The sequence below is a fragment of the Roseobacter sp. MED193 genome (assembly GCF_000152965.1).
Taxonomy (GTDB): Bacteria; Pseudomonadota; Alphaproteobacteria; order Rhodobacterales; family Rhodobacteraceae; genus Pseudophaeobacter.
Genome location: NZ_AANB01000005.1, coordinates 1 through 57,671, shown reverse-complemented (window position 1 = coordinate 57,671; position 57,671 = coordinate 1). Strand labels below are relative to the sequence as shown.

At 55.7% G+C, this 57,671-nt stretch carries 48 protein-coding genes and 4 pseudogenes (1 of these 52 running past the window's edge); 34 read left to right on the top strand and 18 right to left on the bottom strand.

The genetic code is table 11. The annotated features are described in order from the left end of the window. From MED193_RS00245 to MED193_RS00165, 18 genes and pseudogenes are all read left to right on the top strand, one after another. A protein-coding gene (locus MED193_RS00245) for a type VI secretion system accessory protein TagJ (RefSeq protein WP_009807600.1) crosses the window boundary here: on the top strand, nucleotides 1–163 show its 3' end. The gene continues 641 nt to the left of window position 1, outside the view; 163 of the gene's 804 nt are visible here — the last part of the coding sequence; its start codon lies beyond the left edge, outside the window; it ends in the stop codon at nucleotides 161–163. Then, on the top strand, nucleotides 156–653 hold the full coding sequence (gene tssE, locus MED193_RS00240; protein WP_009807599.1) for a type VI secretion system baseplate subunit TssE: 498 nt from the start codon (nucleotides 156–158) through the stop codon (nucleotides 651–653). Before MED193_RS00245 ends, tssE begins: the two co-directional genes overlap by 8 nt. A 2-nt stretch (nucleotides 654–655) precedes the next feature. Next, a complete protein-coding gene (tssF, locus tag MED193_RS00235) occupies nucleotides 656–2,533 on the top strand; it encodes a type VI secretion system baseplate subunit TssF (RefSeq protein ID WP_009807598.1) in 1,878 nt (625 codons plus the stop codon). Further along, nucleotides 2,497–3,534: a type VI secretion system baseplate subunit TssG gene (gene tssG / locus MED193_RS00230; protein ID WP_009807597.1), complete on the top strand. Its 1,038-nt coding sequence runs from the start codon at nucleotides 2,497–2,499 to the stop codon at nucleotides 3,532–3,534. The genes tssF and tssG overlap by 37 nt, the downstream gene beginning before the upstream one ends. 25 nt (nucleotides 3,535–3,559) lie before the next feature. Continuing rightward, nucleotides 3,560–6,283 (top strand): type VI secretion system ATPase TssH, encoded by a 2,724-nt coding sequence (tssH, locus tag MED193_RS00225; RefSeq protein WP_009807596.1) that lies wholly within the window; start codon nucleotides 3,560–3,562, stop codon nucleotides 6,281–6,283. Between the two features lie 35 nt (nucleotides 6,284–6,318). Beyond that, nucleotides 6,319–7,566 carry a hypothetical protein gene (locus MED193_RS00220; protein ID WP_254655404.1) on the top strand — a complete coding sequence of 416 codons (1,248 nt, stop codon included), beginning with the start codon at nucleotides 6,319–6,321 and terminating at the stop codon, nucleotides 7,564–7,566. Between the two features lie 81 nt (nucleotides 7,567–7,647). Then, the gene (locus tag MED193_RS00215; protein WP_009807594.1) at nucleotides 7,648–8,502 is read left to right on the top strand and encodes an ion transporter; all 855 of its coding nucleotides are present in this window, start codon (nucleotides 7,648–7,650) and stop codon (nucleotides 8,500–8,502) included. Then, nucleotides 8,495–8,968 (top strand): annotated as a pseudogene (tssB, locus tag MED193_RS23175) (type VI secretion system contractile sheath small subunit); the annotation flags it as partial. The gene MED193_RS00215 and the pseudogene tssB, both read left to right, overlap by 8 nt. Nucleotides 8,969–9,250: 282 nt before the next feature. Then, nucleotides 9,251–12,412: a type VI secretion system contractile sheath large subunit gene (locus tag MED193_RS22450; RefSeq protein WP_254655410.1), complete on the top strand. Its 3,162-nt coding sequence runs from the start codon at nucleotides 9,251–9,253 to the stop codon at nucleotides 12,410–12,412. Between the two features lie 75 nt (nucleotides 12,413–12,487). Then, nucleotides 12,488–14,599, top strand: coding sequence for a type VI secretion system Vgr family protein (locus MED193_RS00205; RefSeq protein ID WP_009807592.1), 2,112 nt, complete (start codon nucleotides 12,488–12,490; stop codon nucleotides 14,597–14,599). Between the two features lie 9 nt (nucleotides 14,600–14,608). Beyond that, nucleotides 14,609–15,235, top strand: a complete 627-nt coding sequence (locus tag MED193_RS00200; protein WP_039965589.1) for a hypothetical protein — start codon at nucleotides 14,609–14,611, stop codon at nucleotides 15,233–15,235. 1 nt (nucleotide 15,236) lies between these two features. Next, nucleotides 15,237–15,536, top strand: coding sequence for a PAAR domain-containing protein (locus tag MED193_RS00195; RefSeq protein ID WP_009807590.1), 300 nt, complete (start codon nucleotides 15,237–15,239; stop codon nucleotides 15,534–15,536). Between the two features lie 7 nt (nucleotides 15,537–15,543). Next, nucleotides 15,544–17,079, top strand: coding sequence for a type VI secretion system-associated FHA domain protein TagH (gene tagH / locus MED193_RS00190; RefSeq protein WP_009807589.1), 1,536 nt, complete (start codon nucleotides 15,544–15,546; stop codon nucleotides 17,077–17,079). 41 nt (nucleotides 17,080–17,120) lie between these two features. Beyond that, a complete protein-coding gene (gene tssK / locus MED193_RS00185; RefSeq protein ID WP_009807588.1) occupies nucleotides 17,121–18,461 on the top strand; it encodes a type VI secretion system baseplate subunit TssK in 1,341 nt (446 codons plus the stop codon). Nucleotides 18,462–18,530: 69 nt separating this feature from the next. Beyond that, nucleotides 18,531–19,964, top strand: coding sequence for a type VI secretion system protein TssL, long form (tssL, locus tag MED193_RS00180; protein ID WP_009807587.1), 1,434 nt, complete (start codon nucleotides 18,531–18,533; stop codon nucleotides 19,962–19,964). Beyond that, complete coding sequence (tssM, locus tag MED193_RS00175) at nucleotides 19,961–23,533, top strand: type VI secretion system membrane subunit TssM (RefSeq protein WP_009807586.1); 3,573 nt, start codon at nucleotides 19,961–19,963, stop codon at nucleotides 23,531–23,533. Before tssL ends, tssM begins: the two co-directional genes overlap by 4 nt. Next, a complete protein-coding gene (gene tagF, locus MED193_RS00170) occupies nucleotides 23,533–24,219 on the top strand; it encodes a type VI secretion system-associated protein TagF (RefSeq protein WP_009807585.1) in 687 nt (228 codons plus the stop codon). The genes tssM and tagF overlap by 1 nt, the downstream gene beginning before the upstream one ends. Further along, on the top strand, nucleotides 24,216–24,938 hold the full coding sequence (locus MED193_RS00165) for a PP2C family serine/threonine-protein phosphatase (protein WP_009807584.1): 723 nt from the start codon (nucleotides 24,216–24,218) through the stop codon (nucleotides 24,936–24,938). The genes tagF and MED193_RS00165 overlap by 4 nt, the downstream gene beginning before the upstream one ends. Before the next feature lie 136 nt (nucleotides 24,939–25,074). On the opposite strand, the gene MED193_RS00160 is transcribed toward MED193_RS00165, so the two are convergent. After that, nucleotides 25,075–25,599 carry a hypothetical protein gene (locus MED193_RS00160; protein WP_009807583.1) on the bottom strand — a complete coding sequence of 175 codons (525 nt, stop codon included), beginning with the start codon at nucleotides 25,597–25,599 and terminating at the stop codon, nucleotides 25,075–25,077. 863 nt (nucleotides 25,600–26,462) lie between these two features. Between MED193_RS00160 and MED193_RS00155 the strand changes: the two are divergent. After that, nucleotides 26,463–27,628: pseudogene (locus tag MED193_RS00155) on the top strand (IS3 family transposase); the annotation flags it as partial. Between the two features lie 12 nt (nucleotides 27,629–27,640). Next, nucleotides 27,641–27,874, top strand: a complete 234-nt coding sequence (locus tag MED193_RS22445) for a glycine betaine ABC transporter substrate-binding protein (RefSeq protein ID WP_198133837.1) — start codon at nucleotides 27,641–27,643, stop codon at nucleotides 27,872–27,874. Between the two features lie 246 nt (nucleotides 27,875–28,120). Here the strand turns inward: MED193_RS22445 and MED193_RS00150 are convergent. Next, nucleotides 28,121–28,671 (bottom strand): annotated as a pseudogene (locus tag MED193_RS00150) (IS6 family transposase); the annotation flags it as partial. Next, nucleotides 28,583–28,882, bottom strand: coding sequence for a hypothetical protein (locus tag MED193_RS22790; RefSeq protein WP_157041218.1), 300 nt, complete (start codon nucleotides 28,880–28,882; stop codon nucleotides 28,583–28,585). The pseudogene MED193_RS00150 and the gene MED193_RS22790, both read right to left, overlap by 89 nt. On the opposite strand from MED193_RS22790, the gene MED193_RS00145 reads away from it, so the two are divergent. The 4 genes and pseudogenes from MED193_RS00145 (at nucleotide 28,863) to MED193_RS23025 (ending at nucleotide 30,423) form a co-directional block, all read left to right on the top strand. Then, complete coding sequence (locus tag MED193_RS00145; protein ID WP_009807577.1) at nucleotides 28,863–29,138, top strand: hypothetical protein; 276 nt, start codon at nucleotides 28,863–28,865, stop codon at nucleotides 29,136–29,138. The two genes, MED193_RS22790 and MED193_RS00145, sit on opposite strands and share 20 nt — an antisense overlap. Next, nucleotides 29,122–29,478: a type II toxin-antitoxin system RelE/ParE family toxin gene (locus MED193_RS00140; protein WP_009807576.1), complete on the top strand. Its 357-nt coding sequence runs from the start codon at nucleotides 29,122–29,124 to the stop codon at nucleotides 29,476–29,478. The genes MED193_RS00145 and MED193_RS00140 overlap by 17 nt, the downstream gene beginning before the upstream one ends. A 154-nt stretch (nucleotides 29,479–29,632) precedes the next feature. Continuing rightward, nucleotides 29,633–29,728 (top strand): annotated as a pseudogene (locus MED193_RS22785) (IS6 family transposase); the annotation flags it as partial. A gap of 29 nt (nucleotides 29,729–29,757) precedes the next feature. Continuing rightward, a complete protein-coding gene (locus MED193_RS23025; protein WP_198133836.1) occupies nucleotides 29,758–30,423 on the top strand; it encodes a glycosyltransferase in 666 nt (221 codons plus the stop codon). Here MED193_RS23025 and MED193_RS00130 read toward each other — a convergent pair. Further along, a protein-coding gene (locus MED193_RS00130; RefSeq protein WP_085978289.1) for an IS3-like element ISRosp1 family transposase occupies nucleotides 30,420–31,549 on the bottom strand; the annotation gives its coding sequence in 2 pieces (ribosomal slippage) (nucleotides 30,420–31,318 and nucleotides 31,318–31,549; 1,131 coding nt in all). The two genes, MED193_RS23025 and MED193_RS00130, sit on opposite strands and share 4 nt — an antisense overlap. Before the next feature lie 51 nt (nucleotides 31,550–31,600). Between MED193_RS00130 and MED193_RS00120 the strand changes: the two genes are divergently transcribed. Further along, entirely contained in the window at nucleotides 31,601–31,930 is a 330-nt protein-coding gene (locus MED193_RS00120) for a hypothetical protein (protein WP_157041216.1), read from the top strand. A 258-nt stretch (nucleotides 31,931–32,188) separates the two neighbouring features. Here the strand turns inward: MED193_RS00120 and hpaI are convergent, their stop codons facing one another. The 8 genes from hpaI to MED193_RS00080 all read right to left on the bottom strand — a co-directional run bounded on the left by hpaI (nucleotide 32,189) and on the right by MED193_RS00080 (nucleotide 40,190). Next, nucleotides 32,189–33,247, bottom strand: a complete 1,059-nt coding sequence (gene hpaI, locus MED193_RS00115; protein WP_009807571.1) for a 4-hydroxy-2-oxoheptanedioate aldolase — start codon at nucleotides 33,245–33,247, stop codon at nucleotides 32,189–32,191. Nucleotides 33,248–33,290: 43 nt separating this feature from the next. Then, nucleotides 33,291–34,091, bottom strand: coding sequence for a 2-oxo-hept-4-ene-1,7-dioate hydratase (gene hpaH, locus MED193_RS00110; protein WP_009807570.1), 801 nt, complete (start codon nucleotides 34,089–34,091; stop codon nucleotides 33,291–33,293). Further along, nucleotides 34,088–34,945 carry a fumarylacetoacetate hydrolase family protein gene (locus tag MED193_RS00105; RefSeq protein ID WP_009807569.1) on the bottom strand — a complete coding sequence of 286 codons (858 nt, stop codon included), beginning with the start codon at nucleotides 34,943–34,945 and terminating at the stop codon, nucleotides 34,088–34,090. Before MED193_RS00105 ends, hpaH begins: the two co-directional genes overlap by 4 nt. Before the next feature lie 64 nt (nucleotides 34,946–35,009). Further along, a complete protein-coding gene (gene hpaD / locus MED193_RS00100; RefSeq protein WP_009807568.1) occupies nucleotides 35,010–35,861 on the bottom strand; it encodes a 3,4-dihydroxyphenylacetate 2,3-dioxygenase in 852 nt (283 codons plus the stop codon). A 118-nt stretch (nucleotides 35,862–35,979) separates the two neighbouring features. Further along, nucleotides 35,980–37,488, bottom strand: a complete 1,509-nt coding sequence (gene hpaE, locus MED193_RS00095) for a 5-carboxymethyl-2-hydroxymuconate semialdehyde dehydrogenase (RefSeq protein ID WP_009807567.1) — start codon at nucleotides 37,486–37,488, stop codon at nucleotides 35,980–35,982. Next, complete coding sequence (locus MED193_RS00090) at nucleotides 37,485–37,889, bottom strand: 5-carboxymethyl-2-hydroxymuconate Delta-isomerase (protein ID WP_009807566.1); 405 nt, start codon at nucleotides 37,887–37,889, stop codon at nucleotides 37,485–37,487. The genes hpaE and MED193_RS00090 overlap by 4 nt, the downstream gene beginning before the upstream one ends. A gap of 251 nt (nucleotides 37,890–38,140) precedes the next feature. Next, entirely contained in the window at nucleotides 38,141–39,565 is a 1,425-nt protein-coding gene (locus tag MED193_RS00085; protein WP_009807565.1) for an amidase, read from the bottom strand. Then, nucleotides 39,552–40,190: a helix-turn-helix domain-containing protein gene (locus MED193_RS00080; RefSeq protein ID WP_039965568.1), complete on the bottom strand. Its 639-nt coding sequence runs from the start codon at nucleotides 40,188–40,190 to the stop codon at nucleotides 39,552–39,554. Before MED193_RS00080 ends, MED193_RS00085 begins: the two co-directional genes overlap by 14 nt. A gap of 72 nt (nucleotides 40,191–40,262) precedes the next feature. Between MED193_RS00080 and MED193_RS00075 the strand changes: the two genes are divergently transcribed. The 4 genes from MED193_RS00075 to MED193_RS00060 are packed head-to-tail and all read left to right on the top strand — an operon-like array spanning nucleotide 40,263 to nucleotide 44,029. Continuing rightward, nucleotides 40,263–41,582, top strand: a complete 1,320-nt coding sequence (locus MED193_RS00075; RefSeq protein ID WP_009807563.1) for a TRAP transporter large permease — start codon at nucleotides 40,263–40,265, stop codon at nucleotides 41,580–41,582. Between the two features lie 22 nt (nucleotides 41,583–41,604). After that, on the top strand, nucleotides 41,605–42,582 hold the full coding sequence (locus MED193_RS00070) for a TRAP transporter substrate-binding protein (protein ID WP_009807562.1): 978 nt from the start codon (nucleotides 41,605–41,607) through the stop codon (nucleotides 42,580–42,582). Continuing rightward, nucleotides 42,579–43,073 carry a TRAP transporter small permease gene (locus MED193_RS00065; RefSeq protein ID WP_009807561.1) on the top strand — a complete coding sequence of 165 codons (495 nt, stop codon included), beginning with the start codon at nucleotides 42,579–42,581 and terminating at the stop codon, nucleotides 43,071–43,073. Before MED193_RS00070 ends, MED193_RS00065 begins: the two co-directional genes overlap by 4 nt. Next, a complete protein-coding gene (locus MED193_RS00060) occupies nucleotides 43,070–44,029 on the top strand; it encodes an ornithine cyclodeaminase family protein (protein WP_009807560.1) in 960 nt (319 codons plus the stop codon). Before MED193_RS00065 ends, MED193_RS00060 begins: the two co-directional genes overlap by 4 nt. Nucleotides 44,030–44,074: 45 nt before the next feature. Here the strand turns inward: MED193_RS00060 and arsJ are convergent, their stop codons facing one another. Genes arsJ through MED193_RS00045 form a run of 3 tightly spaced genes read right to left on the bottom strand, consistent with a single transcriptional unit; the run spans nucleotide 44,075 to nucleotide 47,183 of the window. Then, a complete protein-coding gene (arsJ, locus tag MED193_RS00055; protein ID WP_009807559.1) occupies nucleotides 44,075–45,343 on the bottom strand; it encodes an organoarsenical effux MFS transporter ArsJ in 1,269 nt (422 codons plus the stop codon). Then, the gene (locus tag MED193_RS00050) at nucleotides 45,340–46,341 is read right to left on the bottom strand and encodes an ArsJ-associated glyceraldehyde-3-phosphate dehydrogenase (RefSeq protein WP_009807558.1); all 1,002 of its coding nucleotides are present in this window, start codon (nucleotides 46,339–46,341) and stop codon (nucleotides 45,340–45,342) included. Before MED193_RS00050 ends, arsJ begins: the two co-directional genes overlap by 4 nt. 8 nt (nucleotides 46,342–46,349) lie before the next feature. Next, a complete protein-coding gene (locus MED193_RS00045; RefSeq protein ID WP_009807557.1) occupies nucleotides 46,350–47,183 on the bottom strand; it encodes a helix-turn-helix domain-containing protein in 834 nt (277 codons plus the stop codon). Between the two features lie 352 nt (nucleotides 47,184–47,535). On the opposite strand from MED193_RS00045, the gene MED193_RS00040 reads away from it, so the two are divergent. Together MED193_RS00040 and MED193_RS00035 are read left to right on the top strand one after the other, a co-directional pair. Beyond that, nucleotides 47,536–47,943: a hypothetical protein gene (locus MED193_RS00040; protein WP_039965565.1), complete on the top strand. Its 408-nt coding sequence runs from the start codon at nucleotides 47,536–47,538 to the stop codon at nucleotides 47,941–47,943. Then, nucleotides 47,940–48,638, top strand: coding sequence for a hypothetical protein (locus MED193_RS00035; RefSeq protein WP_009807555.1), 699 nt, complete (start codon nucleotides 47,940–47,942; stop codon nucleotides 48,636–48,638). The genes MED193_RS00040 and MED193_RS00035 overlap by 4 nt, the downstream gene beginning before the upstream one ends. Before the next feature lie 6 nt (nucleotides 48,639–48,644). On the opposite strand, the gene MED193_RS22165 is transcribed toward MED193_RS00035, so the two are convergent. From MED193_RS22165 to MED193_RS00020, 3 genes are all read right to left on the bottom strand, one after another. Beyond that, complete coding sequence (locus tag MED193_RS22165; RefSeq protein ID WP_009807554.1) at nucleotides 48,645–50,756, bottom strand: AAA family ATPase; 2,112 nt, start codon at nucleotides 50,754–50,756, stop codon at nucleotides 48,645–48,647. Nucleotides 50,757–51,253: 497 nt separating this feature from the next. Continuing rightward, nucleotides 51,254–51,931 carry a hypothetical protein gene (locus MED193_RS00025; protein ID WP_009807552.1) on the bottom strand — a complete coding sequence of 226 codons (678 nt, stop codon included), beginning with the start codon at nucleotides 51,929–51,931 and terminating at the stop codon, nucleotides 51,254–51,256. 686 nt (nucleotides 51,932–52,617) lie between these two features. Beyond that, the gene (locus MED193_RS00020; protein ID WP_009807551.1) at nucleotides 52,618–54,642 is read right to left on the bottom strand and encodes a helix-turn-helix domain-containing protein; all 2,025 of its coding nucleotides are present in this window, start codon (nucleotides 54,640–54,642) and stop codon (nucleotides 52,618–52,620) included. A gap of 483 nt (nucleotides 54,643–55,125) precedes the next feature. On the opposite strand from MED193_RS00020, the gene MED193_RS00015 reads away from it, so the two are divergent. The 3 genes from MED193_RS00015 to MED193_RS00005 all read left to right on the top strand — a co-directional run bounded on the left by MED193_RS00015 (nucleotide 55,126) and on the right by MED193_RS00005 (nucleotide 57,605). Beyond that, nucleotides 55,126–55,857 carry a hypothetical protein gene (locus MED193_RS00015; RefSeq protein WP_157041212.1) on the top strand — a complete coding sequence of 244 codons (732 nt, stop codon included), beginning with the start codon at nucleotides 55,126–55,128 and terminating at the stop codon, nucleotides 55,855–55,857. Nucleotides 55,858–56,011: 154 nt separating this feature from the next. Next, nucleotides 56,012–57,361 carry an ISNCY family transposase gene (locus tag MED193_RS00010; RefSeq protein WP_009807548.1) on the top strand — a complete coding sequence of 450 codons (1,350 nt, stop codon included), beginning with the start codon at nucleotides 56,012–56,014 and terminating at the stop codon, nucleotides 57,359–57,361. Then, nucleotides 57,330–57,605: a hypothetical protein gene (locus MED193_RS00005; protein WP_009807547.1), complete on the top strand. Its 276-nt coding sequence runs from the start codon at nucleotides 57,330–57,332 to the stop codon at nucleotides 57,603–57,605. Before MED193_RS00010 ends, MED193_RS00005 begins: the two co-directional genes overlap by 32 nt. Nucleotides 57,606–57,671 lie beyond the last annotated feature (66 nt).

Below are 57,671 nucleotides of genomic sequence, written 5' to 3'. Positions count from 1 at the left end.
AGATGCCGGCGCCAAGCTGGCGCGCGCGACCAATTGGCAAGAGCTGGACGGAGGCACCTATACTGGCCTTGGGCAGCGGCTGTTGACCATTGGTGAGAAAGACTTTCCGCTGATGGATATTCGGCAGCTGAAGATTGGCACGCAGGACGAACCGGATGGCTGACAAGATGCTTGCCGAACGCCTGCAACCCTCGCTTTTGGACCGGCTGACAGACAACAATCCAACAGACCGCAAAGAAACACGCGACAGTCGGGTCATTGATTTGAACCGGTTGCGTGAGATCATTCAACGGGATCTGTCCTGGTTGCTCAACACGCAGAACGCCGGCCATCAGATTGATGCGGATCGCTACCCGATGGCGGCGGCTTCGGTGCTGAATTTTGGCTTGAGCGAGGTCACAGGCGAATTCAGCACCACTGAAAAAGCCGAGAAGATCCGCCGCGCTATCGAACAGGCTGTGACCAGTTTTGAGCCGCGCATTATTGAGGGCACGGTGGATGTGCAGTTGATCGGTGATGTGGATGTGGCAGGCATGACTATCGGTCTGGATATTCGCGCAGATATGTGGGCCCAGCCCCTGCCGCTGGAATTATACCTGCGCAGCAAGGTCGATGTGACCACGGGTGAGGTCAAGATGGAAAGGGGGCTCTAGCCATGGATACCCGCCTCTTGGGCCACTATGAGAATGAGCTGAACTATCTGCGCGACATGGGCGCGGAGTTTGCGGCGGCCTACCCCAAGATCGCCTCGCGGCTGGGTATGGAGGGGGTCGAGGTTCTTGACCCCTATGTGGAGCGCCTGCTCGAAGGCGTGGCCTTCTTGTCCGCCCGTGTGCAGTTGGAGCTGGAGCTTCAGTATCCCAATTTCACTTCAAACCTGCTTGAGATCATCTACCCGCATTATCTGGCACCGACGCCATCGATGATGATTGCGCATTTTGAGCCTGACCCAACCAATTCCGCTGTCAAAAGCGGCTATGTGATGCCACGAAATTCGGTTCTGCGCTCGCGCTTGAATGAGGGGGAGCAGACGCCATGTGAATTCCGCACCGCCGCAGATCTGACGCTCTGGCCGGTGGAAATCTCCGAGGCGCAGTATATTGACGGGCGGGGCGATCTGGTCGCTGCAGGTGTCGCAACCGGGTATGAGGCCCGCGCCGGCATTCGCCTGCGTCTCAAACGCTCTGATGGCGAAGCGCTGCGTGATCTCGATATGGATCGGTTGCAGATCTATCTGGGCAGTGCAGCTGGCAACAGCTGGCCCTTGCTTGAGCTGCTCTGTACCCAGGTCCAGGGCATTGTGGCGCGCTCAACCGACCGTCGGGCCGATTGGCACCTGCCGCTGCCTGAGGGGCGCATCGTACAGAAAGGGTTTTCGCGCGACGAAGCACTGTTGCCCGTTCCGGCAAGGGTCTTTGATGGCTATCGTTTGTTGCAGGAATTCTTTGCCATGCCCGAACGGTTTCGCTTTGTTGAATTGCAGGGGCTGCGTCCGGCCTTGCAAAAGGCAGAAGGTTCGGAACTGGACCTCTACATTCCGCTTCGCGAAGGTATGCGCGATATCGCGCCCGTGGTGATGCCCGAGGTCTTCCAACTAAATTGTATTCCTGCGGTGAACCTGTTCGAAAAACGCTGTGACCGGGTGCGCATGACCGTGCGTAATACCGAACATCAGGTGGTTCCCAATCGGACGGCGGGTTTGGATTTTGAAATCTACGCCCTGAAAAAGGTCACTGGTATCAGCGGCGAAGGTGCTGATGACGTGGTGTTTCGCCCCTTCTACTCAGCGGATGATTTCACCGCAGCGGGTGAAACGCATCCAGCCTATTACACCTTGAAGCGGCGCATGCGGGAGCGCTCGGAAAAAGAGCGTCTGCGCGGTGTGCGTTCGTCCTATTTGGGGTCAGAGGTCTACCTGACCTTGGTAGACCGCTCGCAAGCGCCCTATGGGCCGGATCTGGAGCAATTGGCGGTTCAGGCGCTCTGCACCAATCGCGATTTGCCGCTCTTACTGGCGACCGGGAACGAGAATGTTTTTCATCTGCCCGAAGGCGGGCCAGTGAGGCAGATCAACCTGCCAATTTCACCCACCCGCCCTCATCCTTCCTTGGGGCAGGGTGATACGGCTTGGCGGCTGATTTCACATCTGAGCCTCAACTATGTTTCGATTGCTGACAGCGGCCGGGGCAATGCTGCAGAGGCCCTGCGTGAGCTGGTTGGGCTCTATGCGCCGCTGGGAAATCGGGTGACCGAAAAGCAGCTGGAAGGCATTGTTTCCGTTTCCAGCCGCCCCATCGTGCGCCGGATGAGCGACGAGATTTTGTCGACTGCAGTGCGCGGCATGGAAATCTCTATCGGCTTTGACGAAAGCTTCTTTGAAGGCAGCAATATCTATGCGTTGGGGGCTGTATTGGAGCGGTTCTTTCATGGCTACGCCAGCATTAATTCATTTACCGAAACGGTTCTGACAACCGAAAAACGAGGGGAAATCGCCAGATGGCGTCCGCAAAAGGGTCTGGGCCGAATGATTTGAGCCTCTTTGACCGTCTGGTTGAAGCCCCTGAGGAACACCATGTTTTTCAGGCCCTTAGGGTATTGGAAGCACATTATTCTGATGCGCCGCGATTGGGTGAGAGCCGCCGCCCCCGGCAAGATCCGCTGCGCCTGGGCCAAGAGGCCGAGCTGGCCTTTCCTCCCTCCTCGATTGCCGATTTTACCCCCGCGACCAAAGAAGGGCCCGCGCGGCTGACCAATCGGTTTTTTGGTCTCTTTGGGCCGCAGGGCCCGCTGCCGCTGCATCTGACCGAATATGCGCGCGATCGTAAACGCAACCATCGCGACCCCACTATGGTGGGTTTTGCTGATATGTTGACGCACCGGATGATGTCGCTGCTCTATCGTGCCTGGGCAGAGGGCGCGCCTGCGGTGAGTTTTGATCGCGATGAAGACCCTTTGGCGGACCGTGTGGCAGCGCTTGCGGGCTATCATGGCAAGGGGTTGCAGAACCGTGATGACATGCCGGATCTGGCCAAGCTGCATTTCACTGGGATTCTGGGGCAGGGGACCAAAACACCTGCCGGACTTGTGGCGATCTTGTCGGACTTTTTCCAGGTGCCAGTACAGCTGGAGGAATTCGTGGGCAGCTGGCTGCAGCTGGAACCCGATGACCGCTGGCAGATGGGCCGGGGGCAGGGGGGCTTGGGCCAAAGCACCAGCCTGGGAGAAAAGGTCTGGAGCCGTTCGGCCAAGTTTCGCCTGCGTATCGGCCCGCTGAACCTGCAGGATTACGAGCGGCTGTTGCCGGGTGGCGCGGCGCTGGACCGCCTGCGCGCGATTGTGCGCAGCTATGTGGGTGATTTCCTGGACTGGGATGTGAACCTTGTTCTGGCAGGCGATGCCGTGCCCCGGGCGAGCCTTGGAGGCACAACGCGGCTTGGCCATACCAGCTGGATCCGCAGCCGACCTGACCCAGACATAGACCAGCCAGATGTTGAAGATTTGTTTTTGTACCCCGGCAGCAGCTCGGGGAATTAAGAGTGCCTATAGGGAGTGAAATACCATGACCGAGATCAGCCGCGTGGCGCTATTCGGGAAGCTCAACAAATTGGGCTATCAAGCGGTAGAAGGGGCAACTGTGTTCTGCAAAATGCGGGGCAACCCCTATGTTGAGCTAGTGCACTGGATGCATCAGCTTTTGGCGCAGCAAGACAGCGATATGCACCGGATCATTGCCCATTATGATCTCGACACTGGAAAGATCGCTTCTGAGATGACCCGGGCGCTGGACATGCTGCCCCGTGGGGCTTCGGCGATATCTGACCTTAGTGATCATCTGATGGACGCGATGGAACGCGGCTGGGTCTGGGGCTCATTGCTCTATTCGGCGAGCCAGGTGCGCAGCGGCTATCTGCTCCTGGGTATGCTGAAAACACCAGCCCTGCGTAATATCCTCGCCTCCATGTCGCCGGAACTGGCCAGCATCGGCGCCGATGATCTGGCGGATAACTTTGCTGAGGCCACGGATGGCTCGCCTGAGGCCACGATGTCGGCGCAGGATGGCAGTTCTGTGACCGGTGGCGGTGCCGAACCCGGCGAGGCCTCTGGTGCCATGGCCCCCGGTGCCATGGGCAAGGGAGAGGCGCTGGAGCAGTTCTGCACGGATCTGACCGAACAGGCGCGCAATGGGGAAATTGACCCCATTGTGGGGCGCGACGAAGAGATCCGCCAGATTGTTGATATCCTGATGCGGCGACGCCAGAACAACCCGATCCTCACAGGTGAGGCAGGCGTTGGGAAAACGGCTGTTGTTGAAGGCTTTGCCCTGCGGATTGCCCGTGGAGATGTGCCGCCAGCGTTGCAAAATGTGCGGCTCTTGGCCTTGGATATTGGCCTATTGCAGGCTGGCGCCTCGATGAAGGGGGAGTTTGAAAACCGCCTGCGTCAGGTGATTGATGAGGTTCAGGCCAGTGCCCAACCTATTGTGATGTTTGTGGATGAAACCCACACACTTGTTGGGGCAGGTGGTGCGGCGGGGACGGGCGATGCGGCTAACCTGCTGAAACCGGCGCTGGCACGGGGTACTCTGCGTACCATTGGCGCCACCACTTGGGCAGAATACAAGAAATACATCGAAAAAGATCCGGCGCTGACCCGGCGTTTTCAGGTGGTCAAGATTGATGAGCCCTCGGTGCCCAAGGCAATCCTGATGATGCGCGGTATCGCCTCGATGCTGGAAAACCATCACCGGGTGCAGGTTCTGGATGAAGGGATCGAGGCCGCTGTCAGCCTGTCGGCGCGCTACATTCCAGCGCGGCAGTTGCCGGATAAATCCGTGAGCTTGCTGGACACCGCCTGCGCCCGTGTCGCAGTTAGCCAGCATGCAGTCCCGGCGGAAGTGGACGATAGCCAACGCCGGATTGAGGCGCTGACCACCGAGTTGGAGATCATCGGTCGGGATGAGACAGCAGGCTATGACGTCGCAGACCGGCGCGAGGCGGTGACAGCGGCAAAGACCACCGAGGAAGAGCGGCTGGCAGGGCTCACCACCCGTTGGGACAAGGAAAAAGCGGTGGTCCAGGAGATCCTCGACCTGCGCGCCAAACTCCGGGAGGGGGCCGCGCCCGTAGACGCCGCAGTGGATACTGGGGAAGAGGGGGCTGAGGGCGCAATGACCAGCCCGCTAAGCCCTGAGGATCGTGCCGATCTGATGCAACAGTTGAAGGACAAAAACGCCGAGCTGGAGGAGCTTCAGGGCGACTCCGCTCTGATCCTGCCGATTGTCGACCATCAGGCCATCGCCAGCGTTGTGGGGGATTGGACCGGCATTCCGGTGGGCCGCATGGTCAAGGATGAAATCGACACCATCCTACATCTGGAGGAACATCTGGCCAAGCGGGTGATCGGTCAGGATCACGCGATGAAGATGATCGCCAAACGCATCCAGACCAGCCGTGCCGGGCTGGATAATCCCAACAAACCCATTGGGGTTTTCATGCTGGCCGGTACATCCGGGGTGGGCAAGACCGAGACCGCCCTGGCCCTTGCCGAGGTGCTCTATGGCGGGGAGCAGAATGTCATCACCATCAATATGTCCGAGTACCAAGAGGCCCATACGGTCAGCTCTCTGAAGGGCGCTCCTCCTGGCTATGTCGGCTACGGCGAAGGTGGTGTTCTGACCGAAGCGGTGCGGCGCAAACCCTATTCGGTGGTGCTGCTGGACGAGGTCGAAAAGGCGCACCCTGATGTGCATGAGATCTTTTTTCAGGTCTTTGACAAGGGCGTGATGGAGGATGGCGAGGGCCGGGTGATTGATTTTAAAAACACCCTGATCCTGCTCACCTCCAATGCGGGTTCTGACATGATTATGGATATGTGCGCCGACCCGGATCTGATGCCCGCACCAGAAGGCATCGCCAAGGCATTGCGTGATCCGCTGCTGAAAATTTTCCCAGCGGCGCTTTTGGGGCGGTTGGTGACCATTCCTTATTACCCGCTGAGCCCGGATATGATTGGCAAAATCACCAGGCTGCAGCTGGGCCGGATCAAAAAACGGGTGGAAGAGGCGCATGGGGTGCCGTTTTCCTACACAGATGCTGTTGTCGATAAGATTGTTGATCAATGTCAGGAGCTTGAAAGCGGCGGTCGGATGATCGACGCAATCGTGACCAATTCCATGCTGCCGGATATCTCCAACGAGTTTTTGCGCCGCCTGATGGCGGGGGAGGAAGTTGCCTCTGTCGCAATCGACGTCGCGGATGGGGAATTCACCTACAGCTTTGACTAACTGACGTTTGAAATGGGGAACTGGGAGGGAATGACATGGTCAAACATGTAGTAATGGACTTCAAGAATCTGGACATCAAAGTGTCTGGACTAGAGATGGTTGAGCCGCCAAAACTCTCGTTCAAAGTTGTGATCGATCTGGACAAGAAGATGGAGAAGGGGGCCGATAAGGACCCTCTTTTGCAGCAGGAATTTCAAGCGGCCGCCAGTGATGTGCTGGAGCAGACCAAAGAAACCATCGAGAAAAAATGCAAGATTTTCGACAAGCTCTTTGGCCAGATGGTGAACAAGGGTGCCTCTGAAAAAGAGATGGAAAAGCAGCTGAAGGGGCTGAATGACGCCATCAAGAATGACGTCAAAGTGGCTGAAAAAGGCGCTGAACTTGCGGCGGCCAAAGCCTGGAGTGATCTGCAAAAGAAACGCAAAGAATGGTCTAAGTTCAAGATCAAGATTGGCGTCTCGATCGTGGGTACGCTGGCGGGGCTGGCCGTCAGTATCGCAGCCATGGCGACCTCGCCCTTTTCCGGCGGTGCAGGGGCGGCCTTTGCGATCATTGGCTTTATCAAGTCTGGTGTCAGCCTTGCACAGGATGTGGGCAAGCTGGCCATCAACATCGACCAGTCCAAAGCCATTTTGGTAAAGAACCTGGCCTTGGTGGAAAAGGCGGCGTCTAACCCGGCGCTCAACGCCACCAATGAGGTCTCCGCTGCCATTTTTCAGGAGTTTCTCGGGGTGTCGCAGCCCTCAGTCAAAACCGTTGAAGATGCTGCCGATACCTTGAAGGCGAAATATGCCCAGATGGTCGTTAAAATGCATGATCTGTCAAAGACCCTGGCAAAAATCCTCAAGGAGCAGGACAAGCTGAAGAAGGAGTTTTTGACGGAAGTCAGCAAAAGGCTGAAGAAACACCCGGTCAAAGACAAGAAGGCGCAGCTGGTGATGATCAGCAAAGCCTTGGATACAGCTTTGGCGAAGAACTACGACGCTGTTCAAAGCGCCATCGACAAGATCCAGTTCATGTATGGTGATGCCCGAAAATGGGCTGACAATATCAAGGATCTGATGAAACGGGTCAAAGCACTGACGATCAAGGATCCCAAGGCGCTCAAGGTGTTCCGTGAAGCCCTGAAATTTGCAGCTCTTGGCCTGTCGCCGATTGATGGCAATTCCATCGCAACCGGAACCAAGGATCTCGCCCTTGGCGTGGGCGGAGCGGCAGGTGGCTATGTCTATGACAAACTGGCAAGCAAAGCCCTGGATGGCACCGTATTTGATGCCGCCTGACGGAGTGAACCCAAAGGCCGGGCACCTTGGGTGCCCGGCGTATGAATGACGCAGAAACGCCATGACCAGTGGAGATAACCCGTGACCGAGAGCGCCCAAACCCAGCCAAGCCTACAGGACCGCGCCCGTGTTTTTGTTGAACGCCCAGTTGTGACCAACTCCATTCTGGGGATCATTATCTTTAACGCGATCACATTGGGGCTCAGCACTTCTGCTGCTGTCAATGAACAAGTGGGCGGCCTGCTTGGGGTGGTGGATAAGCTGGTGCTTGCGGTCTTTGTGGCTGAATTGGCGCTCAAATTTTTCGCCTACCGGCTCAAATTCTTTTCTTCCGCCTGGAATATCTTTGACCTGCTGGTGGTCAGCGTTGGCCTGCTGCCGGATAAACAGGGTTTGTCGGCATTGCGGGGGCTTCGGGTTATTCGGGCGCTACGACTGCTCTCAGTGGTTCCGCAGATGCGAAAGGTGGTCCAGGCGCTGCTGGATGCCCTGCCGGGCATGGGCGCGGTGATTGTGATGATCTCTATCGTCTTTTACGTTTTTGGGGTGATGGCGACCCTGATGTATGGCTCCGCTTTCGATGAGTGGTTTGGTACACTTGGTCGTTCGCTCTATTCGCTGTTCCAGATCATGACACTCGAGAGTTGGTCCATGGGCATCGTGCGCCCGGTGATGGAGGTCTACCCAATGGCCTGGTCCTTCTTTGTGCCCTTTATCGTTGTCACTGCCTTCTCCGTTTTGAACCTGTTCATCGGCCTGTTGGTCAACACCATGCAAACAGCGGTGGAGGCTGAGGCTGAGGCGGAATTTGAGCAGCTGCGGGATTTGGTGCGCAAGGAAACTGACCTGGTGGACGCCCATGTGCTGGAGCTGCACGCAGAAATAAAAGCCCTGCGTCAGGAACTCGGAGCGCTCAAGGGAGGCGACAATGGCTGATAGTTCGCAGAAATTTATAGGCCGCAATCGCGCGCCGCGGGTGCAAATCGAATATGATGTGGAGCTCTATGGCGCCGAAAAGAAGGTGCAGCTGCCTTTTGTCATGGGGGTGATGAGCGATCTTGTGGGCAAAAGCAAAGCGCCCCAGCCCGCCATCGGGGATCGCAAGTTTCTCGAAATAGACGTCGATAATTTTGACAAACGCATGAAGTCTATGGTCCCGAGGGCGGCCTTTACGGTGCCAAACACCCTGACCGGGGAAGGCAATCTAGCCATCGACCTTACCTTTGAGAGCATGAAGGATTTCAGCCCCGGCGCGATTGCATCAAAGGTCGATAGCTTGCGCCCTTTGCTGGAAGCGCGCACCCAGTTGCAAACCCTGATGGCCTATATGGATGGGAAATCCGGTGCTGAGGACCTGATTGAAAAAATCCTGCACAACCCGGCCTTACTGTCGACATTGGCACAGGGGAATGCAGCCTCAGCGGCAGACCAGGAAAGCGCTTTGGACAGTCTTCGCGGCGTCGCACTGCCCGAAGCAGAACAGGATCAAAGCGACGATGTGCTTGCGGATTTGGCAGCACGCGCACCGACAGAGGCAGAACACGACGATGGCGTCGAAGGGGCCTTGGCTGCCCTGGCCTCCACCGCACCAGAGGATGCTCCCAATCAGGATGATGCGCAGGCTGACGCAGCGCTGGCCGCCCTCGCTGCCGCCGCTCCTGAGGAGGCCATCCAGACCGAGGATATGGGCGAGGAGGCTTTGGCCTCTTTGCGGGCGGTCGCGCCAGCCCCCGAAGAGATACCAGAGGGCAGCGCAGATATTTTGGGCGATCTGGCCCGCGCTGGCGAAGACCTTTTGCCCAGCGAAGTACCATCCAATGACGGCATTCTAGATGACCTGGCTGCGCAGGAGTTGCCGGAAACCGATGCGCCAGATCCGCTTGCAGATATCCTATCGGACCTGGAGGCGTCAGCGCCGACACCGCAAGAGGACGGGGATGATCTGTCAGATGTTCTGGGGGCCTTGCAGGAACTGACGCCCCCGGCGGAGGAAAGTGAAACTGCGCAAGAGGCGTCAAAAGCTATCCTTGACGGTCTGGCCACGCAGGAGGGGGCGGCGGATCCTGAAGACAATGACCTCTCGGCGCTGTTGGATGAGCTCTCTGCCTCGGCACCTACCGAAGAGGACAGCGAGGAGGCTGATCTAAGCGATATTTTGGGCGCATTGGATGAGGGCGCGCAGGAGGAGCAGAGCGAAGATCAGGTGGACGATATTCTGGCGGATGTGCTTTCCGCTGCGCCAGGCGAACCAGAGGATGCGCCTGAAGAGGACCCGCTTGCGGATATCCTCGGCGGGCTGGATGTGGAGGAAGAGCCAGGCGCTGTGGAGGAGAGCGTGGACCTCCAGGGTTTGCTTGGCGAGCTTTCGACAGGCGAACAGGATAGCCCGGATAGCTCTGCAGCACTTGACGAGGTGCTTGCAGGTTTGGACGGGGCGGAGGACCCATCGGAGCCGGACAGCTCAAGCGATTTGGAGGCTGTTCTGTCTGACTTGGCTACAGAGAGTGAAGAAGATAGCGCGCAAAGTGAGGGTGATCTGAGCTTGGAGGGGCTGCTTTCCGATCTGGATTTGGGGCAAGATGCAGCTGGCGATACAGTTGATGTAGACAGTATTCTTTCTGATTTGGAAATCACAGACGAAGCCGAAAGCCGCGATGACAGTGAGGCAAGCCTGACCGAGCTATTGGGCACAACGGATGCGGCGGAAGCTGATCTCGACGATCTGTTAGGGTTCTCTGATGAGGGGGCCGAAGCTGATGATCTCAATCTTGACGATCTCTTGGGTGATTTGACCAGCGATCCTGCAGAGGAAACCGAGCAGGAGGCGCCAAGTCCCACCGAAGCCGCTGATGAGAGCGATGGACTGGACGACCTGCTGGCGGATCTGGACAGCGAGGAAGCGGCGGATCCGGCAGCAGCGGAAACAGCCCTGGATTTGAGCGATGATCTGTCGGATTTGGAGGCTCTGTTGGGGGATCTCGAAAGCGATGCCCCTCAAACGGATGTGGAGGAAGTTGCTGAACCACAGGCCGCTGCGCCGGACGCAGAGAAACAAGTGACGACTGCAGAGCCAGAATTTGCCTATGGCACCATCAGCGCAGAGCGTCCTGAGGCGGAGCAGTTAACGCGCAAGCGCTTCCGTATTGCGCTATTCGGCGATTTCTCAGGTCGGGCGGCCCGGGGGCAGGTAGAGACTGGCGCGGCGCTGGCACAGCGACAGGGTATATTGCTCGACCCGGACACGGTGGAGGAGATCATCGAAGGCTTTGCCAGCGAGTTGGTTTTGCCCATCGGCCAGGACGAAGGCGGTATTGCCGTTAAACTCAAAGAGTTTGACGATCTGCATCCAGATGAGCTGTTTGAAAATGTTGCCCTGTTTTCCGAATTGGTCAGCCTGCGCGACCAGTTGCAATCAGGCGTCACGGTTGATCATGCCAGCCGCAGTCTGGCGACCTGGGCGGCACAGTATGGAACACCTGTGCGGGTGCCGAAACGCTCCTCGCCGAGCAATTCCATTCCCGCCGACCGGCGACTGAGTGCCTTTCAACAACTGATCGGTGACACAGAGAACAGCCTTCGAGAGGCCTCGCCGGTTGATGAGATGCTGGCCCGTGTGGTGGGCCCCTATATTCGTGCCTTGCCAAACCCAGAGGTGCCGGCGATGCAGGCGGCGGTGGATGCAGCCCTGTCGGATGCCATGCGCTTGGTCTTGCACCATCCTGAGTTTCAGGCGCTGGAGGCGCAGTGGCGCTCGCTGGATCTGATTGCCCGCTCCGTCGAAGTTGACGACAGTTTGGAGGTGGTGCTCTATGATGTGTCCGCCGAAGAACTGGCGGCAGATCTGGCGGCGCAGGACGATCTGTCCGGTTCCGGCTTTACCCGGTTGCTGAGCGAAGAGCCAATGGATCCCGAGCTGGGGCGGGGCGGTTATTCCGCCCTGATCGGGATGTATGGGTTTGAAGAAACGCCTCCCCATGCGGAGCTGCTGGGCCGGATTGCGCGGGTGGCGGCCCATGTGGATGCGCCGTTCTTTACCAGCCTGTCACCGGAATTCCTGAAAACGGAAAAAAAGGATCGCCCAGCAGTGGTGGCCAATGCCTGGGATACCCTGCAACAGATGCCCGAGGCAGGCCATTTGGCCCTGGCCAGCCCCCGGTTCTTGCTGCGCCGTCCCTATGGCGCCAAAAGCAACCCAGTGGATGCCTTCGACTTTGAGGAGTTCTCCGAGGCCGAGGGATTGAAAGGCATGCTCTGGGGCAATCCGGTCGTCTTGGTAACAATCCTGCTGGCGCGTTCGTTCAAGGAAAATGGCGCGTCCATGCAGTTGGGCTCGATTATGTCCTTGGGGGGTATGCCCTATCATACGGTCAATGACCGTTTTGGGGATCAGGTGGCCCTGCCCTGTACCGAGCGCAATATTGATCTCGACAAGATTGCCATGGCCAATGAACGGGGCGTGATGGCACTCAGCGCGGTCAAAGGCCGCGATGAGCTGCGCCTGACTTCGTTCTCTTCGGTTGCCGGAGGTGAAGTTCTAGGCCCTTGGAGCGGGGTGCCGGCTCCTGCGCCCTCACCGGCGGACCCCCGCGAGAAAACGGGTATTGCGGCAGCAAAACCCGCTGAACCTGCGATGGAGCCCGACTCAGAGGCGGATGATCTGGATCTGAGCGATCTGGGCCTAGATGATTTGGATCTCGGCGACGGGGATACCGGCGCGGCCACCGCAGATGAGGCTGACCTGGACGACTTGGATGCGCTGTTGGCAGGGTTCGGCGAAGAGACGGATACGGAAGAAGACGATGACGAGATGGACGCCGAATTGGCGGCCCTCTTAGCAGATTTGTAATGACGCATTTTAAGTTGGCAGTGGCGTATTTTCGCCCAGTTTTTAACCCGATCTTGATCGGGGAAAGGAGGAGCCATGGTTGAGAGCAAAGCACATGACAGTGACATGGTCTGGATGTCCGGCAGCTATTCTGTACGGGATCTTTTGCTGAAACGCGCCATCGTGCGCGAAGGCCTGAGCAAACTGACGGAAACCACCATAGAGTTTCAGTCAAAGAATAAAGCAATCAAACTGGAAGACATCGTGGGTCAAACGATGAACCTGCATGTTCAGACCGAGGATCAGACGGATCAAAAGTTTTCCGGCCTTTGCATCTCGGTTGAAAACATGGGTTTTCGCGATGGCTACGGGCTTTACGTGGCCGAGGTGCGACCCTGGTTCTGGCTGCTCACGCGGACCACGGACAGCCGGGTGTTTCAGGAACTCTCTGCGGTGGATGTCATCAAGCAGATCTTTAGCGAAAACGGGTTCAGCGACTTTCGGGATCGTTTGAGTGAGAGCTACGAGGCGCGCGATTATTGCCTGCAATACCGTGAGACCGATTACGATTTCATTTGCCGTTTGATGGAGGAGGAGGGGATCTATTTCTACTTCGACAGCACGAGCGACAAAAATGCGGCAGAGAAGCTTGTTCTTTGTGACGGGATGAGTGGTCATTCGCCGGTCAATGGGAAATCGCAGATCGAATTCCACGCCCGCGATGATCGCGACCGGCGCCGGGAAGATCATATTTCAGAATGGGCACACGAAGAAGTTCTGACCACCGGCAAAGTGACCCTGAATGATTTTGATTTTCTGTCGCCGGCGGCGGATTTGAAAGTCAAAAACGCCATTCCCAAGGGCAGCCACAGCCACAAGGATTATGAGTTTTATGACTACCAGGGTCATTATCGCAAGGATACTGGCCTAGGGAATAAACGGGTGCGCGTTCAGATGGAGGCGGAGGCCATCCGGCACAAGCGCTGGCGGGGGGCTGGCAGTCTTCGGACTTTGGGCACCGGCTATACTTTTCAATTGAAAAACCATCCGGATAAGCCGGCCAATGGCGAATATCTTGTGGTGGATGCCGTGCACTATTTACAGGTTGCAGGGGACTACAACGAACGGGAAAAACGCACGACTTCAGCGGCTGAAGCAGGTGAAATGCGCCATGATATCAAGCCACGTAACATGGACTTTCCCGAGGAAATCAAAGGCGACGCCTATGCCAGCACCTTTGGCGCGATTGAAAAACACGAGCAATATCGCGCGCCGCTTGCCACACAATGGCCGCAGGTGCCAGGATTACAAACCGCAACCGTGGTTGGCCCCAGCGGCGAAGAAATCTTAACGGACAAACACGGTCGCATCAAAATCCAATTTCACTGGGATCGCGAGGGCAAAGCCGATGAAAAATCCTCCTGCTTTGTGCGGGTCGTGACGCCTTGGTCGGGAAAGAACTGGGGGATGGTCGCGGTGCCACGCATCGGTCAGGAGGTGGTGGTGCAGTTTGAGGACGGCAACCCGGATCGACCGATTTGCACGGGCATGTTGTATAACGCCGATACCATGCCTCCCTATACCTACCCGGATGATCAGACGCAGCTGGGGATCAAGACCAACTCCTCCAAGGGCGGCGGCGGCTACAATGAGCTGATGTTCGACGACAAAAAGGGCGAAGAACTGATGCGGGTGCAGGCCGAAAAAGATCACCAGATGCTGATCAAGGATCGTTCTGCCGTTACCATCGGTTTGGATGCGCCTGAACCAGATGCGCCAGGAACGGATGAGAAGAGCTATGCGTTGACCATCAAGCAGCATATGGATGAGGTGGTCAAAAGCGGAAACCGCACTGAGGTGGTTGAAACAGGAGACAAGGCCGAGACCATCCAGAAAGGCAATATGACCCTGGATGTCGACACGGGTAACTTGACCGAGACAATAGCCAAGGGCAATCATGACGAAACTGTCAGCCTGGGTAATATCTCGGTGGATGCCACGGCGGGCAAGATCAAGATGACTGCTGGCCAGGAGATCCTGCTTCAGGTGGGGCCCACGTCGGTAAAGATCGACAATTCGGGGGTGACGATCAAAGGGCCCATGATCAAGGTCGAAGGCAGTGCCATGGTTGAAGCCAAGGCTCCAATGACAACCGTCAAAGGGGACGCCATGCTGACCCTTAAGGGCGGCCTGACGATGATCAACTAGGTGGGAATGATGTCAGAGAATTTTGAAAACCTGGTCAAGCTTCCCGCTGATCCCGTGGCCAAGCTGCTGTCACATGCCAATGTGCTGTTGAAAACACCTTTGACGGCACCACCAACGGCCACGGCAGGGGTGGTATTGCGGGAGCTCTATGAGAAAGAAGCATTGGTCGACCTGTTGCGTTTGCTGGGGGTGTTGCTGCCCCCGCGAGAACGGGTTTGGTGGGCCTGTATGGCCGCACGCGATTACATTGGCCCGCGATCAGACAAAGACCCGGCCTCGCTCAGTTGTTCCGAAGCCTGGGTGCGTGATCCATCGGAGGAGAACCGTGATGCTGCGCGTCTGACGCTGGATCACGCCTATATTGACGATGACACGGTGAACTGCGCGCTGTCGGTGCTTTATGCGCCGGGGACATTGGGGCCGGGGGATCTAAACCAATATCCAGCCCCAGCCGGGGCCTCGGAAGCGGCGGCCTTTGCAATGAATATGGTAGCATTGAGCCAATTGTCTGATAAGTTTGAAGAACACGGCCGGGTTTTGGTCGCGCGTGCACTGGATATTGCGCGCGGTGGTAATGGGCAGGGTAAGGCCAAACAAGCCGATCCTGATCCAGGTAACGAGAAGGAGGAGGCCTGAGATGGGAATGCCCCAGGCGCGGTTATTGGATCTGCACGCATGTATGCTGCCGTCGATCCCTCCACCACCGGCCTTGCCGGTTCCCACTCCTATCATGCCACCCTGCGCGGTGACGGTTCTGGTGGGCAAACTGCCCGCAGCCCGGTTGAGCGATATGTGTACGGCAGCGCCTCCGCATCCGATTGTGAAGGGCTCTGCGACGGTGTTGATCAATAAGTTGCCTGCGGCGCGTATCACGGATAACGCCGCCTGTGGCGGTTTGATCATCAAGGGTGAATTTACCGTGCTGGTGGGAGGTTAAGCGATCCATGGCGGTGACACTCAAGTTTCAGAATTCGGGCGCGATGCCTGGCAATGCTGCGCCGGTTTCCATGCTGGGTCCAAGCCTGACCATCGGGCGCGGTGATAGTAATGATATGGTCCTGCCAGACCCGGATCAGATGTTGTCGCGCAATCACTGCGCCATTGAGGACCACAATGGCAATGTGGTGGTGGTGGATCTCAGCGCCAATGGCACCTTTCTGAACTATTCCAAAATACCGCTGGGTCGCACACCGACGCCGCTCAACAATGGGGATGTGCTCTGTGTTGGGAACTATGAGTTGTTGGTTGAAATCCACAGTAAATCCGCCGCGCATATGATCCCAGATCCGCTGTCCGATGCGCCGGCCTCGCATGGTGTCGCCGATAATGCGCCCGATCCTTTGGCGCTGCTGGATGATGCAGGTCCTGCAGGGGATTTTCTGGACGATCTGCTTGGGGCCTCGGGTCCCACCGGGCCCTCTCAGCTCAATCCGGTTGATCCCATTGATGATCTGTTGCCCCCTCTGGGGGAAGAGGAAGATCCGTTTTTCCAAAAGCCTAGCGATGGGCGCGAAGGGGTAGGGGCCAGCTTGCCCAGTCACTCCGCTTCGGCGGCAGATAGTTTTGCAGCCCCCAGCGCCCATATTTCGACAATTCCGGATGATTGGGATGATGACTTTCTGTCAGGCATAGGGGAGCCTGCCGCGCCCGAGCCAGCGCCCACACCAGCTGCGGCGCCGGTTGAACCCGTCGCAGCGCCTCCTGAACCCGTTCCGGTACAAAGCACTGCGCCCGTCAGTCCAGCTGTTGATGCGGCCTCCTCCGACCCATTTGCGGAGCCTTCCGATACAGCGGCCACCACGTTGGAGGCCCCTGTTGCTGCCCCGGCCGCTCAACCTGCGGTAAAAGAAACGCCAACCCAGCCAGAGCCGGAACCTGCAGCTCAACCAGGGTCGTCGTCAGCCGCAACTTCTGCTTTTTTGCGGGGGCTTGGTGTGGAAGAGGATGCTTTGGGGGATGAGGACCCGGTCAAATCCATGGGCCGCATGGGGCGGGTTTTGCAGACTCTGGTAACCGGCATCCGTGAAATCCTGATGACGCGGACCTCGATCAAGTCGGAGTTCCGTATCGAACAGACGATGATCTCGGCTGGGGGCAACAACCCGTTGAAATTCTCGATCACGCCGGAACAGGCGATTGAGGCCATGCTGAAACCTGCCACCAAGGGCTACCTTAGCCCGGAAACCGCAGCGGAAGAGGCCTTGAAGGACATCAAGGCCCATGAGGTTGCTATGGTGACCGGTATGGAGGCGGCCCTCAAGGGCGTTCTGACCCGGCTTGATCCTAAGGCGCTAGAGGCGCAGATCGAAGACAAGGGTGGGCTTAGCGGTCTCTTACGGGGCAAGAAGGCGCGTTATTGGGATGTCTATGAGCGGCTGTTTTCCGAGATTTCGGATCAGGCTGAGAATGATTTTCATGACTTGTTCAGCCGTGAATTTGCGCGGGCCTACAAGGCGCAATTGGACAAATTAAAAGACTGAACCGTGCCGATCGGCGCGGGCAATTAATAGGGGAGAACCAGGTGTCCTGGGACAGCAAGGTGCTTTGGACGGAGGGGCTATTTTTACAGCCGCATCACTTCCAGCAATCAGATCGCTATACCGAAGGCCTGGTGACAGGCCTGGCCCGTCGTCTTGGCCCCTATGCCTGGGGGGTCAATGCTTTGGAGATTGACCATGAGGCGCTGAAAATTGGCCAGTTTGCGCTTAAATCCTGCGAGGGCTTGACGCAGGATGGGTGTATTTTTCGGGTGCCGATGGCCGACCCGCACCCCCCTGCGCTGGAGGTGCCGACCACCATCAAGGATTGCGTCGTCTACTTGACGGTTCCCCAGCGGCGCCAGGGCGCGATAGAGGTGGATCTGAGCGGCGCTGAACGTTCCGCCAGCCGATTGCGTCCCTCCAGTCAGGAAGTCACCGATGTGACCAGCACTGAGCGCAAACCGGTGCCGCTTAATGTGGGTAAGATGCGCCTGCAGTTTGCCCTGGGTGTCGATGACATGGCGGATATGTTGGCAATCCCGGTGGCCCGTATCATCGAGGTGCGTTCGGACAAAGAGATTATCCTGGATCAGGCCTTTATCCCCTCCTGTCTGGATGCGCGAGCGGCCTCAGTCCTGCGGGATTTCCTGCGGGAGTTAGAGGGGCTGCTGGCGCATCGGATGGAGGCTTTGTCGGGCCGTCTGGCAGAAGCAGGCACTGCCCGTGGAGTGGCGGATGTGTCTGATTTCATGCTGCTGTCAGTGGTGAACCGGATGCTGCCAATGATCCGGCATTTACGCCAGATCGAGAACCTGCACCCGGAGCGCCTTTATATGCTTTGTGCCGGGCTGGCCGGAGAGCTGTCTGGCTATATGGCGGCAGACAAACAGGCCCCGGAACTGCCGTCATATACCCATGATGATCTGATGGGCTGCTTTGCTCCGCTTATTCGCGTGTTGCGGCAGTATCTCAGCTCAGTGCTGGAACAGACGGCCATCGCGATCAAGTTGGAAGAGCGCAAATATGGTATTTCGGTTGGGGTGATTGCCGACCGCAAATTGCTGGGCAATGCTGGTTTTGTGTTGGCGGTTAGCGCGGATTTGCCTGCCGAAGATGTACGGCGTCATTTTGCAGGCCAGGCCAAGATTGGCCCGGTGGAAGAAATCCGCCAGCTGGTCAATTCGGCGCTGCCAGGGATCACCCTGCGGCCCTTGCCAGTGGCTCCGCGTCAGATCCCTTATCATTCTGGTGTGGTCTATTTTGAGATGGATTCCGACAGCCCCTATTGGCGCAAAATGACCACCTCTGGCGGCGTGGCGGTGCATGTGTCTGGGCAGTATCCAGGGCTTAAGATGGAACTTTGGGCCATCCGCAACAGCTAAGGCAAACAGGCTTATTAACTCTCCGCTGCGGCGGGTGGTTTTAGTAATATGGTGAGTGGGTAAGAGATCATGGGTGATTATGACGATCCCTTTGCGGAACCGGGTGATACCGACAAAACGGTGATCCGCCCAAATCCTGGTGGACGTCGACCTGCGACGCCGCCCTCGCCCTCTGTTGCTGCACCTGAAGCTGGCCAGGGCGGGGCTTCAGGTCTGGGAGAAGATGCCTTTGGGGTGCCGCAGGCCGCCAGTACCACGGGTCAAAGCAACCAGACCGCGGGTGGTGCCGCTGGAAAAGCGGCCCCTATGGCGCTGACGGGGATGAACCCCCTGGCGGCCTGTGCCTCGACTCTGTTTGCCCTCATTAGCCGCATTCGTAACCGCGCCCAGCATATGGACCCGGACGGGCTGCGAAAAAACGTGGTGGCAGAGGTGCGCGCCTTTGAGAACCGCGCCTTGCAGGCGGGTATTGCCGCGCAGACCGTCAAGGTCGCCCGCTATGCGCTCTGTGCGACCCTAGATGATGTGGTGCTAAACACGCCTTGGGGTGGGCAGTCCAGTTGGGGCTTGCAGTCCATGGTCGGGACGTTTCACCGCGAAACCGTGGGTGGTGATCGGTTTTATGATCTCTTGGCGCGGCTGGAAAAAGAACCTGGCGCCAATATCGACATGCTGGAGTTTCTCTATATGTGCATGTCACTGGGGTTTGAGGGCCGCCTGCGTATCGAACAGGGCGGACCGGAGAAGCATCTGCAAATCCGCGCAGCGCTGGCCCGTATCCTGCGCAATCAGCGTGGCCCGGTAGAACGGGATCTGTCGCCCCATTGGGAGGGGGTCGTCAGACCCTTCAAGGTGCTCTCCGCGTGGCGCCTGGTTTGGATCGCCTTGGTGGTTACTTCTGTCTTGCTGGTGGCGCAGTTCCTGGGGCTCAGCTGGGTATTGTCCAACCAAACAGGAAATGTAGTGGGCCAACTTAGCATCGTGGATTCCGGTCCGGCTGTGGAGCTGGAGCGTCGGGCACCGCCGCCACCACCGCCGCCACCCATACAGACCCTCGAAGAACAGGTGGCAAAGGTTGCAGATTTCCTGGGCCCTGAAATTGACGAAGGCATTGTTCAGGTTTTCCAGAAGGGCAATACCTTGATTATTCGGCTGGCGGGTTCGGGGATGTTTGGCTCTGGTTCTGATCAGCTGAGCAAAGCATTTAAAACGCCGGTCGCCCGTGTCGCCGAGGCGTTGAACGATGAGAAGGGGCAGGTCATTGTGGCCGGTCATTCAGATAATGTTCCAATCCGCTCCTCCCGCTTTCCCTCCAATATGGCGCTGTCTTTGGCGCGGGCGAAATCAGTGATGAGTGGCATGGCTCAGGTTTTTGATGACCCGGATCGCCTGTCCGCCGAAGGGCGCGCGGAGAAAGAACCGATTGCCGATAATGGCACCAAAGCCGGGCGGGCAAAGAACCGTCGCATCGAGATCTTGCTGGTGCAGGAGGTTGACCAATGATCCGCCGTTATTTTCTGCCGCTGTTTAAATCGCTCTATTCGGCACTGATCCTTCTGGCGATCGCGCTTTCGGCCTGCACCTGGTTCTTTGCGCCCTATATCGGCGGCGCAGACTGGCGGCCGTTTGACAGTGTTCAGGCGCGGGTAATCACCATCGTGGTGATCTGGGTGATAATCCTCTTTATCATTGGATTGGTGTTCTTCCTCAGACGTCGCCGTGACCGCGCCATGGCGGACGACATGGTTGAGGCCGTCGATACCGGTGAAGACGACGATGCGACGCTCGAAGAAATTGGCGAGCTGCGGGGCAAGTTCAAGCAAGCCATGGCAGAATTGCGCAAGTCCAAAAACGGGCGGCGGCATCTGAATGTGCTGCCCTGGTATGTCATCATTGGCCCCCCCGGATCAGGGAAAACCACGGCCATTGTCAATTCTGGCCTGCAGTTTCCATTGGCGGATAAGCTTGGCAAAGCCGCGATTGGCGGCGTGGGCGGTACGCGTAATTGTGATTGGTGGTTCACAAATGAGGCCGTTCTGATCGATACCGCTGGGCGCTACACCACGCAAGAAAGCGATGCTGAGGCCGATAATGCAGCTTGGCTTGGGTTTTTGGGCCTGTTGAAAAAGTACCGCAAGCGCCAGCCGATCAATGGGGCTTTGGTGGCGATCTCGCTCTCCGATCTGTCATTGCAGGATGAGGTGACGCAGAAATCTCATGCGCAGGCGGTTCGGCGTCGCTTGTCGGAGCTGCGCGAGCGGCTTGGCGTGCGGTTCCCGGTCTATGTTTTGTTCACCAAGGCGGATCTCATCGCGGGCTTTCAGGAATATTTTGACGCCTTAGGGAAAGAGGAACGCGAGCAGGTCTGGGGCTTTACCCTGCCCTTGGTCAAAAGCAAAAAAGAAGCCGCCGCGATTGAACATTTCGATGATGAATTTGCTGGGCTTCTGGGGCAGATGAACGCGCAACTGCTGGAAAAGATGCAAAGCGAGACAGATCACCAACGTCGGGCGTTGGTGGCTGGGTTTCCCTCGCAGGTGGCCTCGATGCGCAGTGTTGCCAAGGAGTTTTTGAGCGAAGTCTTTCAGGATAACCGCTACGAGCAACGTCAGATGCTGCGTGGTGTCTATTTCACCTCGGGCACCCAGGAAGGCACGCCAATTGACCGGCTGATGTTGGGTATGGCGCAGACCTTTGGGATTGGCAGACAGGCCATCGGCACCGGGCAGGGGACCGGGCGGTCCTTTTTCCTGACCCGTCTGTTTGAAGGTGTGCTGTTCCCTGAGGCAGGTTTGGTTTCTGCCGATGACAAGGTCGAGCGCCGCTACCGCTGGACCCGTCGTCTGGCAATTACGGCAACGATCCTGGTGGCCTTTGCTATGGGTGGGCTCTGGGTAAATTCCTATTTCCAGAACGCTGAATTTATCCGCGCGGCTGAGGCAAAGGTCGTGGACTATCAGGCCCGTGCTGCCACGCTGCCGCCCAGCCCGGTGGGGGATACTGATTTGGTCCCTGTGGCTGCGGCGCTCAACCTGTTGCGAGATATGCCTGGCAATCCGGTGCTGTCAGATCCAAAGCCCGAACGCGCCATGACCTATGGGCTCTATCAGGGCGAGGTGATCGGCACCCAAACAGCACAGACCTATCGTGCCGCGCTCAACCAACGTCTGCTGCCACGTCTGTTGGTGCGTTTGGAAGAGCAAATCGAAGGCAATGTGAACAATCCAGACGTGCTCTATGAGGCGCTGAAGATCTATCTGATGCTAGGCTTGCAGGGACCGATGAATCCGGATCTGGTTAAGGAGTGGATGCGGCTCGACTGGGAGCTGGTGGCCTATCCTGGTGCGTCACGGGGGCAGCTGCGGAGCGATCTGACCGATCATTTGTCCGCGCTGCTGTCGCAGCCGATGGAAGAGATCGCTTTGAACGGCCCGCTGGTAGAACAAGCACAGAATATCCTGTCTGAAATGCCGTTGGCGCAACGGGTCTACAACGGAATTATCAATTCCAACCAGGCCACCAGCCTGCCAAAATGGCGGCTGACCGAGATCGGTGGTCCTTCGGTGAAACGTGTTCTGGTGCGCAGTTCTGGTAAGCCTTTAAACGAGGGCGTTGAGGGTATTTTCACCTACGATGGCTTTAACAATGTCTTCCTGCCCGAGGCCGTCAGCGTGTCCGAACGGGTACAGAATGAGGCCTGGGTATTGGGCGAGCGTGCCGGGGATGGCCAAAGCGATGCAGCGCTGTTGGCGCTGAGCCGCGATGTGCTTGATCTCTATTACAACGACTATATCAGCCGCTATGATCAGGTCCTGGGCGATGTGGATATCGTGCCGCTGGAATCGCTCAGCCATGCGGTCGAGGTTACAAATGTCCTGTCCGGACCAACCTCACCGATTATGAACATTCTGACGGAGATCAGCCGCGAGACCCGTCTGGCTGAGGATCGTTCGGCTTTGGATTCTGAATCCCTCAACGAAGGGGTTTCGCAGATCGTAGGGATCGAGACCCGTTCCGGGTTGTCCATTCAGGGGCAGATCCTGTTGGAAGCATTGATGAAATCCGCAGCCAACGCGCCCGGAGAGGCGCCCAAACCACCGGGATCTTACGTTCAAGAACGCTTTCAATGGTTGCATGACCTTGTGGTCCGATTGGAAGGGCAGCCTTCGCGATTGGACGACCTGATGGGATCCTTGCAACTGGTTTATCAAGAGCTGAACAAGATGTCGTTCAGCGGTGTGGCCTCTGGCGAGAGCGGTCAGGCCCTATTGCAGTTCCAGCAGACAGCCTCCCGGATTGACGGGCCAATCCAACGCTGGGCAACCCAGATTTCGGCGGGCTCCTCAGGTATCACATCCGAAGGTACGCGGGCGTCGATCAATGCGCGCTGGCAATCTTCGGTACTGCCGTTTTGTCAAAAGGCGCTGGATAACCGCTATCCCTTCAACCGGCGTGCACGGGCCGATGTGGCAATGGTAGATTTTGCCAAGCTTTTTGCACCAGGGGGGCTCATCGATGGGTTCTTTGACGAAAACCTGCTGAAATATGTCGATACCCGCACCCGGCCCTGGACCTGGAAAAGGGTCAATGACGTGGACCTGGGCATCAGCCAAGCCGTATTGCAGCAGATGCAATATGCTGCGGAAATCCGCGATGCATTCTTCAATGGTGCTGCGACGCCTTCGGTGCAGTTTCAGATCACGCCCAAGGCGCTGGACCCCAAGGCCAAGGAAGTATTGCTGGAAATTGACGGTACCAAGGTGAGCTATAATCACCGCATGGGGCAGCCGACGCCGGTCGCCGTGAATTGGCCTGGGTCGGTTGGTTTGGCGCGGATCACTCTCTTGCCACAGCGGCGTGGCAATGAGAATACCATGTCTCGTGACGGTCCCTGGGCTTGGTTCCGGCTGCTGGACGCGGCTGAGGTGCGGCGCACCAATGTGAGCGACCGGCGGCGGGTGAATTTCCGGGTCGGCGGCCGCTTGGCCCTGTTCGAGCTGCAATCTGGATCGGTTGTGAATCCCTTTGCCCTGCCGGCAATGGCCAAATTCCGCTGCCCGAAGTCGATGTAATGGCGGCAGGTGGCGGAGCCTTCGGCAAGATGCCCGAGGTCGGAGATTTCTTCCGGCTCAATGTGGCGAGCAGTTTTGTGCGGGTCTGGGACAACTGGCTGCAACAGTTGATCATGGAGGGGCAGGCCCTCTACGGGGCGGGGTTTGACGCCCATTACATGTCAGCCCCCCTATGGCGGTTTACCCTGACGGCTGATTTGGCCGGGCCCAGCAAGATCATGGGGGTCTTGATGCCTTCGGTGGATCGCGTGGGCCGTCGGTTCCCCCTGACCCTGGTGATGCCACTTGAATCCCCCGGCCCCCCGGCGCTGGACCATCTGCGCGAGGGCAGCTTGTTTGAGGCGCTGGAAAACATTGCGCTTTCGACGCTTGAAGATGGCATGACCAAAGATAGGCTGGAAGAAGATCTTCAGTCTCTTGCGACAGCTGGATCCGAGGATTGCCCCCCCTTGCGGCAGGACGGGGATACGCTGGTGTTGACGGGAAGCCGAGAGGACGGATCTGGGGTTGCACCCCAACTGGCCGGTGCCTTGTTGGCGAAACAAACGCCTCGGTGTTGCCTGTGGAGTACCTATTTGGACAGTGGACCGCGGATGCTGATCACAGCGGATCTCCCGCTGGGGCGGGCGGGGTCCGGGTTGTTTGATCTTGCAGCCCCTATTTGGCGGGAGGCCCAACCGATATGACAGATGTCAGGACATACCGATATGCGGCTCAGACCCATGTAGGTTTGAAGCGGAAGGTAAACGAGGACGCAATCCTTGCCCTCCCCGAGCATCACATTTGGTTGGTCTCAGACGGAATGGGCGGGCACCAGGCAGGGGATTTTGCCAGTTCTCTCATTGTGGACAGTGTCGCTTCTTTGCCTGTCTCTCTAGATCCAACTGAAAAAATGCATGGGTTGCGCGACAAAATTCAAGGCGCCCATCGGGCAATTCAGGCAGAGACCGCCGCACGGGGCGGGGGCACGATCGGTGCCACGGTTGCGGCTCTTGTCTTGGCAAATGGGCATTTTCTGTGTCTGTGGGCCGGCGACAGTCGGATCTATAGGCTAAGAGATGGCATTATTGAAATGTTGACCTGTGATCACTCGGCCGTGGCTGACTATGTTCTGGCTGGAAAGATGGACTGGGACGAAGCAGAACAACACCCTCATTCCAACGCCATCACCCGCGCTGTCGGGGTTGGCGAGGAGCTGGAGTTGGATAAGGTGCGCGGTATTGTCGAAACCGGAGATCGGTTTCTCATTTGCTCGGATGGGCTGACCAAATACGCTACCTTTCCCATATTGCAGGATGTGCTTTCAAATACCCCGCTGGAAACTGTTGGTGATCGGCTGTTGCAGATCGCGCTGGACGGTGGCGGCGCTGACAATATCTCCCACATCGTCGTGGATGTGATTTGACGCCTTGGCCGCCCTTTGGAGCGCCAAGTATTTGTCTGTGCATACCGGAGTGGGTGTCTGCACCCAGTTTTGCAGTGCGCTGTGATCGTTTCAGGAACTCTGGAATAGCCCAACTTGCCGCTTGAGAAAACTTTGCTCAGCAGGCCCGGACCCCCATCCGGATGAGTTCGCTCCCCCTAATTTTGTAGACACCGTCGATCCGCATGCGGCCGGTCTGCATGTACCACGAGTTCAGTTTCTGTGGGTAGGTGGAAGCGATGATGCGCGAGTAGTGGTCGAACTTTTCAGCAGACAGGCGTTGGCCACTCTTTGAAGGGCCATGAAACCCAAAGGTGGTTCTGGGTGAGATGCAGGTATTGGGCAGACCCAGCAACATGGTGCAGGTCGAATAGCATACCCGCCCCCGGATCTCTACGCGCCGCCCGGATGAGCGCAGTTCACGCAGTTCAATAAGACGATCTCGGACAAAACCGCCTCGATCGCTTCCCACCACATAAGGGGCCTGACCTGCCGCTGTGGCTGAACTGGTTGTGCTAAACAGGGCCATTGTTATGGCTGCGGCGGTAACAATGGCTTTTGCCAGGTTGCCGTAACTTGCGTTCACCCGATGTGCGACTTTGCGTTTTGCCGTTGGGATTATGCCCTTTAGCAGATCGCGCATAGCTTACTCCTCGCAGTAATAACTGTGTTGGAGATCAGGGCTAAGGCCGCGGAAGGTGCAGCTTGGGAACAAGATGTGGCAAAAAGTGGGCTCTTGTTTTCAAATTGATAAGGATTATTGACGAAGTGTTGCCGTCCAGTGGTCGCCCAGCCGTCTGCTGCGGTCCATACCGGCTGGTAAACGATGGTTTTTGTGCCCAAAGGCACCGGGTCAATTAGATGGCCCGTAAGGGCAAGACTTGTAGCGGGCTCCCCGCAGTCTGTGTCACCTGCGCCTCAATACCGCACATGATCCGGAGGGTCGTTGGAAATCTGACAGTGTTCTTTGGCGGTCAAGTCCACATTCGGAAAATGCTGACCCGGCTGCGGGAAATTGTCTGACGTCAGCGTCAATGAGACAGAAACCCTGCACCAAATAGAGCCACGGCGAAAAGGTTGTTAAAGGCTTCCGTTGTGCCACCCGCGAACAGCATTGCCCAAAGGCCTATGTTACGGCGTCGTCACCTATGCCCTAAGTCCAACAAGGGCAAGTGAACACCGGTTAATGCGACAGCACCGAGTTTGTTTCATGCATCGTTCTTCCAACGTGTTTTCTACCAGCAAGTTGTGTTGATAGCCAAACCACAAAGGAACAAGATATGACAAAAGAAACAGGTTCAGGAGAAAAACGACAACTGGGGGTCAAAATCTCGGCAGCAGCGTATAGCGTTTTAGAAGGTCGAGCACGGGATAGGGGCCTGTCGCCGACCACTCTCGCAAGATGGTTGCTACTTGACCGTGTCTGACGTCAGCGCCTATGGGTCCAAATAGCGGTATTTGATAAGAGAGTGTTCTTGGCTCATCGTAACCACTGAGGAGTGGAAGATGAGACAGACACCAAAGAGCCCCAGCGAGAAGATCGTCAAAGACATCAAACGGGCTACGCGCAAACAGTATTCTTCTGAGGAGAAGATCAGGATCGTTCTGGATGGCCTGCGTGGCGAAGACAGCATTGCAGAGCTTTGCCGTCGTGAGGGGATTTCCCAGGGCGTTTACTACAAGTGGTCCAAAGACTTCATGGAAGCCGGGAAGAAGCGGCTTGCCGGTGACACAGCACGTGCAGCGACCACCGACGAGGTCAAGGAACTGCGGCGCGAAGCTCGTGATCTGAAAGAGGTCGTGGCGGAGCAAACGCTCGAGCTTCGGCTGCTCAAAAAAAAGCATGGTCGGGGATGGGGGCGACCAAGAATGAGATACCCTGCATCTGTGAAGCTGGAGATCATCCGGTTGGTCGAAGACAGCCATCTGTCAGCGCGTCGAACATTGGCTAAGCTCGGCATTCCCCGCACAACGTTCTACCGCTGGTACGACCTATACCTGCAACGCGGCGCAGCGGGTCTTGAGGATCAATCTCCAAAGCCCAAACACGTTTGGAACCGCGTCCCTGAGGAGGTGAAGCGCAAGGTCGTCAGCTTCGCCGTGAAGGAGACAGAGCTGTCACCCCGCGAGTTGGCGGTGACCTTCACAGACCAAGAACGGTACTTTGTATCGGAATCCACGGTGTATCGCACGCTCAAGGCATATGACCTGATCACCAGCCCTGCGTTCATCGTGCTGAAAGCCGCAAATGAGTTCGAGCATAAAACAACGGCCATCAACCAACTTTGGCAGACCGACTTTACCTATCTTAAGGTTCTGGGGTTGGGCTGGTTCTATCTCAGCACGATCTTAGACGATTACAGCCGCGACATCATCTCGTGGAAGCTCTGCACGACCATGCGGGCTGAGGATGTGACAGGCACCCTCGACCTGGCCTTGCAGGCATCTGGCTGTGATCAGGTCCATGTCGTTCACAAACCAAGATTGCTCAGTGACAACGGCTCAAGTTATGTCTCTGCCGACTTGGCTGAATGGTTACAGGACAATGGTATGAAGCAGTCACGCGGTGCGCCGTATCACCCTCAGACACAAGGTAAGATCGAACAATGGCATCAAACCCTGAAGAACCTGAACGTTTTGATGGGTGCGAGGATGTTGATCTTGAAGCCGAGAACTGGCTGGAAGTGTCAGAGTTCGAATGCGTAATCGCTCCCAACGACGTATTTGTCGCTTTTTCCAAGTCACTTTATGACCGGAACCCAGCCGTGGCGACAATGCTGAAGAACGTTCAGTTCACCGGTGATGAAATCAACGGTTGGATTGTCGAAATGTTTGAGAACAAGCGCGATCCGCAGGAAGTGGCCGAAGAATGGATCGAGGATAACGCCGAAATCGTTAGTAGCTGGATCAATGGCTAACAGGAAACCTCTCCAACTAGATGGCCGCGCATTTGCGCGGTCATTTTTTAGGTAATATTTGCAGCCCAATGGCAAAAGTCTTCATGGGTGCCATTCTGGAAGGGACCCGAAGCAAGAGCGCAGTCAACACCCGTTTGGCGAACCTGCGCTCAAACTGAAATCATGCGGTCAAACGCTTCACGTAATAGCTTACCTGGCATTGTCATGTTGTTTTCTCCGCCTAAGAAGTAGTCGAGCCATGCCGTTTCAATCGGCCATTTCGATAGCGCATTCATTCCATTGCCGAAATGCGGATGCCCGTTTCTGGCGGTAGGTTGAGGCGGTTATTTGTGGCGACAAGGACGGAACAGATTTGCGGCTTCATCATGGACGACTAGAAATCTCTGGGCCTGGCGAGCTGACTTGAAACGACCTTGTATTTTCTCTCGTTTCCGCGTCGGTCTATGCGTGCCTTCGATCCGGATATTCAGGCCCTTATGCGCCCGGTGATCCACACCTAACGCAAGCTTTCGCAGGGCGGCACCGTAGCTTCTCAGCCTATCTGTTATGATCACCCTTGGCACGCCCCAGCGGGCGACCAACCTTGAAATGAACCGTTTGGCGGCGCGGGCGTTTCGACGCGATTGCACCAAGATGTCGAGAACTTGCCCCTCACTGTCCATCGCGCGCCAAAGCCAATGTTTCACACCACGGATCATGATCACCACCTCATCCAAGTGCAATTTGTCGGAAGGTTTCCTGCGCGCAGCTCTGACCCAGTTCGCCATTTGAGCCCCAAACTTTCTCATCCAGGCCCGGAACGTGTTCTACATCGCCGATCCTGCGGGCCTTCTGGCAATCTATGTCAATATACACGAAAGCCCTGCCGGTCAGTTGCTGGCTTTCCCCAACCTCAAAGTGAAACGGATTGAGCCCGCGCTGCGGGTTGTTGCATTCTGACACTTGATTTTGGTATGACTGCGTCATACTGTGGATATTGGAGGCTCTCATGACGATCAAAACATCCATATCTTTACCAGACGCCCAAGCGGAGTTTGCCAAAGACCTTGTTGAGCAGGGCCTATTTTCGTCGCTCAGCGCCGTAGCCCAGCACGGGATTGAACTGGTCCGGCAGCGACAAGAGGCCGAGCGCGTCGACACAGAGGCACTTCGGGCAGTGCTGCAGGAGCGGGCGAAAGGCCCCTTTGTGGACGCAAAGACGTTCAGATCCCGCATGGCTAAACGGCTAGAGGATAAACGGCGGGCGTATGGCCTGGACCATTGAGGTCTCAGCGGAGGCTGAGCGCGACATTGATCTATTGTTCGACCACCTGGCGGATAGCTATGTTGAATTTGGTGAGACGCGATCGGTGGCCGCCGCACAGGCCGTTGATCGGGTTGGCAGAATTCTAGATATGATGGAGCGCATTGCCACAGCCCCGTATCGAGGGGAGATCCATGATGACCTATTACCAGGATTGCGCCATCTGACACTGGAGCGTGCAATTTACTGGTTTCAAGTCGAAGAGAAGGCCGAGATCGTTCGGGTTCTGGCAATCTTCTATGGAGGGCAGGATCATGTGCGCCAAATGCTGTTACGCCTGCTGAGCAGTCCGGCCGCCTGAGACAATAGGGCAGGGCGGTCTCTCTCGTCGCGCTGAGCATTTTCAGCCAGGCATCGTGAAGTTGTTGACCATGTTTCTGGTCGAGCTTAGCGCGTGGCAGTGATGAACCAGCTTTCCCGACCCCGCCTTAAGGGCTACGCGTTTCCCGCGTTCTGTGATTTCCTACGCGGTTTGGGTTTACCATCGCTTTGCTCTCAGCCTGCGAGACATCGAAGATCTGCTTGCAGAGCGCGGGATCGTCGTGAGTTACGCACTGCACTAGAAATAGATGACGACAGGTTGGAAATCATTGTCAGCGACAATTGCAGCTTGGACGATACAGCGGATGTGGTCGCCTCGTTCAACGACCCGAGGCTCAAATATATTCGAACGCCGGAAAGAACATCCATGCGTGCAAACTTCGAGTTTGCTTTGCGGAGCAGCACCGGTGACTTTGTGAGTGTGATCGGTGACGATGACGGCTATTTGCCCGCTCAGTTCCCAGCGCTTCGTTCGATCCTAGAGAAACACCAACCTGATTGCCTATATTGGGATCTTCCCGCCTATACCTGGCCCGCGAAAGGGGAAAGTGGGTTGGTAAAACTGCGACGCCGCTCGGCATTCGGATTGCCAAAGGCAATAGAGGCCGATGTCTTCCGTGAAAACCTGCTAGAGGCGCGTATTGAACAAACGAATTCGGCCCCGTCTGTGTATCACGGGGTTGCGTCTCGCAGCTGTCTGGAGCGGATAGCCTGCCCTGATGGCACCTGCTTTGCTGGCAGTATTCCAGACATCTACTTTAGCTATCGGTCGCTTTTTGCAGGCGGAAACATGCTGCGGGCTGCCCATCCGTTTTCCATTGCAGGGCAAAGCAATGCAAGTAACGGAGCCGCACATAACCGCCAAAAAGAAAGTGACATCACATGGACCTGTCGCGTTTTAGTGCCGCCCCAAGTGCTCGTTTAAGCCACCTTTCGTTCGAAGGCGACAGGGCTTTTCCAGCCCAGTGCTGAGTGACGGCGGCGTGGATTGTAGAACCCGTTTATGTATTCGAAGATCGCCATTTCAGCCTTCCGACGGGTCTCCCAAGGATGCCGCCAGATCAGTTCAGCTTTGATGGTCTTGAAGAACGTCTCGACGGCGGCGTTGTCGTAACAATTACCCTTACCGCTCATCGATACTTTGAAGCCGTTCTGGCGCAGGATTTTCTGGTAGTCATGGGAACAATATTGCGACCCGCGATCCGTATGATGGATGCAGCCTTTGGGCGGCTGCCGGAACGCGATGGCCATATTCAACGCCCGGATCGCCAAGTCGCGTTTCATCCGATTGCTCACGGCCCAGCCGATAACACGCCTTGAATGCAGATCGAGGATCACGGCCAGATACAGCCAGCCTTCGCGGGTCCAGACATAGCTGATATCCCCCGCCCACTTTTGATTTGGCAGGTCAGCTGAGAAGTTTCGATCCAGCAAGTTCGGCGCGATATTGAACTTGTGGTCACTGTCTGTCGTGACCTTGTGTTTGCGTGTTCTGACAACAGATATCCCGTTCTGGCGCATCAACCTGCCAACACGACGGTGGCCCACGTTCAAACCGATCTCCTTCAACTCTTCGGTCATTCGTGGGCGGCCATAGCTCCCCAAACTAAGCCGCGACTGCTCTTTGATATGAGCCAGCGTGACCAGATCAGATCGCTGCCTACGACTGGCTGGGCGACTGCGGAATGCGCGTAACCCGCGTGCGCTGACACCGACGACCTCGCACAACCGGGCGGCTGGAAAGCTGCCCCTGTGTTCTTCGACAAACCTAAATCTCATTGCTTTAGGCCCGCAAAGAACTGGGTGGCTTTTTTTAAGATCTCCCTCTCCTCCTTCAGGAGCCGGTTCTCCCGTCGAAGTCGATCATTCTCTTGAGCCAGGCTCAAATCCTCTTTGGAAACCACGTCTGTGTCTCGGTGTGCAGTGATCCATTTGTTCAACGTCGACATGCCAACACCCAGATCGTCAGCCACCTGCTTACGCGTCAGCCCACTGGTTAATGCGATGCGCACCGCATCTTGTCGAAATTCGTCTGTCCGTTTCAGTCCCATAGTTCATCTCCTTTGTTGCAGTAAATGCTATCAAAGGAGCGGCATCAAACCGTGACAGGTCCAACAACGAGCTTTATCGCTGACAATGAAAGCGGTCCTTACTGTGATGTCGTGCCTCAGAGACGCTCGATTCCCTGGGTGCTGTTTTCGACAATGGAAACTGTCAGAGCCCGGTTTCCCGAGATTGCCGACTCTCCAAACTACGAAGATTGGTATCGCTACATTCTGCAAACGGAACCTATCCAAAGCAATGAGTGGAAAGCAGAATTGGATGGGGCGCTTCACGCCTATGCTGCACAGACCGGAACCGAAGAAGAGCTGAAACGAGCCTACGTTCCCAAGAAGATAGAAGCTGGTGGTTTGTGGGACAAACTGCGCTGAGAACTGTCCAACGCAGAGCGCATCAAGATCTCGAGCGGCCTCGACGGTAAAGACAATATTTACTCGGCCGCCAAGGTTTATGACCGGTTGCGCAAGACCCGTTACGCACAGGTCTTGGATAGGAGTATGAGTGCACGGGCCGCTTGGCGTGCCATGAAACGGGACGCATCGAGATTGTGAAAACCTGGTGGCAATCTGAATTGGTCTGGACGCTGGGACGCGCTCTCACGTCCCAGAAATAGATCAAGTTCAGCCCGGTCATTCAGCCCATGTGATCTCGAACTCTTCACGGAAAGCAAAGCGGACCAGGTGATCAGAGATCACTTTTTTCCACCGCTCCAGGTCACCGCGTGGCCCGGTGGTGGCAGTGATGCTGAGCTCTTCGCCCAAGGCGCTCATTTCGACCCGGTTTCCAGTGGCGAAGCTGACGCTGCCCTTATCGGCGTCAAACTCAGCCGTTCCCTTGTGGGACCAATGTTTGCAGAGCTGTTGCAGGTAGCGGCTCGCGTTTTCTGTTTTTGCCGTGCCAGTGGTGATCTGATCTGGCAGCAAAGCCAGTGCCGCCTTTGCCGTGTTACGCATTGCGGCGGCAAACAGAGTGACGTCGATATTTGTGGCGACAAAGGTTGCACCAGCATCAAGGCAGGCCCGTTGCATTTCAGGGTCCAGGGTTAAAATACCGCCCGCCTTGCCGGAAGCGACGATCTTGCCCATAGCCTCCATTACGGCGGCTTTCACCTCAGGCGCACCGGCATTGCCGATAAAGCCCATATCCGCCGCCAAATCTGAAGGCCCGATAAAGACACCATCCACGCCCTCTACTTCTAGGATCTCATCCAGCGCTTTGATGCCTGCGCGGTTTTCCACCTGCACAAGAAGGCAGATTTCCGCATCTGCGGTTTGCAGATAGTCCGGGATGGCTGAAAAGTTTGAGGCGCGGGCCAGTGCCGAACCAACGCCGCGCACGCCATGGGGTGGATAGGTGACAGCGCGGACCAGTTCTCGTGCCTGTTCGGCGCTTTCGACCATGGGGATCAGCAGGGTCTGGGCGCCAGCATCAAGGTACTGTTTGATCATCCAGGTTTCACCAATAGTGGGGCGGACGATGGCATGGCTGTCAAACCCCGCTAGAACCTGCATTTGCGCGGTGATTGAGCGTAGATCATTGGGCGCATGTTCCGCATCTATCAACAGCCAGTCAAACCCAGCCCCGGCGCTGATCTGGGCCACGTAAGGATCTGCCAGGCCCAACCAGCAGCCCATCTGAGGCTTTCCGGCTTTGAGTGCGGCTTTGAACGGGTTGTGGGGTGCGGGCATTGGCTTATGTCCTTATGCGATAAGATGTGATGTCACAGGAGCCTTAGGCGAAGCGAATGTCAACTGAACCAAAGGCGCCAAAGTCAGCGTGAATATCTGCGCCTGACGGGCACTCAACAGGGCGGATAAAACTGCCAGAGAGGATCACCTGACCGGGCTCAATGCTCTGACCATACTGCGCCATGCGCCGCGCCAACCAGACAACGCTTTCCACCGGGTCATTCAGAACGCCGGCGCCCAGACCGGTTTCTTCCACTTCGCCGTTGCGCGATGTGATGGCTCCGACCCAGCGCAGATCATGGGCGTCAACGGCGTGGCGTTCGCGGCCTAGCACGATCCCTGCATTGGCGGCGTTGTCGCTGATGGTGTCAAAGACACTGCGGGTCTGGCCGGTTTCAGGATCTGCCCGCTGAATGCGCGTATCCAGGATCTCGATCGAAGGCGTCACGTAGTCGGTGGCGGCAATGACGTCATCACGGGACACATCCCCGCCGCCAATGGAGGTTTTCATCACAAAGGCGATCTCAGCCTCAATGCGGGGCTGGATAAACCGCCCAGCAGGAACGGTTTCACCCGTCTCAAACAGCATGTCATCAAACAGGATTCCGCTGTCGGGGATATCGATATTGAGCGCATATTGCATCGCCTTTGAGGTGAGGCCGATCTTCCAGCCGATCACCTTTTGGTCTGCCTCCAGTTTAGCGCGGTAGATTGCGTTTTGCACTGCATAGGCATCATCCATGCCCATTTCGGGATGGCGTTTGGTCAGCAGACCGATCTGTTGGCCAGTGGTTTCCGCGTTTAGCAGATCAGCAGCAGCCTGAGCGTGATCCTGTGGTGTCATGCTGGCACCTCGTCTTCAACACCATTGCGCAGGGTGCCGATGCCTTCGACCTCTACCTCGACCACATCGCCGGGTTTCAAATAACGCGGCGGATCAAAGCGGGCACCGGCCCCGGTAGGGGTGCCTGTGATGATGATATCGCCAGGCTGCAGGGTCATGAAGGTGGAGATATATTCAATCTCGCGACGGATCGGGAACATCATCCGTGACAACACATCGTCCTGACGGACTTCGCCGTTGACCCGGGTGATGATGCGCGCGTCATCCAGCTGTTTGGCATCAGTAAAGGGCACCAACCAGGGGCCGATGGAGCCAGAGCTGTCCCAGTTCTTGCCTTGGGTGACGTTGAATTTGGCATGGCGTACCCAGTCGCGAATGGTGCCCTCATTGCAGAGCGTCAGCGCGGCGATATGGTCATAGGCGTCGTCCTGAGCAATTCGGCGGCCGCCTTTGCCGATGACGATGGCAACTTCGCCCTCATAATCCAGGGTGTGGTTTTCCGGCGGGCGCACCAGATTGCGTCCGTGGCCTGTAAATCCGCTGGCGAAGCGGGGGAACAGCGACATGTATTTCGGCTGTGCACTGCCGTCTTTATATTCAGCATTGCGATCTGGAAAGTTCACTCCAACACACAGAATGCGTGGGGCATTGGGCAGGACCATTTCATAGATGAAATCCGTATGGCTGACAGGCTTGTCTGCCGCCAGTTTCTCAAGCTCTGCCAGGCCACCTGCCGCAATCACGTCGTAAAGCGTTGCCCATTGAGGGCAGGCCTCATTCAGGGCGATCATGCCGACCTCGGTGACGGCGCCAAAGAAGGTATTTCCCTCGGCTGTATAGGTTGCAAAACGCATCTGGTTCCTCCTCCACAGGCAGGCCTTGTGGCGCTCCCTTGGGTACTATTGTTAAGGTGCCCGGCTAGACCGGGAAGATCACATTGGTCTGACCAGTGCCCGATGAGGGGAAGTATTCTGTCAGAACTTCGCATTTGCCATCGTAGTTGTCCCAGCCAAGGGCACCATATAGCATTGCCGTGTCATGCATTGAGCCTTCGCCACAGCAGAATTGAGCGTACTCGCCGAGCATTTTGAGGAAGGTGGCATGATCGCCCTGCTTCCACATCTCCAGCACATGCAGGTCCATTTGGCGGTTGAACTCGGAGGAGATGGTAAAGGTGCCATTGTTGGCGGCATAGTCTTTATTGGCCCAGATCTTGTGGCTGAGACTGCCCGAAGCGACGAGCAGCACTTTTTCATCTGTAGCTTCAATGGCTTCGCGGATGGCTTCGCCGACGATGCGGCTTTCATCGTGATCATGCACCGTGGCCCAGGCGGCAACAGAGACCACCTTCATGTCGTGCTCACGGCTCATGAAGCGCATGGGCACCAGGGTGCCATATTCCAGCTCAAGACTATCGAGTTGATGGCACAGCGTATAGGCGCCACGATCGGTGGCGGCTTTGGCGATGGCCTCACCCAGCTCCGGGTTGCCGTCATAGGCGTAGGGCAGGTTTTGAATGAACTGCGGGAATTCATTCGAGGTGAACAGCCCCTCGAAATGTTTGTTGGCGTTAATGTGGAAGCCTGCATTGATCACCCAATGGGTGTCGCAGATCACCACCGTAGTGGCGCCGAGTGTCTTGGCGCGTCGCGCGATTTCGCGGTGGCCATCAATGGCCGCCTGACGTTTGCCTTTGACGGGCCCCTCCTGCTCGGACATGAGCATGGTTGGGACATGGGTCATTTTGGCGGCGAGAACGATTTCTCCCATTGGGATCTCTCCTTAATGTATAACCGGGGAGGGGCCAGCCCTTCGATTTCAAATGGGCATTTGAAATCTCACCCCGGGATATTTCTGGCCAAATGAAGCCAGGTTCAGGTGGTGGACCTCAGGCGCCGAGGCGGGTGATTTTATGTTGTCCGGTGGCAAAGCCGATGTGTTTTTGTTCCATGTAGAAATCAAAGCTCCAGTCGCCACCATCGCGGCCGATGCCGCTGGCTTTGACCCCGCCAAAGGGGGTGGGCAGGTGGCGCACGTTTTCCGAGTTCACCCAGATCATGCCAGCCTCCAATTGATCGGTGAAACGCAGGGCACGGGTAAGGTCGCTGGTCCAGAGATAGCCGGTGAGGCCATATTGGGTGTCATTGGCCAGCTCCAGGGCCTCTTCCTCGGTGCTGAAGGGGATGGAGGTAAGCACGGGGCCAAAGATTTCTTCCTGGGCGATGCGCATTTGATTGTTGGCCTCTGTGAAGAGGGTGGGGCGAACAAAGTAGCCCTCATCGCCAAGTTTGGTTCCGCCAGCGGCCACGGTGGCCCCATCTTCCGTTGCGATCTGAAAATAGGAGGTCACCTTGTTGTAGTGTTCCTCGCTGATCAGGGGGCCAATTTCGCTGGCGGGATCCAGAGGGTGCCCGACTTTGATCTTGTTGACGCGCTCCACCAGCTTGGCCTCGAACTCTGCGCGAATGGTATCCTGTACCAGCAGGCGCGAGGAGGAGGTACAGCGTTCGCCATTGATGGAATAGATCATGAAGATCACCGCATCCAGCGCCCGGTCCAGATCTGCATCGTCAAAGACGATGACCGGATTTTTGCCGCCCAGCTCCAAGTGCATGCGCTTCAGGGTATCGGCACCCTGTTTGGTGATGATCGACCCTGTGCGGCTTTCACCGACAAAGGCAACGGCCTTGATCGCGGGGTGTTCGGTCAACCGCTTTCCAGCATCATGACCATAGCCGTTGACGGTGTTGAGCACACCAGGGGGCAGGCCGGCCTCTTCTGCGATTTCAACCAACAGGCGGGCTGTCAGCGGGCTGTCTTCGGCGGGTTTGTGAACCACGGTGCAACCAGCTGCAAGGGCGGGCGCAATCTTCCAGGTCGACAGCATAAAGGGGGTATTCCAGGGGGTGATGACGCCGACCGGGCCGATGGGTTTGCGGGTGGTGATGTTCATCAAGGTCGGCGACTGCAGATGCTGGCCATCGCGGGCCTGGACCACCTGATCGGCAAAATAGCGGAAGTTTTCGGCGCCGCGCAGGGCGGCTTTGGACATGAATTTCAGGGTCTGGCCGGTGTCCCAACATTCGCACAGAGCGATTTCTTCGGCGCGGGCTTCGATGCCTTCGGCGACGCGGATCAAGATCTTTTTACGCTCAATAGCGGGCATATCGCGCCAGGTTGGGAAAGCAGTCTTGGCGGCTTCTGCGGCCATGTTGATATCCGACTCAGAACCACGGGCTACATCACAGATGACCGATTTGTCTACGGGCGAGATCGACTGGAACTTACCAGCCGAACCGGGGTGATCCTCTCCGGCGATACGGTTCTGGATGCCGGTTTCCTGGAAGCGGGCCAGAAAGCCGCTTAGCTTTGTGATATTGTCGTTCAGGGCAGTCATGAGGATACCTCCTGCGAAGGGCGACCAAGATGGTCACGAATTGAGCCGGTTTTGGGGGAAAGATCGGGGTCAATATCGCGCATTTCCAGGGAAAGGGCGATCGAATGTTTGGCGATGGCGGGGGATAGAAAGCTCTGTGCCGCGTCAAAAATGCGCTGTGTTGCCTCCTGTTTGACCTCTGGCGTGCGGCCAGCGCGCAGACGGATAGAGATGTCGACAAAGCCATGTTTTGGGTCGCCATCCGCAATGGCATAGTGATCGACGCGTGTGGCCCGCACTCGAACACCTGCTAGGGGAAAGGTGTCTATTTCAACTGCGGTGGCGCGAATATGTTCGCATAGAGCAGTGATGTCGACAATCTGGTCCAGATTTCCTGAGTATTCGATCTGAAAATGGGGCATCACAAAACCTTTACATGTTAAGTAAAGGCACCATAGCCGCGGTTCAATGCGCTGTCAAGAAAAGCTTAACATGATAAGTAAATAGTGCTGCAACTTCCAACAGCACCGATGGCCCGTGGGCGCCTCAGTTCCAGTTTCGACTTATTGTCAGGGCTATCTTGCGGTGGAATTTAAGAACACCGGGGCAGGACGGCGTTCGGCCAACAGAGAAAGTCTGTGCAGCCGAACCCGTCATTTGTGGCAAAATCGAGTTAGCCCAGAGCTCCGGGTGCTATGGTGCACCAGTCCGAGGCCTCTTCAAGTTGGGCAGCCAGTTGTATCAGGCAGCCGTCTTGGCCAAAGCCGCTGACAAGCTGAACCCCAATAGGCAGCCCGTCAGCGGTTTGATGAACGGGCAGGGTCATTGCAGGCTGACCAGAGGCATTAAAGGGGACTGAGAAAGGGCTTAGATCCAGGAGGCGATCCACAAAGGGATCAAACTCTAGATCCTGATCAAGGGATGTCAGCCCAAGCGGATGCGCAGGCCCATTTGTGGCTGCCGTCAAAAGAATATCGTAGGATTCAAAGAAGGCGCACATTTTGCGCACCTGGCTATTCACCGCCGCATAACGCGCCAGATAGTCATGTAATGAAACCCCAGCTGCATAGCGCATGGTGCGCTGAGTCATTGGTTCAAACCCCTGCATCGGTCCGGCTGCGAACTCGGGCGAGAAAAACCCGGCGAGTGATCCGACCAGCAGGCGGAAGGCCTGTGAGGTCAGCTCGGCAAAATCAAAATCAGGCCGTGCTTCTTCGACGGTATGACCAAGCGCGCTGAGCTTTTGCGCGGTTTGTGTGACGGCCTCGGCGCTGGCTGGATGGATGGCCTTGCCGTCAAACCGATCGGTGAGGAAGCCAATCCGCAGTTTTCCAGGAGGGCGTTGCAACAGCGCTTCAAAGCCACCTTCCGGTGTTGCAGTGAAATAGGGGCAGCCCTGATCGGGGCCAGATGTCACATCCAGCAGGGCGGCACAGTCACGCACCGTGCGGGTGACCGCGTGCTCATGGCTCATGCCGAAGTTGGGATCCCCACGATGCGGACCAATGGCGTTAACGCCCCGGGTGGGTTTTAAACCCACCAGCCCGTTATAGGCAGCAGGGATCCTGATGGAGCCCGCACTATCGGTGGCATGGGCGGCGGGCACCATGCCACTGGCAACTGCAGCTGCAGCACCACCGCTTGACCCACCAGCGCTGAGCCCTGTGTTCCAGGGGTTGCGGGTTTTGCCCCAGGCTTTGCTTTCGGTGGTGATGGTCAGGCCAAACTCGGGCGAAGCCGTGCGGCCCAGTAGCCCAAACCCGGCGGCGCGCAGACGCGAAACGGTGGTTGAGTCGAACCCCATATCGGTGCCGCGGAACATCTCGCTGCCATTGGACAGGGGCATGCCCTTGGCGGGCGCATGCAGATCTTTCAACAGATAGGGTAGGCCAGTAAATCGGGATGTCTCGGCTGTTTTTTCCAGGGCATCCAGCGCTTCCTCGAATTGGGTTAGGACCACGGCATTGATGGCCGGGTTCTGCGCCTCGATCTGTGCGATTGCAGAGAGCAAAATATCACGGCGCGAGATTTCACCCGTTTCGGCCAATTCGGCCAGCCCAACCAGATCCTGTTTCAGCCATTCGTCACGATTTAGCATTCAAAAACTCCTGGGTCATATTGGCACCTGACACGATGTTCAGGATCACGGCGTCTTCCTCGCTTACTGACACATAGGCATGGGCCATGGCAGCGTCGTAATAAACGCTGTCGCCAGACTCGAGCCGGACGGGTTCATAGAGGTCAGAATGCAGCTCGACCGCGCCGGAGAGAACAATCACCAGCTCCTCACCGCCATGGCGAATTGGGGCCGAGAATTCGGTAATATCGCGCGCGGTGACCGTGGCATAGGTGGCGTCGATCAGGCGGTTTTTCAGCTGTGTGGCGATGGGCTCAAAGATGTAGTTGGCAGCTTCAAGGCGCGGTAATTCCGATCGTCGCGCCACCGACAGACGACCCGTTGGCGAGGTCTTAGGAACCTGCGCAGAAGCCCCGTCAAGAATAGAGACGATGTCCGTATCCAGCCCCGCCGCGAGTTTAAGCATCACATCATAGGTTGGTGACAGATTGGAATTCTCGATCTTGGAGATTGTCGACAGAGCCAAGCCAGAGGCTTCTGACACCTGCTTTAACGTCAACTTTTGCGCGCGCCTCAGGCTTTGGACCATGGCGCCAAAGGCGGCACGCTTGTCTTGAAATTCTTCTGACGTTTCGGTCTTGGACATGATATTTTCCGATACGAAAATTTTATTGACTTTTTTCCTATCATCAAATTTTCTGCCAAACAAGGAGAACCAATGATCTGGATACTGCTTATCATTTTTGCGCTGGCGGCTGTGCTGTCTGGGGTCGCTATCAGCTACGTTGCCGGGGCGGCTGCGGTTCTGGCCTTTGTTCTGACGGATCACGCGGCCTATCTTGGCATTCTGCCGCAGCGGATTTTCAGCCAGATTGACGTCTTTACCTTTTTGGCAATGCCGTTGTTCATTCTGGCCGGCGAGACTATGACCAAAGGCGGAGTGACACGGGTGTTGATTGACCTCGCTATGCTGCTGGTCGGGCGGCTGAAAGGCGGGCTGGGCTATGTGAATATCGCATCCAGCGTCTTTTTGGCGGGGATCTCTGGCTCAGCCGTCGCTGATGCGGCCGCCACCACAAATACGTTGGTTCCAGCTATGCGCGAACGGGGCTATCGCACTGATTTTGCCGCTGCCCTCACGGCGGCCAGCTGTGTGATTGGCCCCATTATTCCGCCCAGCATCGTCATGATTTTTTACGCCGCACTGATGAATGTCTCTGTCGCGGCGCTTTTTGCTGGGGGCATTGTTCCGGGCCTTATGATGGCTGTTTTCCTCGGGGCCTATAATTTCTGGATCGCCCGCAAGGAAGACCATCCAGGTGGAAATTCAGAGACCCTGCCGCCGGTCAAACCGACAGTCTTGCGCGCTCTGCCTGCGCTGTTGATCCCGATCACCATCGTTTCGGGAATTGTCTTTGGCGTTGTCACCCCAACAGAGGCCGCGGGTCTCGCGGTGGCCATCACCCTCTGCCTCGTCTTCTTATATGCCTATTGGGACCGGCAGGGTCTTGTTGGCGCTTTCAAAATCTCTGCCAACCTGGCTTCTGGCGCGGTGGAGCGCACGGTAATGCTGACAGGGTCAATCTTTATGATCCTCTTTGCGGCGGCAGTCTTTGGCTATCTGATGGGTATCCTCAAAGTACCTGATCAGATTGGCGCGGCGGTACAGAGCCTCGGGCTGAACAGTACCTACTATTTCCTTTTGGCCAGTGGCGTGATGTTTCTGGCAGGCATGGTGATGGATATTTCCATGGCCCTGGTGCTGCTGGTGCCTGTGCTGATCCCAGCTGCAATTGCTGGCGGCGCCGACCCCGTGCATGTGGGGGTGGTGAGCTGCCTGAACCTGACACTGGGGTTGATCTCGCCGCCCTTTGGAGGGTGTCTCATGGTGATCTCCAGCGCCAGCGGTGTGAACTATATGCGGTTGAGCCTAGCCATCCTGCCCTTTCTGGCGGTTCAGATCGCCTTGCTGATCCTGTTGATTTTCTACCCTGAAATTACCCTCACCCTGCCTCGGGTACTGGGGCTTATTCAATAATGACTACATAAGGGAGACCACCATGAAACACGCATTATTTGCTGCGGCCGCTACGCTGTTGACCGCTGCGCCGCTTTGGGCGGAAGAGATCAAAATTGCCGTTGGCTGCCCGCCAGTGAACGCCTGTTCCGACTATGTCTATGCTGAAGATCTGGCTGCGGGGCTGCGCGAACAGGGCCTGGAGGCCAGCGTCTTTGCAGGCGGTGCCCTGGGCAAAGATCCAGAGGTGGTCGATCAACTGAGCCAGGGCCTAGTGCAGTTTGGCATGACCAACTTTGTGATGATCAAGGAAGTGGATCCGCGTATTTTGGGCTTTATTGCTCCCTATATGTTTGATGACATGGAACATTTTTTCCGCGCGACCCAGGATACCCAAAGCGACCTGCTGGAGGAAATCAAGGCCTCGATGGAGGGGCAGGGCGTCAAGATCGCAGGTCTGCCGGGTCTGGGCGGCACAATGGGTGTGTTCAACGTCAAAACTCCGGTGGCCAAGGTCGAAGATATGGCTGATCTGCGCCTGCGGGCGATTGATGCCACCCAGATTGAACTGTTCAAAAACTGGGGCGTCCAGGGGGCTGTGGTCGATATGCCTGAATTTGCTGGGGCGGTGCAGCAGGGGGTCGTGGACGGCTATTACAACCCGCCCGTGGTGGCTCTGATCTTCCGCCATACCGAGTTCTTGAAACATTATACTGATATAGGAGCAGGTACGCCATTCCGCTCAGCCTTGATGTCTGCAGACTGGTATGGCGATCTTGATGACGCAGATAGGGCCAAAGTGGATCAGGCGGTGGATCAGGCCAACGCTAAAAACCGTGTCTGGACCGCCAAGGCCGCTGCCGGTGAGCTGGCAGGCCTACAGAAATCTGGCGTTACAATTTCAACCATGTCGCCAGAGGCCCTGGCCGATCTGAAGGCCCGCAGTGAAGAGGCCTGGGCTGGCCTCATGCCCGCTGATTCAGTCGAGGCCTTTCGTGCCTTGGCGGCCAAAACACGGTGACCGGCTTTCTCCATCAGGCAAGCGCGCAGGTTGACCGCGCTTGCCTCCTCTTGGCAAAACTGGCCCTGATAGGCATGGCCCTGACCGTGTTGTTGCAAATCTGGGCGCGCTACGGCTTTGACTATCCGTTCAGCTGGACAGAGGAACTGGCCCGCTATCTGATGATCTGGGCCGGGCTACTGGGTGCTACATGTGCCTTCAAACGCCGTCTTGATCCGACGGTTGTGCAGGTCAATCCTGAAGATCAAAGCACCTGGCACAGGGTGGTTTTTGCCCTGACGGTTCTGATCTTCCTGTCCCCTATTCTGTATTATTGCTTCTTTGGCCCGAATATGAATTTTGAGCGTGGTTTTCTGTGGCGCAGCAGCAATCGCATGTCACAGGGGATGGGCGTGAATATGGCAATGGTCGGCGCAATTGTCCCGCTCAGCTGTTCCATATTATTGCTGCATCTTGCGGCGCTCTTGACCACGAAAAAGGCTGCTACATGATTAGCCCTGCGATGTTTTCAGCTGCCGATATTCACGCAGCACTTGAGATCCCTGACCTGCTGGGCCCGCTCAAAACTGCAATGATTGCGGTCTCAAATCAAACCGCTGGCCACCCGCCCCGATTTGCCGCTCCGATCAATGCGCAGGGGCGCATGGGGATCATGTATGGTCATCTGCAAGATCCACCCGTTCATGGAGCCAAGGTGCTGAGCCTGTTTCCAGGCGCACCTGCGATGGGCCTGTCCAGCCATCAGGGCTTTGTCATGTTGTTTGACAGTCAAAATGGCAGGCCATTGGCGATTTGTGACGCCGATGCGCTAACGGCTCTACGTACATCTGCCATGTCAATGCTGGCGACCCAGACCCTGGCGCGCTCCGATCCGCAGGAAATCACGGTTTGCGGCGCAGGTGAGCAGGCGGAGTGGCATATCCGCGGATCCCTTGCTTGCTTTCCGAAGGCCAAGATCCGCATCTGGGCACGGCGTTTTGATGCGGCGCAGCAATTGGCGAAGCGCTTTTGCGATCACTCTTCGCAGGTTGTCGCGATATCTGACCTGCCAGAGGCCGTGAGGGGTGCCGATGTCATTCACACAGTCACTGCCTCAAAAGAAGCGTTTTTTTGCGGCGCATGGTTTGAGTCCGGTCAGCACATCAACCTGGTCGGCGCGAGCCTCGCTGACACGCGTGAGCTGGATGATGCAGGTGTAGCCCGCGTGTCAATGTTCACGGATTCCTGCGAAAGCAGCAGTCGCGAGGCCGGCGAAATACTGGGCGCCAAACATGCGGGCCTCATTTGCGAGGATTACACTGTAACCGAGATTGGCCAGGTCCTTTCGAACCGCCATGTTGGACGCCAGTCAGATGCTGAGATTACGGCCTACAAATCTCACGGGGTTATTGTACAGGATCTGGTTGCAGCCTATGAGGTTCTAAAGCGCAAGGAATGCGGCCTTTGATGCGGAGCAGGTGTGGGAACCCAGTCCCCAAACCCGTTTCACTGGTCAGGACCGCGCCGGTGCTGTTGCGGGCTTGTCCTGCAATCGTGCCGCGGCAAGGGCGCTGAGTGCAACCATGACAGCCGCCGTGCCAAGGCAGGCGGCCAAGCCCCCCAGTTGATAGGTCAGCCCTGACAGGAGGGTCCCGATCAAGCGGCCTGCCGCGTTTGCCATATAGTAGAAGCCAACATCCATCGTGACCCGTTCGGCCTTGGTGAAGGCCAGGATCAGGTAGGAGTGCAGGGATGAATTAACGGCAAAAATTGCCCCAAAGGCCAGCAAGCCGGCGACGAGCGATACGGTGAGCCAAAGTGCCGGTTCACCGGTGAGCAGTACTGCCAAGGCGAGGACCGCAGGGACGATCGCCAACAGCAGGGCCCAATTTCGTGCAGCGGCAATCAACTCGGCTTCGGTGCGCGTCGCAGCCTTTAGGATGCGCGGCGCGCTGGCCTGAATGACCCCGTAAAAGATCGTCCAAATTGCCATGAAACTGCCGATCAGAAAGAACGCGGCTCGGTTGCCCTCTTCGCTGCCATCCGAGAATACCGCGTAGAAATAGACCGGGATGCCAACCACAAACCAGATGTCGCGGGCACCAAAAAGAAACACCCGCGCCGCTGACAGCCAGTTAACATTGCGTGATTTTGAAAACACTTCGGAGAATTTGGCTCCCTTGCGACCCACTGGCAGCCCCTTGGGCATGGCCAGCAAAACCGCTGCCAAAATAATCGCGAGGATCAACGCCATACCAAGGACTGCCCAGGTGAAACCGACTGAGGCGAGGAGGGCGGCGCCAAGCAAAAAGCCGAAGCCTTTGACCGCGTTTTTGGAACCGGTGAGAACCGCAACCCAGCGAAACAACCCGTCCCCCTCGCTAGGGGCCAGCAGCTTGACTGCGGATTTTGACGACATCTTTGCCAGATCTTTGGCCACTCCTGACAACCCCTGAACCATCATCACAAAGATAACAGAGGTACTGATTTGCCAGCTGGTATCCAGCTGTGTCAGCAACAACAGGGCAACCACCTGCAACGAAAGTCCGGCATATAGCGTTGCTGTCAATCCAAAGCGCACGGCAATCCAGCCTGCAGAAAGATTGGTCACCATGCCGGCGATCTCATACAAAACAAAGAGATAGGCCAGTTGCACTGGGGAGAACCCCAGCGTGTGAAAGTGCAACAGCACCAACATACGCAGGGCGCCATCCGTTAGCATGAAGGCCCAGTAAGAGGCCGTGACCGCGATGTAGGCGGCCAGTCCCGGTTGTTGTGTCACAGCTGGTCCCCAACCATGCGAGCCACATCCACCAGTCGGTAGGCATAGCCCATTTCATTGTCATACCAGGCATAGATTTTCACCTGCGTGCCATTCACCACCATGGTCGAAGGCGCATCGATGATGCTGGAGCGCTGGTCATTGGTGTAGTCGGCCGAGACCAGCGGCCGGGTTTCATAGCCTAGGATTCCTTTGAGCGAACCTGTCTCAGATGCGGCTTTGAACAGGGCATTGACCTCTTCTGCGGTGGTTTCCTGCTCGACCTCAAAGACGCAGTCGGTAATGGAGGCATTGAGCAGCGGCACCCGCACCGCATGACCGTTGAGCTTACCGGTAAGCTCTGGGTAGATCAGTGTGATCGCTGTCGCGCTGCCGGTGGTGGTGGGGATCAGATTGGTGAGGGCCGAGCGCGCCCGACGCAGATCCTTGGCGGGCCGGTCAACGATGGTCTGGGTATTGGTCACGTCATGTATCGTGGTGATTGAGCCATGTTTTATCCCGAGGTTTTCGTGGATCACCTTGACCACGGGGGCCAGGCAATTGGTGGTGCAGCTTGCGGCTGTCACAATACGATGCTGCTCTGGCTGATAGATGTCATCATTCACGCCGACAACGATATTGGCTGCATCGCCATCCTTGACGGGGGCCGAGACCACCACTTTTTTGACACCTGCATCAAAATAGGGGGCCAGCTTGGCCTCCGTTTTGAATACGCCAGTGCAATCAATCACCACATCTACGCTCTCAAGCGGCAGATCCTCCAGGCGCGTCTCACGATGGGTGGGCAGGCGGGTGCCATTGATGGTGATGGATTTGTCGTCATGACTGAACTCTGCGTTCCAACGCCCATGCACAGAGTCGAACTCCAACAGATGCGCATGCATCTCTGGTGTGCCGACTGCATCATTGATCCAAGCGATTTCAGCACCGCTGTCCAGCAGTGGTTTCAGCGCAAGCTTACCCATTCGGCCAAGGCCGTTCAATGCATAGGTTGTCATGACTTATCCTACTCAGATGTGCGCGCGATCTCGTCGACGGCGCTTTGAAGAGAAATTCGATCCAATTGTTCGATGGGAAGGGCGGCAAATCCCTGCAGTCGGTGGTTCAGCACCCCATAGGCCTGTTGGAAGGCGAGGCTTTTCTCGGCCTCGGTGCCCGTGGCCTTGACCGGATCCGGCATGCCCCAATGGGCGCTGATTGGTTGGCCATCCCAGGTGGGACATTCCTCATTTGCGGCCTGATCACAGACCGTGAAAACAAAGTCGAACTCTGGGGCACCCTCACCGATAAATTCTGCGACGTTTTTGGACCGCAATGTGCTGATATCATGGCCTTTGGCCTTGAGCATCTCAATCGCAATGGGATTGAGGTGGGACTGAGGTTGGGTTCCCGCTGAGAAGACTTGAAACCGGTCTTGCCCTTTCGAGTTCAAGATGGCCTCAGCAAAGATGGAACGGGCCGAATTGCCGGTGCAGATAAAAAGAACGTTGTATTTCCGGTCAGTCATTTGGTTTTCCTCTGACGTAACAGGGTCTGGGTAGGACCTGCACAGATCCGGACGGCCCCGGCAGCAGTCCAAAAACAATGAGTCCAGTGTTTCACGTGTCGTTTGCATGTTGATCTGATACCGCAACCAGGTGCCGGTCCGGGTTTTGCTCACCAGATCCGCCTGCATCAAAGCAGAAAGATATGACGATAATGTGCTGGCTTTTATGTCCAGCGCAGCCCCGATTTCCCCGGCAGGAACCTGGTCGGGATAGCGGCGCATCAAGAGGCGAAACACCGCAAGGCGCTGGGGGTGCCCAAGGATGGACAGGCGGAGGGGAATCATTTCTTCCATATTTCACGTAATAATGAAATAAAGATCCGAGGGCAACAGGGGAGATGGCAGATCCTGTGATGATTTGGCCCGCCAGCCTCCTATAGGGTGGGAGGGCTTAACCTTGCGGTACGTGAAGCAGCCTTCACCAACTGACTTGGCACATCAAATTATCGATCAAATCTAGGCGTGCTCATATGGGTGGCTGCATCTTGTCGCTATCCAGGTTTAATCATCTCACCGTCCCGGCATGGGTTCCTCCGGGCAAGTCGTTGGTCATCCAGCCTGGCTGAAGTTTGTTTCATGCATCGTTTTTCCAAAGTGTTTTTTACCAGCAAGTTGTGTTGGTAGCCTAATCACAAAGGAACGAATGATGACGAAAGAAATAGGTTTAGTTGCAAAACGTCAGCTAGGGATCAAGATTTCGACGGCGGCTTATGGCGTCTTGGAAGGTCGAGCCCGGGATAGGGGCATGTCGCCAACCACTTTTGCAAGATGGTTGCTACTTGACCGGCTTGGATACGAAGGTGAAGTTGTTTTCCGTGGGGCGCGCCGCAAAAAAGTCATCAAGCCCTTAAGTTCGGAGTATAGAGCCGCTCTTTCATTGCTGCAGGAACTCCAGTTGATCAAAATGCGGTTGGATCAGATTTCCCCTCCAAGAAAAAAGAGGAAGCAAACTCCAGCGATTATAGTGGATCCGGAAGAAATTGCAAAAACACTACATGATGCACAAGCCCTGTTTCGTCGCGTTTTGGCTTCGATGTCGAAAGCCGAAAAATGATCATTAAGTCTTCCCGGATTTCAAGGGGTCGCACAAAGGCTTTGTCCTCTTACTTTAGTAGTAAGGGGGATAACCAGTCGGTCTGCTGGCGTTACGGCGGTGTTAGTGACATCGCTTGGATGGCTTTACCCGCCCAAATCACAGGTCAAGTTTTTCAAGTACGCCACGTCATCATCGCCCCAGAAATGGAGCTGTCGATGACTGACCTGGCTGCAGCCACAAAAGCAGTTTGTGATGAGTATGGCGTTTCCCACCTAGCACGTGGGCAAGTCTGCATTGTCGAGCATGCGAAAGCGACGGACGGTCAGGTGAAGGCTATCCCTCACTTTCACCTGCTGCTTCCGGAATATGACATGGGAAGGGAGCGGGTCATGGACAGTCGTTTTACGCATATGCGTGACGAGAAACTTTCGCGCATGTTGGAGTTGCGATTTGAGCATCCGAGCAGGGCAGGGCAATTCAATAAAGAGGTCTATAGCGGCTTGCAGGAGGAGTTTCCGGGCCTCTGTCTCATCCCGTTTCAACAAGCTTTGAAGCAGATGTCAGTCGAGGCAGGCCTGTCGGCGCGAGACTGGCTGTCATTTCGGGCAAAGGCCCCCGCACCAGCCAAAAGCTGGATGGCGCGGAGGAAGGATGCCAAGACCATGGCGCTCTTGGAGGTCGTCAATGGATTGCACATGCCGCGATTTTTGTAGGGCGGCCTAACTGGACTGACATAGCGAGGCAACAGGAACTTTAGAGAAAGGTGCGTCGGCTGCTTTGGGATGCCCAGAAGCGGGACCTGGAGGGGGCTGTAAAAGACTTGCAAGCTCCACAGCTGTAAGCTGGCGTTTTGATAGAAGATCTACCACGATTGATTTCACCATAAGACCGTGCTCTTTTAAAATTCGGGTTGCAATCTGTTCCGCGTCTTTCAAGAACTTATTCATGCGGGATCTGGTTTCCACGTCTTTAAGCAGCTCAGGCAAAGAGCTTTCAGTCACGTGCCGCCAGATGAGGCCTTCACTTCCCAGCCCGAATTGAAACTCAAGCCGTGCGGCCAGCAACGTGGCCTGGGCAAGGTCACTTGTCATACCGCCGCCAGCCGCCGCTGAGGGGGCTTCGCAATATAGACTTTCCGCCGCCCGCCCCGCTAGCAAGGTTGCCAGATCTCTCTCTAGTTGTTTCTGGGTTGGAAAAGCAGTCAAATGGCGAAATTGAACAAATCCTCCGGTGCTCCCAATTTCTGCGTTGAGCGGAACGCCTTTACCGAGCAGAAAGCCAACAACGGCGTGACCGGCCTCGTGGGTCGCTGCCCTTTTTAAGTCTTCAACAGACGCGGTTGGGGTAGTTTGCTGTGCCGCAGTCCACAGGTCTTCACCTGTGATGGAGCGGCGGTGGTAGCGCGAGAGGCTTTGGGCCTGTCGAACGACGGCTGCGGCATCTGCACCGCTTTGTCCAACCAGATGGGCAGCTGTTCTTTCGATGTCTGCCACCGATACAGAATCCGGAACATGAGATTTTAGAATCTCAGCAATGGCCTGTTTGTCCGGTAGATATAGCGATACCTTCTGGTCAAATCTGCCCGATCTTGTGAGCGCCGGGTCGAGGGCACTGATGTCGTTGCAAGCGCCTACCACCAATACACCCGCTGATTTTGCTGTGCCGTCGAGCTGCTCCAAGAGGGCGTTTACCGTACTCCGAATATATGTAGCGTTGTCACCTGATGCTTTTGCGCGGTCAGTGAAACTGTCAATTTCGTCGATGAACAGGACTGACGGAGCGTTGTCGCGTGCTTCCTGGAAACAGCGATACATTGCCGCTAGAAAATCCCCAAGATGGCCTTCCCGCTGCCAGTCTGCGTAGCTTGTTGCAATGAAATGCCCACCCACTGCTTCTGCTAGCTTACTTGCTGTGAATGTTTTTCCGGTGCCTGGCGGACCGGACAACAAGACGCCACGGGGGATTTCTGACCATTCTAGCTCATTTGCTCTCCAGGCGCGCATATCCTGAGCCAACTGTTTGATTGGAGAGCTAGTAGGTCCGAGCCCTTTAACTTGGTTTAGAGCCTCAGGATTTGCTGATGTGTGGTTTTGTTCGATTAATAGCGAGACAGCTCTAGCCATTTCTAGAGGTTCTCTATGACGGGCGGCAATAGAAACGTCCTGTGGATCTAGGCGTCCAAGTGCGGTATCAAACGGCAATTCTTGAAAGGTACGCGCGAACTGTCCAGTTGATGCAGAGTTGTGAATGACTGCGTGTAGTTTCAACAAGCTCTTGCGGCACAGTGGGGCAAGGACAATTTCATTTGAAATGGCTTGCCTGATGTTGGCAGGTAACTGATTGATGGTATCAACGACAATCACTGCTGGAGATTGGTTTTGGAGTACTTGAAACAGCTCTTTTTTGAAGTCATCCTTATTTTTGACCGGATTTGACCGAGCGCCAAGGGTCTTCTCATAATGAACTTTCATTTTGGGAAGGTGATCGTGCTTGCTTTCAATCTCAGGAAGTAAACCTCGTTTGATCGCATCGACTGTTGGTTCGATCAAGCGTGTATCTTGCGTTGTGATTACAGTGATCTTGAATGGGTTATAGATTTCACTGACGAGCGCGTTATTTGACTGTGGTAAGGCAGAACAGAGCCGGATGAGGGCAGCTACAGTAGGAATATCGTAGTTTGCGGTGATTTTGCGCCAAGCGGAACTAGGCCCTTGATCTACTGCTTCATCTGGGTCGAAATCTGGCAGTTCCCACAGGGTGTTCAAGCGCGTGAGAGCGTCAGGAAACCAATCACTTAGAATGGGCGTAAAAGCGGGACGGCTGGGGCTCATGCGAACCATTTTGGAACCTTTCGGGGTAATCTGAAAATGCGGAGAAAGCTTCTTGCCCTGCTGTGGCAGAGGCGGAAGGGTTAGGCTTTCGATATCAGCCGCCAGGCGGTGATCGCGTTGAATTCAGGTTTTGATCCGGAGAAGGTCATTTCTGTCGTTTCTGGTTTAAGGGTTTCAAAGAGTGCAGAGGGCTGCTCTAGGTGTATCAAGTATTGGAAATATTATGTTTTTTGGCTTCTAGGAAAAATATGAGCCCCCAACGACTTCGGTCACAAATTTTGCCACATAGATCACAACTGCGATTTCATGAATCCGGTGAAATTGAGTCTGAATTTTACTGAGCATAGAGGACTTCCTTTCGTGTTGAAACCCAACTATATTAAATAAATATAATTAAATCAATATGTTAAATGAAGTGAGGTGCAAATTTAATTTGGTGGGGTGGTTGAGCCTCCCTCAATTGGCCGCGAAGATTGAGGGAGGAACGGCCTTCTCGCTTAGCTCACTGAGGTGCCCTGCTCGGGCTGGGGAGACACTAGTATTCCCCGCGTTGCAATTCTGAGAATGTCCGCATGGGCTGCTGGGTGCACGTGAACGCTTTTGGCTTCTGACTGATTTACATAGCAATGATCGCGCTTTGCTTCGATGAGCCGCCAACCGTCTGTTACACGCCGTAGTCTCACTCGGGTCGTAATGCTTGAGCTAGCTTTTGCTGCATACGCATTTGATGCTTTCTTTCCAGCCGGCCGGAGAGAAACCTCTGCACCAATTATATTTTTTTGTGTAAACCCCTTATTCATAAGAAGTTCCTCCGTCTCACGTGCAAGAAAGACAACATTGGAAGCCGAAAGTGTATGAGCTTGCGCTTTTCCATTCACCAAGTCGAGTTTCTCAACTAGAGGGTTCATCAACGAGGTTTCGAGATGGCGCTGTTGCTCCCGGAAATTTTCAAGTTGATCGTCTAGGAGAGACCGGCTTCGCAAAGCGGACTTTAGATCAGCTTGAAATTTTGGATCCCGGGGCTGGTTGTCATTTGGGCATTCTTGAAATTTTTGTTCCAAGTGTTCAATGCGCCGTATGATATCGCTCCTCTTCATACTTAGCTTATTGATCTGATTTTGAAGTTTCGCAATTTGACCGTCGATCTTCCGGCTGGTGACTTTGGTTCTTGCCATTCGGTTTTCCATTTCTGTTGGAAGGGAATCTATATTTTGAACGCACTTTTCTTCTTGCCGTCCCGGGGTTTCTGGGCGGGGTGCGGTTTTGGATGGTGAGGGTCTTGGTGGGTATATTCAGGCGCTCTTCCGACTGACTGTCAGGCAGAAATGAAAGGTAGCTCTGATCCCTATTTCCGTGGCTTGAGGAGTATTGACTCCAGTTGCTCGCGCCTGCGCCCGTATTGCTCTCTGGCCTGTGGTCGCTTTATTTATGTATTGTTCTTTCACTCTCTACTCCGCTCAATTCATATTTTTCCGGCTGTAATATAAGCTCTAACCAGAAATCGCCTTTGCGATAATTGAGTTTATATCAGACTATTAATAATGTGTCCTGATCTTTTTTAACGATTTTCGAAAATAGACGAGAATATGACGGGCAAATAAATTCGTTATTAAATTTTTAGATGGCGTGGCCTTGTGATAATAAAGTGTCTTTAGAAGCCATATGCGAACCCTTCTGGACTTCAATTTATGTCAGCTTGGAGTGATTTGATCCTAAATGTGAAATTGACCCCAAAAGGGTGTTTGCGAGCCTTCAGGGAATGTTTCCATTTCGCCTAAAAAAATAGGCACATTTCCCAGCATTCACTTTGAAGTGAACGAGATCCCGTGCCTGCAGAAGTTCAGCTGCTATGCTGAAAGAGTCATGCACTCAGAACCTCATCGAGGTACTTGTCTACTTCTTCAGCGGTCCACTCTTTGGTCGCCAGGCCAACCCGGGTAGGGGCGTAATAGTCCTCTGTATATTTGACAGATCCATCGTGATCTGTTTCGCCAATGGGCGGCGCGTATTCGTCGGCGGGATCGCCAAGGAAACCTCCCCTGTCCAAAACTGTCATGGGTGCGCACTCTATAGAATGGATTCCAGCTGCAATGTTATGAATCCCAATCGCCTCGCCTTCCTGGGTCAGCACCAACCTTGCATTAAAAGGATGCCGATATACCTTATCACTATCTGTTCCGTGTCCCCTCTTTCTAAGCGGTTGATAAGGTATATTCGCAGGCCCAAGAGCTGATGTTAAAGCAGCCGTATCACCAAACACCTCTATCAAGCCAAGGATCGGTCCCAAGGTGCTGACGCCATATGCGCCGTCCAAGTCGACCCACCGCTGCGTATAGAGATGTTTTTTATCCCCCTTTCTGATATGCACTGTATTTTCCACTGTCTGCTCGGTGCTTTTTATCAGTTCAGCCGCAATCTGAGTCATCCATTTGCGAGCTGTTGGCCGGGAGATTCCTGCTTGTTTTGAAATTGCTGTAATGGTGGGCTGACCTTCGTGTCGGCTAAGTGCTTCCAGGGCGTCCAGAACCCGTTGACGTGTTTTCTCAGCGTTTTTTCTGGCTCCGTACCTGCCCCCCACTCCCTGTTTGAAACTCTGAGTCATGCTTGCGTCGATCAAGTGGGCCCGGTGGCACGCGCCCCGATCTTTGCTGTCGCTGCTTGGCGCGTATATATTAATGACGAAATTGGAAACCGAATTGACGATCACGTTGATCTCGGAGCGTGGAAGAGGTCCTTTACTGAATTGAGCGAACTGATCCTGGTTCAGTTGGTGCGCGCGGGTTTCGATCCAGGCACGCATATCGAAACCCTCTGGGCTTCGTGTTTTCTTCCTGTAGGCAGCTAGCCGTGTTCGATTGAAAATGAAATCGTTTCGTCCAGCGTAACCCTGCAAAAGCTGCTTATCTTGGCTTAAGCGAGTTTCTGACAGGGCAGGGAGAGATTCGGCCAATTTGTTGGTTTGCGTCCCTGAAGCCAAGGTGTTCTGTTTACTAAGGGCGCGCCTGTAATATTTTTTGGCAGGCTCAAGGGGGCCAATCGCCTCCCGGAGCTCATCTAGTGACCAATCACGGTAGTCACCCTGAACATGATCCCAATTGTCCGCATGGGGGTTTTTGCTGAGATCAATCAGTTTCTGGTCGACAGTCAAACCAAGGTCTTGAAGTCGCATGATCAGGGTTTTGCGGATTGCATGATAAAATAGCTCTGCTCTGGTTTGCCCGCCATTCATGCTTCGTTTGACCGGCGTGCGAAGCCAGTAAACTAAATGGGGTCTGCGCAGGAATGACGGGGGGTCGACCGCTTCTTTTCTGCGCGAGACGAAGTACCTCGGCATAGGCAGTCCGGCCGTTTTCAACAGGTTGAGATCGAAGTTGCAGTCTACGTCGATAACTAGAACATCGAAACGACCCTCTCTATCCAATGGTAGGTAGGCCATCTGCATGAGAACAAAGCGCTCAGCGTCTATGCGTCCCTGAATTTTGTTATTCTCGTCGATAACAGCGTACTGGCCAACGTGCGGCAGCCGTTCTTCGCGGAGCAGGGTGTTTTTAGGCGGAAAACGGTTCGTATAGACCGTTTTCCACCCCTTGTGGGCGTGAGCCTCACGGGTCCGGATTTGCTCCCAGTATTGTCCAAAGACCCTTGCGCGTTTCGCTTCAGACAGGGCCGGGCGACCGGGTCGTTGGTTTCCGAGACAAAGAAATTCAGGGAGGCTCAGATCTTTCCAGCTGATCAAACCGCGCTTCAGGCGGCAGCAGATGCGGGCTTGGTATTGGCACGTGCAGTTTGCCTGCGCGTTCGAGACCGATGGGCACTCCTGCTGCTGAGGTTCTGGTCTTGCAATCTGGTTTAGATCTCGAAGATTTGCGGATTGGAAATGTTTCATGTGGCGGCTGCGAGTGTCTCCGTTCGGATCCTGAGATCGGAGAACCAGGCCATCTTCGGATTCGCTGAGAGCTCAACGAGTAAATTCCTGAAGCAGTCGAAGTTTGTCATTCTTTCCTTTTTTCACGTCGAGTTTTTGCTGTGCGGTTGTGAGTTTTGATGAGCCGATGAGCCCGGTTCGCGACAATTTCTTGCCTCGTTTGCGGTCGATTGACTTTAATGTATTTAGTCCGTAAAAATTGGTCAAGAAAAATGTCTTTCATCCGTTAAAAATGCCTGCTAGCGTCCTAAAGTTGGTCCAAGGAAATTGTGACAGGGAGATTCAGCTTTCTTTTTTTTCTTTCTCCCGATGCAGTCTCCTGACTTCGAGTCGCCGGAATTCTCCAATTTTTGCCATGCTTGCTTTGCTGTCCGCCGGTTCAAGCCAACTTTGACCATTGCCCAACTTCGGACTGCGCTTACCGTCTCTGCCTCCACTAGACCCATGGGGTTTCGCGAAGTCGCCAACTCTGCTGAAATCAAATATGGGCAAGCTACACACCAAATCGCGCAGTTGGCAGACGGTAAGGGCTCTGATCTTGGCCTGAAGTTACTTGTCCGGCAGAAGGCGGAGGGGCGTCGCTCAAGCTTTGTAAAGCCCTCGCGGACTGGCAAAGCGATCGCATGTTGTTATGCGTTACCTGAGGAAAGAGACCCAGCCCTAACGTTAGACGGGGTCAAGCGATCTGAAATGCTAGCTAAACATTTGAAACAATCAATTTTGCCGGCGTTTAACGAGGTCACTTCGCGGACACAGGGGCTGTCTTTGGGCTCCTTTTGCGTTTTGTTGCATGTAACCCTGAAACAGTTCGAGATTGCATTCGAAGGCCGACCTTTGCATGAGGTTTCCTCGTCGATTGGCATATCCAATGTCCCAAGGCATATTTCGTTCCTCTCGGAAGGTACTCCCAAAAGAAAGGGTCTCGGACTGATAGAGCTGACTCGGAACCCCGAAGATCGGCGGCTGACGCTTCCCAAGCCATCAGAAGCTGGAATTGAACTGATGACGGCAATTTGCTCACGGCTGTTGCAGCGACCCGCTGCCCAGCTTCGCAGGCCAAAGCCAACATCAATCGAGGCTTTGGATGCCCCGGTTGATGCGGCTACGTTGAAGAAAGACGATTTTGACTATATCGACCCTGGGACACTGATGCGCCCTGAAGACAAAAAATCTTAATGGTTGCACTCAAGGAATAAACGCTCTGTCAACTAATCAAGTTAACATAAGACTGATTATAAGATATATTCGTGTAGCCGCAAAGCGATAATGTCACCCATGAGCAAAGCAGAAGTGTCACTCTCCTCGCAAAACGATGTGAGGATGAGCGGATATGGGATGGTTGATGATGAGCGAGCGCGAGCTGAACCGCGTGGAGGTTTTGGCGCAGGTCGATGATGGCCAGTTAAGCGTCGACAACGCGGCAAACATGTTGGATTTGACGCGTCGGCAGATATTCCGACTGTTAAAGCGGTATCGCCAGGATGGTGCGGCAGCGATCCGGCACAAGTCGCGCGGTCGCACGCCGAACAACCAAATCCACTTAGCCAAGCGTGACTATGCGCTGACCGTCATCAAGGAACAGTATCCGGATTTCGGCCCGACATTGGCCGCTGAGATGTTGGCCGAAAATCACGGCTTCAAAGTTTCCCGCGAGACGTTGCGCAAATGGATGGCCGAGGATGGTATCTGGCTTTCTCGTAAGCAGCGCCGCCAGTTCCACCAGCCCAGATTGCGCCGGGAATGTATTGGTGAGCTGATCCAGATTGATGGCTCTGATCACCGATGGTTTGAAGATCGCGGCCCACCATGCACCCTGCTCGTCTTTATCGATGATGCCACCAGCACGCTGATGGAGCTGAGGTTCGTCAAATCCGAGAGCACGTTCAGCTATTTCGAGGCTCTGGAAAGTTATCTGCGCCAACATGGTCGTCCCGTCGCCTTCTATTCCGACAAACACACGGTTTTCCGTGTGGCGAAGGAAGATGCCAAAGGTGGTGCCCGCATGACCCAATTTGGGCGTGCGTTGAATCAGTTGAACGTCGAGATCCTCTGCGCCAACAGCAGCCAGGCCAAGGGCCGCGTCGAACGCGCCAACAGGACGTTGCAAGATCGCCTGGTCAAGGAACTGCGCCTTGCTGACATCTGCGATATGGATGCTGGAAACGCCTATCTGCAAGGCTTCAAAGAGCGTCACAACGCCAAGTTCGCCAAAGCACCGGCCAAGCCTGACAACCTGCATCGCGCACTCAATGTGGAGCCAGATCGGCTGGATGATGTGTTGTGCTGGCGCGAGAACCGCTATGTCGGAAAGCAGCTGACGTTCTCTTATGATCGTAAGCGGATCATGCTGGAAGAAAGTGACGTCACGCGCGGTCTGGTAGGCAAATACGTCGACACCTATGCCTTCGTGGATGGCAGGTTTGAGGTGCGCTCAAAAGGCCGCTCCCTGCCCTACAAAATCTTCGACATGGATCAGCGCGTGACCCATGCAGCTATCACCGACAACAAGCGCCTCGGTGCGGTTCTGGAACACATCAAAGAGATACAGGACGCCGCACCGCCCAAATATCCAGTTAGGACAAACTCTGAGAAGATGGGCTATAAGCCGCAAGGCCGACCTTCAGGATCGAAAGCAAAGAGGCAGCGAGATGAAACAAATCAAGCTACGCGTAGTATCTGACGACGGTGTCGAGGCGACCATATCGACCGATGGCAGCCAAGGCGGCGTCGAGGACTACTATGCGGTTGTTTCAGTGGACGGTTTCATCAAGGAAAAGAAAGTCTACGGGATAGACCCAGTTCAATCCTTTGTGCTGGGTCTCAAGTTGATCGAAGAACTGACAACGGACAAACGCATTGGCGACGACGATGACGTGGCAATCACCCCCGGCGCATCATGGCGTATTGAGGTCGTCGAAGACTAAGCCTTGCTCATGTCGCGCCCCTTGGTGACATTCCTGCTTTGCGCAACCAGTGACATTTCTGAATGG

Excerpts from the sequence above, each read along its gene's own strand:
- tssE (WP_009807599.1), top strand. The coding sequence starts at position 156 with ATGGCTGACAAGATGCTTGCCGAACGCCTGCAACCCTCGCTTTTGGAC.
- tssF (WP_009807598.1), top strand. The coding sequence starts at position 656 with ATGGATACCCGCCTCTTGGGCCACTATGAGAATGAGCTGAACTATCTG.
- tssG (WP_009807597.1), top strand. The coding sequence starts at position 2,497 with ATGGCGTCCGCAAAAGGGTCTGGGCCGAATGATTTGAGCCTCTTTGAC.
- tssH (WP_009807596.1), top strand. The coding sequence starts at position 3,560 with ATGACCGAGATCAGCCGCGTGGCGCTATTCGGGAAGCTCAACAAATTG.
- MED193_RS00220 (WP_254655404.1), top strand. The coding sequence starts at position 6,319 with ATGGTCAAACATGTAGTAATGGACTTCAAGAATCTGGACATCAAAGTG.
- MED193_RS22450 (WP_254655410.1), top strand. The coding sequence starts at position 9,251 with ATGGGCGAGGAGGCTTTGGCCTCTTTGCGGGCGGTCGCGCCAGCCCCC.
- MED193_RS00205 (WP_009807592.1), top strand. The coding sequence starts at position 12,488 with ATGGTTGAGAGCAAAGCACATGACAGTGACATGGTCTGGATGTCCGGC.
- MED193_RS00200 (WP_039965589.1), top strand. The coding sequence starts at position 14,609 with ATGTCAGAGAATTTTGAAAACCTGGTCAAGCTTCCCGCTGATCCCGTG.
- MED193_RS00195 (WP_009807590.1), top strand. The coding sequence starts at position 15,237 with ATGGGAATGCCCCAGGCGCGGTTATTGGATCTGCACGCATGTATGCTG.
- tagH (WP_009807589.1), top strand. The coding sequence starts at position 15,544 with ATGGCGGTGACACTCAAGTTTCAGAATTCGGGCGCGATGCCTGGCAAT.
- tssL (WP_009807587.1), top strand. The coding sequence starts at position 18,531 with ATGGGTGATTATGACGATCCCTTTGCGGAACCGGGTGATACCGACAAA.
- tssM (WP_009807586.1), top strand. The coding sequence starts at position 19,961 with ATGATCCGCCGTTATTTTCTGCCGCTGTTTAAATCGCTCTATTCGGCA.
- tagF (WP_009807585.1), top strand. The coding sequence starts at position 23,533 with ATGGCGGCAGGTGGCGGAGCCTTCGGCAAGATGCCCGAGGTCGGAGAT.
- MED193_RS00165 (WP_009807584.1), top strand. The coding sequence starts at position 24,216 with ATGACAGATGTCAGGACATACCGATATGCGGCTCAGACCCATGTAGGT.
- MED193_RS00160 (WP_009807583.1), bottom strand. The coding sequence starts at position 25,599 with ATGCGCGATCTGCTAAAGGGCATAATCCCAACGGCAAAACGCAAAGTC.
- MED193_RS00145 (WP_009807577.1), top strand. The coding sequence starts at position 28,863 with ATGACGATCAAAACATCCATATCTTTACCAGACGCCCAAGCGGAGTTT.
- MED193_RS22790 (WP_157041218.1), bottom strand. The coding sequence starts at position 28,882 with ATGGATGTTTTGATCGTCATGAGAGCCTCCAATATCCACAGTATGACG.
- MED193_RS00140 (WP_009807576.1), top strand. The coding sequence starts at position 29,122 with ATGGCCTGGACCATTGAGGTCTCAGCGGAGGCTGAGCGCGACATTGAT.
- hpaI (WP_009807571.1), bottom strand. The coding sequence starts at position 33,247 with ATGCCCGCACCCCACAACCCGTTCAAAGCCGCACTCAAAGCCGGAAAG.
- hpaH (WP_009807570.1), bottom strand. The coding sequence starts at position 34,091 with ATGACACCACAGGATCACGCTCAGGCTGCTGCTGATCTGCTAAACGCG.
- MED193_RS00105 (WP_009807569.1), bottom strand. The coding sequence starts at position 34,945 with ATGCGTTTTGCAACCTATACAGCCGAGGGAAATACCTTCTTTGGCGCC.
- hpaD (WP_009807568.1), bottom strand. The coding sequence starts at position 35,861 with ATGGGAGAAATCGTTCTCGCCGCCAAAATGACCCATGTCCCAACCATG.
- hpaE (WP_009807567.1), bottom strand. The coding sequence starts at position 37,488 with ATGACTGCCCTGAACGACAATATCACAAAGCTAAGCGGCTTTCTGGCC.
- MED193_RS00090 (WP_009807566.1), bottom strand. The coding sequence starts at position 37,889 with ATGCCCCATTTTCAGATCGAATACTCAGGAAATCTGGACCAGATTGTC.
- MED193_RS00085 (WP_009807565.1), bottom strand. The coding sequence starts at position 39,565 with ATGCTAAATCGTGACGAATGGCTGAAACAGGATCTGGTTGGGCTGGCC.
- MED193_RS00080 (WP_039965568.1), bottom strand. The coding sequence starts at position 40,190 with ATGTCCAAGACCGAAACGTCAGAAGAATTTCAAGACAAGCGTGCCGCC.
- MED193_RS00075 (WP_009807563.1), top strand. The coding sequence starts at position 40,263 with ATGATCTGGATACTGCTTATCATTTTTGCGCTGGCGGCTGTGCTGTCT.
- MED193_RS00070 (WP_009807562.1), top strand. The coding sequence starts at position 41,605 with ATGAAACACGCATTATTTGCTGCGGCCGCTACGCTGTTGACCGCTGCG.
- MED193_RS00060 (WP_009807560.1), top strand. The coding sequence starts at position 43,070 with ATGATTAGCCCTGCGATGTTTTCAGCTGCCGATATTCACGCAGCACTT.
- MED193_RS00050 (WP_009807558.1), bottom strand. The coding sequence starts at position 46,341 with ATGACAACCTATGCATTGAACGGCCTTGGCCGAATGGGTAAGCTTGCG.
- MED193_RS00045 (WP_009807557.1), bottom strand. The coding sequence starts at position 47,183 with ATGGAAGAAATGATTCCCCTCCGCCTGTCCATCCTTGGGCACCCCCAG.
- MED193_RS00040 (WP_039965565.1), top strand. The coding sequence starts at position 47,536 with ATGACGAAAGAAATAGGTTTAGTTGCAAAACGTCAGCTAGGGATCAAG.
- MED193_RS00035 (WP_009807555.1), top strand. The coding sequence starts at position 47,940 with ATGATCATTAAGTCTTCCCGGATTTCAAGGGGTCGCACAAAGGCTTTG.
- MED193_RS22165 (WP_009807554.1), bottom strand. The coding sequence starts at position 50,756 with ATGAGCCCCAGCCGTCCCGCTTTTACGCCCATTCTAAGTGATTGGTTT.
- MED193_RS00025 (WP_009807552.1), bottom strand. The coding sequence starts at position 51,931 with ATGGCAAGAACCAAAGTCACCAGCCGGAAGATCGACGGTCAAATTGCG.
- MED193_RS00020 (WP_009807551.1), bottom strand. The coding sequence starts at position 54,642 with ATGAAACATTTCCAATCCGCAAATCTTCGAGATCTAAACCAGATTGCA.
- MED193_RS00015 (WP_157041212.1), top strand. The coding sequence starts at position 55,126 with ATGGGGTTTCGCGAAGTCGCCAACTCTGCTGAAATCAAATATGGGCAA.
- MED193_RS00010 (WP_009807548.1), top strand. The coding sequence starts at position 56,012 with ATGGGATGGTTGATGATGAGCGAGCGCGAGCTGAACCGCGTGGAGGTT.
- MED193_RS00005 (WP_009807547.1), top strand. The coding sequence starts at position 57,330 with ATGAAACAAATCAAGCTACGCGTAGTATCTGACGACGGTGTCGAGGCG.